This window comes from Ectobacillus ponti, assembly GCF_024294785.1.
Lineage (GTDB): Bacteria > Bacillota > Bacilli > Bacillales > Bacillaceae_G > Ectobacillus > Ectobacillus ponti.
Genome location: NZ_JANCLT010000002.1, coordinates 171672 through 227835, shown reverse-complemented (window position 1 = coordinate 227835; position 56164 = coordinate 171672). Strand labels below are relative to the sequence as shown.

58 protein-coding genes and 1 pseudogene (2 of these 59 only partly in view) are annotated in these 56164 nt (G+C 53.4%); 36 read left to right on the top strand and 23 right to left on the bottom strand.

What is annotated here, in order from left to right:
- The 4 genes in view from NK662_RS04620 to NK662_RS04605 are tightly spaced (at most 53 nt apart) and all read right to left on the bottom strand, a layout consistent with a single transcriptional unit that may run on beyond the window.
- On the bottom strand, positions 1-225 hold the 5' portion of the coding sequence (locus NK662_RS04620; RefSeq protein WP_254757735.1) for a hypothetical protein. It extends 90 nt beyond the left edge of the window; only the first 225 of its 315 coding nucleotides appear in the window; it begins with the start codon at positions 223-225; its stop codon lies beyond the left edge, outside the window.
- A 53-nt stretch (positions 226-278) separates the two neighbouring features.
- Positions 279-1370, bottom strand: coding sequence for a glycosyl hydrolase family 8 (locus tag NK662_RS04615; RefSeq protein WP_254757734.1), 1092 nt, complete (start codon positions 1368-1370; stop codon positions 279-281).
- Between the two features lie 5 nt (positions 1371-1375).
- Complete coding sequence (locus NK662_RS04610; RefSeq protein WP_254757733.1) at positions 1376-2644, bottom strand: glycosyltransferase family 2 protein; 1269 nt, start codon at positions 2642-2644, stop codon at positions 1376-1378.
- Entirely contained in the window at positions 2637-4364 is a 1728-nt protein-coding gene (locus NK662_RS04605; RefSeq protein ID WP_254757732.1) for a polysaccharide deacetylase family protein, read from the bottom strand. Before NK662_RS04605 ends, NK662_RS04610 begins: the two co-directional genes overlap by 8 nt.
- A 375-nt stretch (positions 4365-4739) precedes the next feature.
- Here NK662_RS04605 and NK662_RS04600 point away from each other — a divergent pair, with 375 nt between their 5' ends.
- The 4 genes from NK662_RS04600 (at position 4740) to NK662_RS04585 (ending at position 7995) form a co-directional block, all read left to right on the top strand.
- Positions 4740-5165, top strand: coding sequence for a Rossmann-fold NAD(P)-binding domain-containing protein (locus tag NK662_RS04600; protein ID WP_254757731.1), 426 nt, complete (start codon positions 4740-4742; stop codon positions 5163-5165).
- Positions 5166-5261: 96 nt separating this feature from the next.
- Positions 5262-6092, top strand: coding sequence for an N-acetylmuramoyl-L-alanine amidase family protein (locus tag NK662_RS04595; RefSeq protein ID WP_254757730.1), 831 nt, complete (start codon positions 5262-5264; stop codon positions 6090-6092).
- A 59-nt stretch (positions 6093-6151) separates the two neighbouring features.
- Positions 6152-6877 carry a hypothetical protein gene (locus tag NK662_RS04590; protein ID WP_254757729.1) on the top strand — a complete coding sequence of 242 codons (726 nt, stop codon included), beginning with the start codon at positions 6152-6154 and terminating at the stop codon, positions 6875-6877.
- Positions 6878-7026: 149 nt separating this feature from the next.
- Positions 7027-7995 carry a nuclease-related domain-containing protein gene (locus tag NK662_RS04585; protein ID WP_254757728.1) on the top strand — a complete coding sequence of 323 codons (969 nt, stop codon included), beginning with the start codon at positions 7027-7029 and terminating at the stop codon, positions 7993-7995.
- A 209-nt stretch (positions 7996-8204) separates the two neighbouring features.
- On the opposite strand, the gene NK662_RS04580 is transcribed toward NK662_RS04585, so the two are convergent.
- Positions 8205-9095, bottom strand: coding sequence for an acetamidase/formamidase family protein (locus NK662_RS04580; protein WP_254757727.1), 891 nt, complete (start codon positions 9093-9095; stop codon positions 8205-8207).
- A 270-nt stretch (positions 9096-9365) separates the two neighbouring features.
- Between NK662_RS04580 and NK662_RS04575 the strand changes: the two genes are divergently transcribed.
- Positions 9366-10076, top strand: coding sequence for a hypothetical protein (locus NK662_RS04575; protein WP_254757726.1), 711 nt, complete (start codon positions 9366-9368; stop codon positions 10074-10076).
- Between the two features lie 15 nt (positions 10077-10091).
- On the opposite strand, the gene NK662_RS04570 is transcribed toward NK662_RS04575, so the two are convergent.
- Positions 10092-10925 carry an aminoglycoside 6-adenylyltransferase gene (locus NK662_RS04570; protein ID WP_254757725.1) on the bottom strand — a complete coding sequence of 278 codons (834 nt, stop codon included), beginning with the start codon at positions 10923-10925 and terminating at the stop codon, positions 10092-10094.
- Positions 10926-10983: 58 nt separating this feature from the next.
- A complete protein-coding gene (locus NK662_RS04565) occupies positions 10984-11970 on the bottom strand; it encodes an SGNH/GDSL hydrolase family protein (protein ID WP_254757724.1) in 987 nt (328 codons plus the stop codon).
- Between the two features lie 361 nt (positions 11971-12331).
- Between NK662_RS04565 and NK662_RS04560 the strand changes: the two genes are divergently transcribed.
- The gene (locus NK662_RS04560) at positions 12332-12604 is read left to right on the top strand and encodes an ArsR/SmtB family transcription factor (RefSeq protein WP_254757723.1); all 273 of its coding nucleotides are present in this window, start codon (positions 12332-12334) and stop codon (positions 12602-12604) included.
- Positions 12605-12814: 210 nt separating this feature from the next.
- A complete protein-coding gene (locus NK662_RS04555; protein ID WP_254757722.1) occupies positions 12815-13087 on the top strand; it encodes an ArsR/SmtB family transcription factor in 273 nt (90 codons plus the stop codon).
- A 51-nt stretch (positions 13088-13138) separates the two neighbouring features.
- Here the strand turns inward: NK662_RS04555 and NK662_RS04550 are convergent, their stop codons facing one another.
- From NK662_RS04550 to NK662_RS04535, 4 genes are all read right to left on the bottom strand, one after another.
- A complete protein-coding gene (locus tag NK662_RS04550) occupies positions 13139-15664 on the bottom strand; it encodes a putative bifunctional diguanylate cyclase/phosphodiesterase (RefSeq protein ID WP_254757721.1) in 2526 nt (841 codons plus the stop codon).
- Positions 15665-15789: 125 nt separating this feature from the next.
- Positions 15790-16068 (bottom strand): hypothetical protein, encoded by a 279-nt coding sequence (locus NK662_RS04545; RefSeq protein ID WP_254757720.1) that lies wholly within the window; start codon positions 16066-16068, stop codon positions 15790-15792.
- Positions 16069-16234: 166 nt separating this feature from the next.
- Positions 16235-17215, bottom strand: a complete 981-nt coding sequence (locus NK662_RS04540; protein ID WP_254757719.1) for a DUF3231 family protein — start codon at positions 17213-17215, stop codon at positions 16235-16237.
- A 55-nt stretch (positions 17216-17270) separates the two neighbouring features.
- Positions 17271-18452: a phospholipase D-like domain-containing protein gene (locus NK662_RS04535; RefSeq protein ID WP_254757718.1), complete on the bottom strand. Its 1182-nt coding sequence runs from the start codon at positions 18450-18452 to the stop codon at positions 17271-17273.
- 167 nt (positions 18453-18619) lie between these two features.
- Between NK662_RS04535 and gloA2 the strand changes: the two genes are divergently transcribed.
- From gloA2 to NK662_RS04515, 4 genes are all read left to right on the top strand, one after another.
- Complete coding sequence (gene gloA2, locus NK662_RS04530) at positions 18620-19006, top strand: SMU1112c/YaeR family gloxylase I-like metalloprotein (RefSeq protein WP_254757717.1); 387 nt, start codon at positions 18620-18622, stop codon at positions 19004-19006.
- A 118-nt stretch (positions 19007-19124) separates the two neighbouring features.
- Positions 19125-20060 carry a polyisoprenyl-teichoic acid--peptidoglycan teichoic acid transferase TagU gene (gene tagU / locus NK662_RS04525; protein ID WP_254757716.1) on the top strand — a complete coding sequence of 312 codons (936 nt, stop codon included), beginning with the start codon at positions 19125-19127 and terminating at the stop codon, positions 20058-20060.
- 176 nt (positions 20061-20236) lie between these two features.
- The gene (locus NK662_RS04520; protein WP_254757715.1) at positions 20237-20815 is read left to right on the top strand and encodes a TetR/AcrR family transcriptional regulator; all 579 of its coding nucleotides are present in this window, start codon (positions 20237-20239) and stop codon (positions 20813-20815) included.
- 18 nt (positions 20816-20833) lie between these two features.
- The gene (locus NK662_RS04515) at positions 20834-21217 is read left to right on the top strand and encodes a hypothetical protein (RefSeq protein ID WP_254757714.1); all 384 of its coding nucleotides are present in this window, start codon (positions 20834-20836) and stop codon (positions 21215-21217) included.
- A gap of 30 nt (positions 21218-21247) precedes the next feature.
- Here NK662_RS04515 and NK662_RS04510 read toward each other — a convergent pair whose 3' ends face one another.
- Complete coding sequence (locus NK662_RS04510) at positions 21248-22255, bottom strand: DUF3231 family protein (RefSeq protein WP_254758026.1); 1008 nt, start codon at positions 22253-22255, stop codon at positions 21248-21250.
- Between the two features lie 336 nt (positions 22256-22591).
- On the opposite strand from NK662_RS04510, the gene NK662_RS04505 reads away from it, so the two are divergent.
- Together NK662_RS04505 and NK662_RS04500 are read left to right on the top strand one after the other, a co-directional pair.
- Positions 22592-22870 carry an ArsR/SmtB family transcription factor gene (locus NK662_RS04505; RefSeq protein ID WP_254757713.1) on the top strand — a complete coding sequence of 93 codons (279 nt, stop codon included), beginning with the start codon at positions 22592-22594 and terminating at the stop codon, positions 22868-22870.
- 87 nt (positions 22871-22957) lie between these two features.
- Positions 22958-23236 carry an ArsR/SmtB family transcription factor gene (locus NK662_RS04500; RefSeq protein WP_254757712.1) on the top strand — a complete coding sequence of 93 codons (279 nt, stop codon included), beginning with the start codon at positions 22958-22960 and terminating at the stop codon, positions 23234-23236.
- Between the two features lie 150 nt (positions 23237-23386).
- On the opposite strand, the gene NK662_RS04495 is transcribed toward NK662_RS04500, so the two are convergent.
- Both NK662_RS04495 and NK662_RS04490 read right to left on the bottom strand, forming a co-directional pair.
- Complete coding sequence (locus NK662_RS04495) at positions 23387-23941, bottom strand: cysteine dioxygenase (RefSeq protein ID WP_254757711.1); 555 nt, start codon at positions 23939-23941, stop codon at positions 23387-23389.
- Positions 23942-23960: 19 nt separating this feature from the next.
- Positions 23961-24860, bottom strand: a complete 900-nt coding sequence (locus NK662_RS04490; RefSeq protein WP_254757710.1) for a DMT family transporter — start codon at positions 24858-24860, stop codon at positions 23961-23963.
- Positions 24861-25178: 318 nt separating this feature from the next.
- Between NK662_RS04490 and NK662_RS04485 the strand changes: the two genes are divergently transcribed.
- The 4 genes from NK662_RS04485 to NK662_RS04470 are packed head-to-tail and all read left to right on the top strand — an operon-like array spanning position 25179 to position 28004.
- Positions 25179-25595 carry a carbonic anhydrase gene (locus NK662_RS04485; RefSeq protein WP_254757709.1) on the top strand — a complete coding sequence of 139 codons (417 nt, stop codon included), beginning with the start codon at positions 25179-25181 and terminating at the stop codon, positions 25593-25595.
- Positions 25588-26388 (top strand): DUF6671 family protein, encoded by an 801-nt coding sequence (locus NK662_RS04480; protein ID WP_254757708.1) that lies wholly within the window; start codon positions 25588-25590, stop codon positions 26386-26388. Before NK662_RS04485 ends, NK662_RS04480 begins: the two co-directional genes overlap by 8 nt.
- Before the next feature lie 15 nt (positions 26389-26403).
- Positions 26404-26583, top strand: coding sequence for a hypothetical protein (locus tag NK662_RS04475; RefSeq protein WP_254757707.1), 180 nt, complete (start codon positions 26404-26406; stop codon positions 26581-26583).
- A complete protein-coding gene (locus NK662_RS04470; protein ID WP_254757706.1) occupies positions 26580-28004 on the top strand; it encodes an NADP-dependent isocitrate dehydrogenase in 1425 nt (474 codons plus the stop codon). Before NK662_RS04475 ends, NK662_RS04470 begins: the two co-directional genes overlap by 4 nt.
- Positions 28005-28118: 114 nt before the next feature.
- Here the strand turns inward: NK662_RS04470 and NK662_RS04465 are convergent, their stop codons facing one another.
- A complete protein-coding gene (locus tag NK662_RS04465; RefSeq protein ID WP_254757705.1) occupies positions 28119-28715 on the bottom strand; it encodes an alpha/beta hydrolase in 597 nt (198 codons plus the stop codon).
- Positions 28716-28778: 63 nt separating this feature from the next.
- Between NK662_RS04465 and NK662_RS04460 the strand changes: the two genes are divergently transcribed.
- The gene (locus tag NK662_RS04460) at positions 28779-28982 is read left to right on the top strand and encodes a hypothetical protein (RefSeq protein WP_254757704.1); all 204 of its coding nucleotides are present in this window, start codon (positions 28779-28781) and stop codon (positions 28980-28982) included.
- A 13-nt stretch (positions 28983-28995) separates the two neighbouring features.
- The gene (locus NK662_RS04455; RefSeq protein ID WP_254757703.1) at positions 28996-29172 is read left to right on the top strand and encodes a gamma-type small acid-soluble spore protein; all 177 of its coding nucleotides are present in this window, start codon (positions 28996-28998) and stop codon (positions 29170-29172) included.
- 235 nt (positions 29173-29407) lie between these two features.
- On the opposite strand, the pseudogene NK662_RS04450 reads toward NK662_RS04455, so the two are convergent.
- From NK662_RS04450 to NK662_RS04440, 3 genes and pseudogenes are all read right to left on the bottom strand, one after another.
- Positions 29408-29695 (bottom strand): annotated as a pseudogene (locus NK662_RS04450) (ankyrin repeat domain-containing protein); the annotation flags it as partial.
- Positions 29696-29739: 44 nt separating this feature from the next.
- A complete protein-coding gene (gene corA, locus NK662_RS04445) occupies positions 29740-30687 on the bottom strand; it encodes a magnesium/cobalt transporter CorA (RefSeq protein ID WP_254757702.1) in 948 nt (315 codons plus the stop codon).
- Positions 30688-30803: 116 nt separating this feature from the next.
- Positions 30804-31421: a TetR/AcrR family transcriptional regulator gene (locus NK662_RS04440; RefSeq protein WP_254757701.1), complete on the bottom strand. Its 618-nt coding sequence runs from the start codon at positions 31419-31421 to the stop codon at positions 30804-30806.
- A 291-nt stretch (positions 31422-31712) separates the two neighbouring features.
- Between NK662_RS04440 and NK662_RS23540 the strand changes: the two genes are divergently transcribed.
- The 11 genes from NK662_RS23540 to NK662_RS04375 all read left to right on the top strand — a co-directional run bounded on the left by NK662_RS23540 (position 31713) and on the right by NK662_RS04375 (position 43718).
- Positions 31713-35807, top strand: coding sequence for a S8 family serine peptidase (locus NK662_RS23540; protein WP_279663592.1), 4095 nt, complete (start codon positions 31713-31715; stop codon positions 35805-35807).
- A gap of 99 nt (positions 35808-35906) precedes the next feature.
- Positions 35907-36317, top strand: coding sequence for an effector binding domain-containing protein (locus tag NK662_RS04420; RefSeq protein ID WP_254757700.1), 411 nt, complete (start codon positions 35907-35909; stop codon positions 36315-36317).
- A gap of 499 nt (positions 36318-36816) precedes the next feature.
- A complete protein-coding gene (locus tag NK662_RS04415) occupies positions 36817-37161 on the top strand; it encodes a nuclear transport factor 2 family protein (protein ID WP_254757699.1) in 345 nt (114 codons plus the stop codon).
- A gap of 18 nt (positions 37162-37179) precedes the next feature.
- Positions 37180-38046 (top strand): phosphotransferase family protein, encoded by an 867-nt coding sequence (locus NK662_RS04410; RefSeq protein WP_254757698.1) that lies wholly within the window; start codon positions 37180-37182, stop codon positions 38044-38046.
- Between the two features lie 60 nt (positions 38047-38106).
- Positions 38107-38631, top strand: coding sequence for a LiaI-LiaF-like domain-containing protein (locus tag NK662_RS04405; protein ID WP_254757697.1), 525 nt, complete (start codon positions 38107-38109; stop codon positions 38629-38631).
- A gap of 102 nt (positions 38632-38733) precedes the next feature.
- Complete coding sequence (locus NK662_RS04400; RefSeq protein WP_254757696.1) at positions 38734-39525, top strand: hypothetical protein; 792 nt, start codon at positions 38734-38736, stop codon at positions 39523-39525.
- A gap of 82 nt (positions 39526-39607) precedes the next feature.
- Positions 39608-40180, top strand: a complete 573-nt coding sequence (locus NK662_RS04395; RefSeq protein ID WP_254757695.1) for a CBO0543 family protein — start codon at positions 39608-39610, stop codon at positions 40178-40180.
- A gap of 74 nt (positions 40181-40254) precedes the next feature.
- A complete protein-coding gene (locus NK662_RS04390; protein ID WP_254757694.1) occupies positions 40255-41310 on the top strand; it encodes a hypothetical protein in 1056 nt (351 codons plus the stop codon).
- Between the two features lie 250 nt (positions 41311-41560).
- Positions 41561-42043 (top strand): GNAT family N-acetyltransferase, encoded by a 483-nt coding sequence (locus tag NK662_RS04385; RefSeq protein WP_254757693.1) that lies wholly within the window; start codon positions 41561-41563, stop codon positions 42041-42043.
- Positions 42044-42123: 80 nt separating this feature from the next.
- The gene (locus tag NK662_RS04380; RefSeq protein ID WP_254757692.1) at positions 42124-42690 is read left to right on the top strand and encodes a hypothetical protein; all 567 of its coding nucleotides are present in this window, start codon (positions 42124-42126) and stop codon (positions 42688-42690) included.
- 11 nt (positions 42691-42701) lie between these two features.
- Positions 42702-43718, top strand: coding sequence for a S66 family peptidase (locus NK662_RS04375; RefSeq protein ID WP_254757691.1), 1017 nt, complete (start codon positions 42702-42704; stop codon positions 43716-43718).
- A gap of 219 nt (positions 43719-43937) precedes the next feature.
- Here NK662_RS04375 and NK662_RS04370 read toward each other — a convergent pair whose 3' ends face one another.
- The gene (locus NK662_RS04370) at positions 43938-44576 is read right to left on the bottom strand and encodes a polysaccharide deacetylase family protein (RefSeq protein ID WP_254757690.1); all 639 of its coding nucleotides are present in this window, start codon (positions 44574-44576) and stop codon (positions 43938-43940) included.
- Between the two features lie 117 nt (positions 44577-44693).
- Here NK662_RS04370 and NK662_RS04365 point away from each other — a divergent pair, with 117 nt between their 5' ends.
- The gene (locus tag NK662_RS04365) at positions 44694-45392 is read left to right on the top strand and encodes a DUF421 domain-containing protein (protein ID WP_254757689.1); all 699 of its coding nucleotides are present in this window, start codon (positions 44694-44696) and stop codon (positions 45390-45392) included.
- 338 nt (positions 45393-45730) lie between these two features.
- Here the strand turns inward: NK662_RS04365 and NK662_RS04360 are convergent, their stop codons facing one another.
- The gene (locus NK662_RS04360) at positions 45731-47209 is read right to left on the bottom strand and encodes an MFS transporter (RefSeq protein ID WP_254757688.1); all 1479 of its coding nucleotides are present in this window, start codon (positions 47207-47209) and stop codon (positions 45731-45733) included.
- A gap of 222 nt (positions 47210-47431) precedes the next feature.
- On the opposite strand from NK662_RS04360, the gene NK662_RS04355 reads away from it, so the two are divergent.
- Positions 47432-49498, top strand: a complete 2067-nt coding sequence (locus tag NK662_RS04355) for a bifunctional aldolase/short-chain dehydrogenase (RefSeq protein ID WP_254757687.1) — start codon at positions 47432-47434, stop codon at positions 49496-49498.
- Between the two features lie 68 nt (positions 49499-49566).
- Positions 49567-51063, top strand: coding sequence for an L-fucose/L-arabinose isomerase family protein (locus NK662_RS04350; RefSeq protein ID WP_254758024.1), 1497 nt, complete (start codon positions 49567-49569; stop codon positions 51061-51063).
- Between the two features lie 88 nt (positions 51064-51151).
- On the opposite strand, the gene NK662_RS04345 is transcribed toward NK662_RS04350, so the two are convergent.
- The 3 genes from NK662_RS04345 to NK662_RS04335 form a co-directional block, all read right to left on the bottom strand.
- Positions 51152-51847, bottom strand: a complete 696-nt coding sequence (locus tag NK662_RS04345) for a C39 family peptidase (RefSeq protein WP_254757686.1) — start codon at positions 51845-51847, stop codon at positions 51152-51154.
- Between the two features lie 207 nt (positions 51848-52054).
- Positions 52055-52894 carry a YitT family protein gene (locus NK662_RS04340; protein ID WP_254757685.1) on the bottom strand — a complete coding sequence of 280 codons (840 nt, stop codon included), beginning with the start codon at positions 52892-52894 and terminating at the stop codon, positions 52055-52057.
- Between the two features lie 20 nt (positions 52895-52914).
- Entirely contained in the window at positions 52915-53913 is a 999-nt protein-coding gene (locus NK662_RS04335) for an asparaginase (protein WP_254757684.1), read from the bottom strand.
- A 146-nt stretch (positions 53914-54059) separates the two neighbouring features.
- Here NK662_RS04335 and NK662_RS04330 point away from each other — a divergent pair, with 146 nt between their 5' ends.
- From NK662_RS04330 to NK662_RS04320, 3 genes are all read left to right on the top strand, one after another.
- On the top strand, positions 54060-54407 hold the full coding sequence (locus NK662_RS04330) for a helix-turn-helix domain-containing protein (protein ID WP_254757683.1): 348 nt from the start codon (positions 54060-54062) through the stop codon (positions 54405-54407).
- A gap of 142 nt (positions 54408-54549) precedes the next feature.
- The gene (locus NK662_RS04325) at positions 54550-55578 is read left to right on the top strand and encodes an autoinducer 2 ABC transporter substrate-binding protein (protein WP_254757682.1); all 1029 of its coding nucleotides are present in this window, start codon (positions 54550-54552) and stop codon (positions 55576-55578) included.
- Positions 55568-56164 carry the 5' end (the start) of a cache domain-containing sensor histidine kinase gene (locus NK662_RS04320; protein WP_254757681.1) on the top strand. The gene runs 1185 nt beyond the window's last position, so only the first 597 of its 1782 coding nucleotides appear in the window; it begins with the start codon at positions 55568-55570; its stop codon lies beyond the right edge, outside the window. The genes NK662_RS04325 and NK662_RS04320 overlap by 11 nt, the downstream gene beginning before the upstream one ends.

The following is a 56164-nucleotide window of genomic DNA, read 5'->3' as shown; positions in this document are numbered from 1 at the left end:
GATGGTGCTTGTGCTGAGGGAGTGCAGCTTGGGGATGATGGATTGAAGCAGATTGTTTGAGTCTGTACCGGGAGGATTTTGACGGGGAAGGGAGAGGTCGGCTGCGCCGGCGGGCTGGCTTTGATGCAGAAGAGGCACTTTTGCTTTGGGGGCGGCAGCGGCTTGGGGGTGCGGCACTTGAAGCCACAGGAGCAGAATGGTAAACAGCAGGAATAATTTTTTCATAGAGACCCTCCTTAAGTTTTGGGATATGACCCTCTTAAAAGGCGGAAAACCGTTTAAGAGGGCTCTATCTGCTGCTGGGCCAGCAGCGGGAGTAGATTGTCAAAAATGTGGGTGTTGCCATTATCATAGCCGTAGGCACCAGTCTGGGAATCGCGCAGCTGCTGCATTCTCTTGTACAGCTTCCCGGCAAGGTCCGGCTCATCAGATTCCAGCAGAAACAAAATGGTGAGCGCGTACAGCGCGGCAGACTCATAGTTTACAGAGGGCTTGCCTGTCCCCAGTGCATAGTGTCCGTACAGCCGCCCGTTCGGCTGCAGCTTTTCCTTCAGGAATTGCAGGTACTCTGGGGACGGAATTCCTGCCAGTATCCGATGATAGGCGACGTAGGATTGGTCAATGAGATTGATATCCTGGTCATAGGAAAAGCTCCCCTTCGTATAGCGGATGGGAAAAGCCCAGCCACGAGTTGGCAAATTCTTCAGGAAATCAACAGCCTCCTGATAAGAGCCGCCCGGGATAGCCCCATTGTCCTCGGCCAGCCGGATGGCGGCAGGATTGATGTAGGAAACGGTCAGTGATTCCTCCTGGGTCTGGCTTATGCTGTCATAGAAATCCACATAGAAGGAGCCGGCGCGGTTATAGCGCTGTACGGCCCGGCAAATCCGGTTGGCGTCCTCCTTGTAGGCCGGGTTCTTGAACTTCACGGAAGCCCCATACAGCGCTTCGGCAATTCTCCAGTCATCAATGAGCGCATTCACCTGTGTGCCGGGAGTTCCATCCTGGTCCACCTTCCACAGCAACAGGCCGTCCTTCATCAGAAAGTATTGCTGGACGATTTTCCAGTGCTGGTCAAACGCTGCTGCATCCCCTTTTTCAAGCTGATACAGCAGCCAAAGCCCGGAGGATTCCGACAGTGCGTCACGCCCGGCGGCCAGGTCCGAATCCGTCTCTGTCCGGGGCTTCACGTAGGTGGCCAGTGTTCCATTTGGATTCTGCAGCTTCTGCAGGATGAATCGCTCCGTCGGATTGGTGACGGGCAGGGATGGGGAAGCAGGAGGCCGGCTGGCTTGGTTCTGCAGCTGCTGCCAAATCCAAGCCGATGCAAGGGCCAGAATCAGGAGGATCGGGATGAAAAAGCGCCTCATCCACATCAGGCATCCTTGGATTGCTGCTGGAAGCGGCTTGTTTTATACCACTTGATTTCCTGCTTGAACAGGATACGCTTAATTTCCAGATACATTGCGTACATCACAAGGCCAATCCAGATTTGCGAATAGGTGAAGTACATCATTAAAATGGTCAGGAAGTTTTTCAGCGTCAGCTGTTTGGCTTCAATGGCAACAGTAAGAGCTGATTCGCTGACAAACAACAGGTAAGCCAATGCCATGAACAGCATCGTAATATCTGAGCCCGGCAGCTGGATGCCAAAGAACAGCCCATAGAGGAAAATGCCGTGCGAGAGCAGGATGCCGGCCAGGAAAATGAAATAGGTAAAGAAGAAATAGAACAGGTCAAAGTACAGGCGCTTCCGCTTGACGGACCGGAAGTTCATCATATACTTTGTCAGCACATACAAATTTCCGCGCGCCCAGCGTGTACGCTGCTTCCACCAGACCCGAAAGCTTTCCGGCTCCTGCTCCCATGTCACGGCACCGGGATAGAAGCGGATATGATAGCCAAGGTCGTATACACGGAGGCTGAGCTCCGTATCCTCAGACAATGCGTCCACGTCCCATCCGCCAAGCTCCTCCAGCACACTGCGGCGAATGGCAAAGTTTGTGCCCGGGATGGTGCACAGCTTCAGCCAATGCCAGCGGCCGCCCTGTGCCATCCACTGAAAGCAGATGGTTTCAATGTTGATGAATCGGGTCAGCAGATTGCGGGCAGCATTGATTACACGGAATTTTCCGACAACCGCGGCCGCCTTTTGGTCATGAATCAGGGCCATCGCAAGACGGTATACCGCAGGCGGCTCCGGCTCGTTATCCGCGTCATAAATCACAATGATTTCACCGGAGGATGCCGCCAATCCTTGGTTCAGCGCGCTGGATTTTCCGCGTCCGGCAAAGGGCGGCTTGGTTGCTACGCATGTAATGAAGGCATACTTCTCCGAAAACTCCCTGCAAATTTCGCCGGTGCGATCTGAGGAATTATCATTGATGACAATGACCTCCAGCTTGTCCTTTGGATAGATCAGGTTCGCCATGGCTGTCAGCGTTTGCCGGATGACAACCTCCTCATTGTGTGCCGGGATCAGCACACTCACCTTTGGCATATCTTCGTTTCGCAGGGTCTTCCATGTCTTCTCTATCTTTCTATAATGCAGAGAATGCAAGAAGCCGCCCTGCATGAGAAAGATATAGTACAGTAGAATAAACCAAATAATATAGAAGGAAGAGAGAAACAATGTCTCACCCATGTGCACTACCTCGCTTTTTCCAGGATATGTAACCAAGGCTTGCGGCAAAGAGGAGAACAGCCGCCCCGGCAACCGTGATAATCAGCTTTGAAAAAATGGATTGTACTTCAAATAGGCCATATTTAATCTTCTCCTTTAAGAACAGGTTGTCCTCTTTGGATTGGATGCCATCCTTTCCGCTTTGCACCTCAATGCCGGAGGCTTTAACAGAATTCTGCTGCTTCTTCAGGTCAACCCAGTTCAAGCCAGGCAGCTTCTTCAGTTCTTTCACAAGAACAAGAAGCTTCTCCAGTCCAAGGTTTGGGTGATAGAAGGCACCCACGTAGCCGTCGGAAAGCTGGATTTGCCGCTTTGCCTCCGCAATCATACGGGGAATTGGATCAATGCCCTTTGCCGTCAGCTCTGTATCATAGAAGCCGATGGTTTCCGGCAGCAGCTGCATGCCGTGCAGGAAGGATGGGGACGTCGCAAAGGAAGGCGCATAGCTGCTTTCTGCATCTTCATTGCTGATTTGCACCTGTCCCGCATAGGTGGAGAAATACTGGGATACAACCTGATAGCCTCTTTGGGACATTGCATAGTGTGGCGCCTCGAAAGCGAGCGGATAGATGCCGGACGCCACGAGCTCACGGATGCCTTTTTCCACCCGTTCCTTCGTGTAGGCCTCTTCAAAGGCCTGTCCCCTCTGCACATACTGGTTGTACGCGGCAGTATCCGCGAACGACTCCTTCTGCTTCAGCGGGGTGTTCTTGCTCTCTTCCTGAAAGATGGGCGAGCCGTGTTTGTAATCCCAGAACTCATAGCCCTCACCCGTTTTTTCATCCGCATGGTATTGGTGGGTGTAGCCGTGCTGCACGATGGAGCCGCCATGCTCCTGCATATAGCGGAGCACCTCCACCAGCCTCGGCACATCAGAAAGATGCTGGCCCGTATCGGCATTCACCGGGATCAGGCTGACCAGGTAAGGGATGTTCTGCTCCTTCAGATAATCGGCAATGTCGCGAAGCACCTTCGGATCTGAGCCGGGCCTGACATCTTCCAGGCGCAGGTAGGCGCTGTGCCCCTTGGCAGGCACCTTGCCGAAGACGGGAAAGAGTGCTTCCCCAAGGAGCTGCCCGTTCGCGCCGTCCAAATGCACAGATGCCATATAATAGCTCTGTTCCTTTTGCACCAGCAGCGGCTTGCCAGCCTCCCCCGGACTGTCCGCCTGCAAAATCACAGTGGCAGCCGGGTCGATGGTTGTACTGAACAGAGAATATGTACTGGCCTTTCCGCCTTCGTTCATAATTTCCCAGTTCCACCCTTTTGCCGGATAAGAGGCGCTGGTTGCATTCACATCCCCGCCGACAGCCACAAAGGAGTAACGCGTCGGCAGCTGCTCTGTGTTGTATCCAATAAAGAACAATACGCCAGGGAAGGAATCCAGGTACGCAATGGTTTCCTCAGACAGCTCATCCTTGCGCAGCCCCATATAAAACACATGGGTGTATGCGCCAGCCTTTGCCTGTTGAAATTGTGTTTCGTCCGTAACTGTAATGTCTTTGGTGAAATGCCCAAGAATGGAGTCCAAAATCCGTACTTCAGTCATCTGGGCTTCTGTCTCTGCACTATACAGAATCAGAACCTTTGGAGCTGGACTGGAAACCGGGGCAGCCTGTGAAAGGGCAGCAGTCTGCAGCCAAAGCAGCAGGCTGGCCAATACAAGAACCCATCTCTTCATATGACACATCCTTTTCACGTAATATTATGTTCTTTGTAGAGAACTTTTATATATCGTAACATACAGTGTAAAGGATGTAAAACAATGTATAATATTAAAATATCCTAGTGAAAGCGCCAAATTGCCCTTAGGAACTATGTTATATAAGTGCAGTTGGGAATTAAAATGCTGCATATGCGGCAGTTATAAGGAAAATTCACATTTGGTTCCTTCTTTATGGCTGTTTTCAATAGAGGTTTTGCTGGATTGGGGAAATGGTTATGCAATATTTGAATCATTCACAAAAAAGGAGGGGGAAGGGCTATCATCCCATGATAGAATCCGCTATAATTTTCCTGTGTTAAAGCTGGACTACGTATATGTGGAGGAATATATATGATTCTCATCATTGGAGGAAGCGGTGAGGCAGCAGACCTGTTGGCGGAGAAGCTGCTCTGGCAGCACAGAGTGGTGGTGCTGCAGCAGGAGCAGGCGGGCATTCCGTGGCGGGCTGTATTTGAAAAAGGGCAGCCTGAAAGTGAAGCGGACTTGGACCGGGTGTTCTCGCGCTACAGTGTGGACGCAGTCATCTATACAGCCGCATCGGAGCGGCTGACCCGAAGTGTACGGCTGGTGCTGGAAAAGATGCGGGAGTACCGGATTCCACATTTCATCTTTTCTGCCAAGGTGCAGCCGCAGGAGGAGAGAGCTGTGGAGCAGCTGCTGCAGGGGTTCCGGCAGAGTATATCCGGACAGCTGGCGCAGTGCGTGCTGCTGGTGGAGCGTTTGCTGCAGGGAGAGGGCAGGATTTTGCAGGTTTAAATTCTTTAAAAAGAATATGTGCCGGCTTTTCTTAAGAGGAACGGAAACAGAGACTCCCTGCTTTTGTTATAATACAGGCAGGGAGGTGGCAGGAGAATGATTCATTTCATAAGAAAACCGGGCTTGCTTTTGCTCATGCTGACGCTGCTGATCTGCGGCGGCTGTTCCGGCAAGCAGCAGACAGAGGAAGTGAAGGAGAAGGGGAAGCCGCAGGCCGTGGTTGCCGACCCGGAGCCGCAAAAGCCTGTGGCCGTGCAGCCGCCGGCAAAGCCGGAGAAGCCGCCGGTTCCTCCGAAGAAGTTTCTGGTGTATATTGATCCCGGACACCAGCGGAAAGCAAATACGGGACAGGAGCCGGTCGGCCCTGGGGCGGCAGAAACAAAGATGAAGGTGACAGGCGGCGCCACCGGAGTTGCGACGAAGAAGCCGGAGTATGTGCTGGCGCTGGAGGCATCCCTCATTTTGAAGGAACTGCTGGAGCAAAAGGGCTTTCAGGTGATGATGACGAGAACCACCCACGATGTGGACTTGAGCAACCGGCAGCGGGCGGAGATGGCCAATCAGCAGCATGCCGATCTATTGATCCGCATTCATGCTGACAGCAGCGAAAGCCAAGGGACGAAGGGGCTGTCAGTCCTTACGCCTTCTAATCAGAATCCGTACACGAAGGCCATTTATGAGGACAGCCTGCGGGCTTCCCAGCTCATCTTGAGTGAGGTCAAGAAAAACAGTGCGGTTTCTGTACTCGGCATTCGCTACCGGGATGACCTTTCCGGTTTTAACTGGTCGAAGGTGCCCTCCACCCTGGTAGAGATGGGGTACATGAGCAATCCGGAGGAAGACCGAAAGATGTCCGACCCGACTTATTTGCGTGCATTGATGGGCAATCTCGCAGATGGCATCGTGGCCTACGCAGCCGGCAAATAAGCCGGCTGTTTGTCATGCGGCTCTCCTGCCCATACTGTCAGGAGAAGGGAGGAAGCGGCATGACATTTTGGCTGAGTCTTCTGTTTGCAGTGGGATTTGCCCTCATTCACCTTTGCTCCAAGTATATGCGGTTTGTGAAGGATGCGCCGCGCAGCTGGTTTCTGTCGGCAGCCGGCGGGGTGGCTGTATCCTATGTGTTCATGCATCTGCTGCCGGATTTGAGCCATCACCAGCAGGATATTGAACGGGTGCTGAACCGTGGAATCGGCGAGTATGTGGAAAACCACATCTATCTGCTGGCGCTGCTTGGCCTGGCGATGTACTACGGCTTGGAACGGCTGGTGAAAAAATCGAAGAAGCAGCAGGCTGACAAAAAAGCTTCACAAGGTGTATTTTGGCTGCATATGGCGTCGTTCTTCTTATATAACGCGCTGATCGGCTATCTGCTCATTCGTGAGGAATCGGGGAATGGCTGGGGCATGTTCTTCTATTTTCTGGCGTTAAGCATTCACTTTATCACAATTGATCAAAGCATGCGGCGGGACCATAGGGATGTGTACGATAAGTACGGCCGGGTGCTGCTGGCTGCGGCTATCCTCATTGGCTGGGGCACCGGCGCGGCGATGAAGGTGAACAGCTTCTTCATTTCTGTTCTGGTCGCCTTTCTGGCCGGCAGCATCATTCTGAATGTGCTGAAGGAGGAGCTGCCGGAGGAGAAGGAAAGCAGCTTTGGCGCGTTCAGCATTGGCCTGGCAGGCTATACGGTATTATTGATGCTCATGTAAGGCAGAGGATGCAACAGTCCTCTGCCTTTTTCGCCAGCATCCGGCGGCGGTTGACTTTAATCAAACGTTTGATTAAGCGGGGTTCGACAGGATTTTTGCAGGATTCCAGCGGCTGGCCGTCGAAGGAGTGCGGGAAAGGAGTGGTGAGTTTGATTCAAAAGAAGCGGACGAAGCCGCTGAAGCTGCTTGTCCTGGAAGCATTTATGCGCCGCCTGCCTGCAACTCATGCGAAGCAGCAGGAAGCGGAGGCAGAGCTGGCCAAGGTCCGGGCTGGTTATCTCGGCGAACATTCATTGGATTTCTATCTGCGTCTTCTCCCCGAACAGGAATACCTCATTTTACATGATCTTCGCTTGTTGGACCGCGACTACTATTTTCAAATGGACACCTTGATTCTCCATTCTTCCATGCTGCTCATTCTAGAGGTCAAGCATATTTCCGGCGAGTTATCATTTGACCAAGATTTCCAGCAGTTGATCCGCTCCAATGAACATGGGCAGGAGGTGTTTCGCGATCCTGTTTCCCAGGTGGATCGGCAGGCGAGGCAGCTTATGCGCTGGCTACAGCAGCACGAGTGCAAGCAGGTGCCGGTGCATGACCTGGTTGTGCTGACAAATGACCGCTCTTTGGTCCGGGCAAATCCGCATGATGCCAGAATGGAGAAGGTGATTCGGAGTGCCGGCCTGCTGCCTCACATTGAGAGGTTGAGCGGGGGAAAGGCCTTGTTATCCAAGCGGGATATGACGGGTCTTGCTGAACGGCTGATCCAACAGCATCGGCCGGCGTCGTACCGGGTACTGGAGAAGTTTATGGTTCAGCCGCAGGAGCTGCTGGCGGGTGTGCATTGTCCTCAATGTAAACGGATGGGCATGACACAGATCAAGCGCATTTGGCGATGCTTGCGTTGTGGGCATCGGTCCAGGGATGCCCACTATGAATCGCTGCAGGACTATGCCCTGCTGCTGAAGCCGCAGGCGGGCAACAAGGAGCTGAGAAGCTTCCTGGGCATTACATGTGAAAGGCTCATGCTGCGGATGTTGGACGAGATGGAGCTCCCGCATACTGGGAATGGCAGGGGCAGAGTGTACCAGATAGGCGCGGGAATGTCTGGAATTTAGCTGAATTGTAGGAAAGGTAGCTTGAATTGTGGGAAAGCCTCGTTGAATTGTAGGAAGAGGCGCGCGAATTGTAGGAAAGAACGAGTGAGTGTCGGGAATCTAGCTGAATTGTAGGAAAGCCCCGCTGAATTGTAGGAAAGAGCAGCAGATTGTCCGATATAGTCCTCCATTTTAAAAAACAAAAACAGGCCGGGGATCCCCCCGGCCTGTTAGAATGCAGCACCCAATTGGAAGAGTGATTTGGATACAACGAAGCGGGCCGTCATGAGCGGGTCGACAACTTGGCAGATTTGCGTCTGGCCGGCAGCGCTGAGCGCCATGATGAGCTCGGCCAGCGGCAGGTCCACGCGCGGGTGGAGGTAGTCGGCCATCTGTTCGACAGAGAGGCGGACGGCTTCATCGAGCGTTGGTGCGGATGCAATCGTGACAAGCTCTGTGTCCGTTTCCAGCATCGGGCTCGGGATGCTTTGTCCTTTCATAACGTCCAGTGTGACAGTGACCTTGCCGGCCACTTCGACGCCGGAGACGCCGATTTCGCCGTCGCCCATCGCCGCGTGCAGGTCGCCCAGTCCAAAGAGCGCGCCTTCCACGAAGACTGGGAAGTACAGAGTAGCGCCTTCAGTAATCATCTTGTTGTCCATGTTGCCGCCGTGCGCGCCCGGTGTGCCGCAGGAAACGGCTTCGCCAGCCGGGGCCACACCGATGACGCCGATCATCGGGTTCAGCGGAATGCGCAGATTCTCGTTGAAGACGACATGGCCATCCTCAATCGCGAAAGGACGGGCCACATTATGCGGCAGGCGGTCGCCAAGGACACCAAGGCCCGGCCCGACCGTCATGACTCCTTCAGGGGCGAACTCAATCCGCTCGATTTTCACCCGCAAAATGTCGCCCGGTGCGGCATCTTGTATGTAGACAGGACCGGTTGCCGGGTTAATGGCGTTCCAGTCCAGTGTCTGAAACTCCTCCGTATGGCGGAGCTGATTGGTAAAACAATCGTAGGTTTCCAAAGAAATGGTGGAACCGGATGCTACTGTTGCGATCGGTTCATTTGTTTTGCTGAATGCGTACATGCATGCTTCGCGTGTAAATACTGTCATATCTTACCCCCCTTTTCTTCTATGTTATCTGAATATTCTTGACGATTCAATACCATCCTGAATTAGGATACAATAAGAAGCAAATGAGTTAGCGAGGCGAATGTGATGACAGAGAAAAAAAGCTTTGCCAAAGGGTGTGCCTGGGGCTTGCTGCTGGTGCTGCCCTTTTGGATCGCCGTAGGCTACTTGATATGGAAGCTGCTGTAACAAGGAATTTTTTGGATAAGGATCGAACTGTATACAGGTATGATGTTGCAGGGAGATGATAGGATGAAAAAGGACGTTCGAACAGCAGTCATCAAGCAGGAGCTGGTGGCATTGCGGCAGGTGGGCGAGGATTGCTACGAAGCGAAGGGCAAAGGCATTCAGGTAACGGCTGTGCGGAAGCAGGCCAAGGATGGCAGTCTGTATGTGGACCTGTCAGGCAAAGGCGCCAAGAAGTATAAGGCGGAGATTTTGGCGTTGCTGGAGGAGGCTGGTTTTGCGGCGCAGCAGCCGGTGCTTCAGCTGGAAATCAGCCCGCATGAGCTGGGCGGCTATCATGTGAAGGGCCGGAATGTGAGTGTGACGGCAGCCATTAAGCGCGGGCAGACTTCAGCAGACTTCGGCTGGGAAGGATACCAGCTGTCCGGCCGCGGCGCGGAAAAGCACCGTGAGGAAATCTTGGCGGCAATCGCGGCTTACCGGGAGGAGCAGGAGCTGCATCCGTTGCTTGTGCTTCCGCCAAGCCATCCGGCGCAGCCGGGGCAGCAGGTGCGGGTTATCGGCAATACGATGCTGGGGCGGCAGCCGAACGGCAAGCTTGACGTAACGGCCGAGAAGGAAAAGTATGTGGGCGCCGTCGCCGAGGTAAAGGAAATCCGGCACTCTCTGCAGCAGGGCACACAGTATGTGCTGGCCTTTTTACAAGAGGAACTGGAGGAGCAGCAGGCGGCTGAGGGCGGACATGTATTCGCCAAGCGGGAAGTGCTGCCGGTATGAACAAAACCCCCTGTGTCAGGGGGTTCTTTTCATGTAAGCCATGACGCGCGCATCATCCTCATGCGGATAGGCAAAGCCAAAATGCTCCGCGACAAAGACAGCCTGCTTGCGGAATAAGTCGCACATGCCAAACAGGGCCTGCCATATGTGCTCATAGTCTGCATCCGTATAAGTCGCTGTGAATTCCCGCCATTCCTCCGGGGTGAGATAGCGTTCCAAATACTTGCCGGCCTTGCCGGTGCTGACGGTAAAATCCGTGCGCACCCCGACGGACCAATTCAGCATTGTGAGGAGCACATTGCGGTTGATCTGCTCGTACATGAACATCGCATAGGGAAGCTCGCGGCGCCAGAGGCCCTTGCTGATGTTCAGGCAAATCCACCAGAATTCATTGCAGATGTCGGCGAACTGCTGAGCTGAGGGCGGTTTCACGAGGTAATCCCGGTTGCTTGGCGCCTGCAGCGGCGGAATGCTGCCGTCCTTATCGAGCAGCAGGACGTTCAGGCTGTCGAGTTGCAGCAGCCGGCCCTCGGGCATGAGAGTCAAATCAATGCGATTGCCGTCCTGAAACTGCATCAGATAGATGAAATGCCCGGTGTTGTCAGCCGGTGGCAGCACCTTCGCTTCCGGCATCTGCATCATGATGCGCGGCCCAAAGCGGTCCACCCAGCTGTGGTCGGCGGTGAAGGAATCAATGTCCCGGACAATATAAATGATATCGTAATCCTGAAACTGATCCTTCGGGGCATCCGGATTGGTGCGGGAGCCGCCAAGGATCACAGCGCGGATCCGCTCATCCTCCCGTGCCGTGGACAAAATCAAGTTCATCATGTCTTGCTCTGTGCGCATGAAGCATAACCTCCTATTCAAAAGAAAAGAACGGCACATACGCCGTTCCTTCCATGCTTTAGCCGGCCCGATGCTGCTTGTGCAGCCGTGCTGCTTCTATTGTATCAAAAAGGGAGTCCAAGCGCGCTGTCAAATGCGTCTTCTCTGGAGAAGCAGGAAGCGCCCGGATGATTTGCTGTGCCTGCATGGCCAGAACAAGGGCGTTTGCCACGCCGCGGCTTGTGTCAAGCGGCAAGGCCTCTGCCTGTCCGAGAATATGGCTGGCCTTTAAAGCTGGCAGCGCTGGCTGCACCTTGCTCCAAAGCACGCCCGTAATAGCTTGGTAGCCATCCAGATTTGGATGGATGTCTTCCGGGTTTGGCAGGTAGGCGAACGGGTTGGCCGCAAAGGCGGCGGAAATGTCCACGTATGTGGCGCCGGAAGCTTCTGCAGCACGTTGAATGGCTGTGTTGAGTGTGTTGATAATAGGGAGTGTGCTGCTTTGCTGGATGGACTCCGGCAGGTAAGGAAGCGCGTTGTAGTAGCCGATGACGAGAACCTTTGCCTCCGGGTTTGCTTGCTTAATGGTTTGGACGGTCGCAGCGATGTTCATGCCGGCTGTCTGAACCCGGCTCATGATTTCCGCTGGATTCACAGCCGGCTGTGTGCCGGTTGCAAGGGCTGCCGTTAAAATTGGGAGCACATACCCAAGCAAATCATTGGCGCCGGCATGGACGGTTACAACATCCGCCTTCTTCAGTTCGTCTCTTGCAGCAGCTGCTTGTCCCAGGACGCCTCCTGATGTGGCACCGGAGTAGGCATAGCGCTTTGTCCAGCTTCCCAGATAACCGGCCTTGTCAATCTTGCCGGCCAGCATATCTGCATAGCCTGTCCCTGTTCTCTCGCCATAAGGCGTTTGCCCGGCGGCCAATGAGTCGCCAAGCGCAACGTAGGAGATGCCTTCCGCCTTCACCGGCTGATTGCTTGCCGCACTCGCAAAGCCTGACCCGAACACCGTAAGTGAAAGAGCCAGTGCCATGCCTGAAATCCAAGACTTTTTCCCCATTTCATTTCCCCCTTATTTCAAATAGAGTGATAACCTCATAAATAGTATAACATTTGTTCTTGAAAAAGGACTACCATTTATGGATACTTTTGTAATATAGGATGTTAATAGAGCCATAGCTGATATAATAAGGGTTTCTATCAGCAAAAAAGGTTTTGTGTTAGTGGTTTACAGTTATATGGATGTTCGATATAATGAACAACATATGAATATCTCCTTTCTATATAGAAAGGTATGAGAATTTGCATCCCTTGCAGTATAAAAGCAGAGGAACTGATACATACTGAATATCAAATGCAGCATGTCAAGATTATTATAATTCTTGTATATTTTATTAACGATGTAAAAGAGGAGCAGCGGTATGATTGAAATTAAGGATTATACATTGAAGTCTGAAATTCTGAAGTCACTGGGGCACCCGATCCGCCTGGCCATTGCAGCTTTGCTGCTGAAGCGGGGCAGTGTGAACGTGACGACCATCCACACGACGTTGGATTTGCCGCAGTCTACAGTCAGCCTCCATTTGAATCGGCTGAAGAGCGGCGGTGTTGTTAAGGGAACCAGACATGGCCTGGAGATTTATTATGAGCTGGCGGACCAGCACGTGCGCGACACATTGAATGTATTTTTGTAAGCAAGAAAGACAGCCCTGCACGGAACTGCAGGGCTGTTTTGTGATGGTTCCGCAGAGGCAAACTCATAAATTCCTTACATCCTTATAATTTGATATTTACAGAAAACATATAGTTCTTTATAATGAATCTAAGTGCAGTACGGATATATGAAGTACAAGGTTATATACAGATGAATGTTCTTTCTATAGAACTTGACGGGGGGAAAGAGGATGATACAGACTGATGAATATGTTGAGAAGGCGGAGGTTTTGAAAGCGATGGGACACCCCATCCGCCTGGCTATCGCAGCATTGCTGCTGAAGCAGGGGAATGCAAATGTAACAACGATTTATACCGCATTGGATTTGCCGCAATCCACGGTCAGCCTTCATTTAAATCGGCTGAAAAGCGGCAGGGTTGTAAAGGGAACGCGGCATGGCCTCGAGATTTACTATGAAATCCTGAATGACCGGATCCGTGAAACGCTGAAGGTGTTTCTCTAAAGACACACGTTGCCTCTTAAAAAAAGAAAAACCTGGACGATGCCAGGTTTTTCAGCTGCTGTGATTTTGCAAAAGCTGCAGCAAATCTTGTGCCTGCAGCGGCTTGCTGAACAGATAGCCCTGCATTTCGTCACATTGCCATTCCTGCAGCAGCTGCCGCTGTCCCTCTGTTTCTACGCCTTCTGCGACCACCTTCAGCTCCAGCCGCTTTGCCAGACTGACGATCAGTTCGGCAATTTGGCGCTTCCGTTCATTCTCTTCAATGCCGTCGATGAAGGAACGGTCGACCTTCAGCGTATCAAGCGGGAACGAATCCAGATAGCTGAGGGAGGAGTAGCCGGTGCCGAAGTCATCCACTGAAATAGAAATGCCAAGCGTCTTGATGCGATGCAGCGCTTCTGTGGTTCCCTGCTCCATCAGGGCGCTTTCCGTAATTTCCATTTCAAATTGGCCGGCCGGAATGCCATAGGCTGCCAGGATGCTCTGCAGCCGCTCCGTCATGTTCTCTATGTCTGCAAATTGGCCGGCAGAGAAGTTCACCGCAATCGGCACCTCATAGCCAAGCTGCCGCCATTCCTGCACATGCCGGCAGGCCTTCTCCATGACAACCTCCCACAGCTGGGAAATCAGTCCTGTCTTCTCCGCAATCGGAATGAAGGTAATTGGCGAGATAAAGCCCATATCCGGATCAAACCAGCGGACAAGCACCTCTGCTCCGGTAATGCCGCCATGCTGCAGGCTGACCTTCGGCTGGAAGTACACGTCCAGTGTTTTCTTTTCAATGGCGTGCGCCAGCTTATCCTGCAGCGCCAGCTCTTCCTCCACTGCACTATGGGCCATGCCGTACATGACAAATTGATTTCCGCCCTGCTTCTTGGCATCGTACATGGCAATATCGGCGAACCGGATGAGCGACTCCAGTGTGTTGGCATGCTCGCTGAACAGGCTGCCGCCGATGCTGACCTGCACAAGCAGCTCCCGCTCGTCGAGGACAAATGGAACCTGCAGGCAGCGCAGCACTTGATCCGCCAATTCGTGAACCTGCTCGTGGGACGTGATGCCGCCGGCTGCGAGAATGAACTCGTCGCCGCCTTGGCGGGCGATGAAGACATGCTCCGGCAGGCAGCTGCGCAGGCGGGCGCCGAGAATTTGGATGAGCTCGTCGCCGACATTGTGGCCCTGCACATCATTGACAAGCTTGAAGTTATCAATGTCCACGAAGAACAGGGCCACCGTTTCAGCTGTATGCTGTGCCTGATTCAACAGGTCATTCACGTAAGCCTGCATATAGCGCCGGTTTGGCAGATTTGTCAGCGGGTCATGGTTGGCTTGATGCTCAATCAGCTCCTGCTTCTGCCGCAGCTCCTCCGTAAATGCCTGCAAATTCGTGCTCATCATGTTGACGCTGTTGGCCAGCACGGTGATCTCATTTTTGCCCTTCACGTATATGCGCTCGCCAAAGCGGCCGGAGGCAATTTCATTCACCTTTCTCACGATGCGCTGCATCGGATTTGTAAGAGATGCGGCGAAGAAGCGGGCAAACGGGATAATGCCGAGCAGAATGAGCAGCGACAGTCCCAGGTAATGGTTCAGCTGCTTCAGCAGCTCCTTCTCAATCACTCCATAATCGAAGGAAATGGCGACAACGTAGGCATTTCCATCCACCTGAATCGGGTAAAACATTTTTAAAATGTCCCGCTTGGCGATGTCAGCCCGGTATTCGGCAGGCTGTTTGGCCTTGACGGCCTGCCGGATTGCCAACATGTCCTTCTGCTTCTTCGGGAACCAGTAAGAGCCGGCAACCACGGGGGCATCCTTCAGGCGCGTGTACGTATTGCCGTTTGTCTGGACAGCCACGTCCGATTTGCCGAAGGTGTCCGGGTTGAACACCGTAATATCGAGCACGCCTTCCGTGCTTTGCTGAATTTGCTCCAAGATTTTGGACGGGCCGAACTGCCGTTCATAGGTGAGGACCCTGGCATCGCGCATAAAGGGGTTGATCATATAGTCTGTGGCGCCGTCAAAGTAATAGCCGTACTTATCCACATGGTCCGGGTCGCTGGCGGCAATTTCAATGGGGCCGCTCCAATAGGAGGGCAGCACCTGCCCTTTGCCGACCGTAATCGGCTCACGGCGCATGAGCTGCAAGAAGGCGTCATTCCAAAATCCCCACTCTCCGGTTGTCAGGCCAATCTCCTTCTCATCAGTGGATTTCACACCCACGACTTCCTTGCCGTCAGGTGTGGGCTGGAACAGAGTAATTTCATCCACGCCAAGCAAGTGGGCCAATCCCTGCAGCTGCCTGTTTGAAATATCGGCGGCTTTGGGAGGGAGCGCCAGGCGGGCTGCGATGGAGGCCGTGCGAAGGTGTTCCCCAAGCAGGCCCTCCACATAGAGCGCCCCGGCATCTGCCTGCTGAATTTGGTAGGCCACCGTATTGGAAATGAGGCGGAGCTCCTGCCGTTCCTTGCCGAGCAGTATATCCTTCAGCCAGTACAGATGGAGAGCGTTGTTACAAATTAAAATACATGCAACAAGTCCCGTGAACAGCCACGAGACTCTATTACGTATCGACATGAAAATCCTCCTCTGCCAAATGTATATTCACCCCATATTATTGAAATTATATATAGTTAAATATATCAGAATAATAATGAGGCTGGCAGGGAAGATTGTTTCCAATTTTTCAGCGGCCATTCCTGTTAATTGGAAGCATACAGCAAGGAGCGGACAGGGTTGTCCGGAATCTCAAGCACACCATAGCAAGCCTGTCCGCGTGTGTCCAGAAAGACTTGGGCATCCTGCTGGGAAGTGAAGTAAGAGGTGCTGGCATATTCATAGCGCCGAAACGGCTTCGTATAGATGTGGAGAGACATTTTTCGTCTGCCGTCTGCAGTAAAGGGATGCCAAGAACAGAATGGGCTGTGCAGAAATTCAGCAATCAGTCCGGATTGTTCTTGTTTGTGAACCGGTGGTTTCATAGGGAGAGGCTCCTTTCGTGGGCATACGCTTTATATTTATTAATAAAATATACATCTATTTGAATTACTGTATGTCTGTAGGTTATTTTACAATGTAAACTAACCTTTGGAAAGAAAAAGCTGCACTTGTTCTGAAAAAAAGCGCAGCTTTTGTCAGGTTCCTGCATCATCGGGACATGGGAGGCTGCTCCAGCCAGCCGCGTTCAATGAGCAGGTTCAAGCCGTCTTCTCCATAAGCAGCTGCTTTTGTGACGAAGCCGGCGTATAGTGCCCCCAGATCGCGGCGCATGGAAACAGACATGGAGAATCCATATTCTGACATACCTGCGTTGGCAATACCGGAGACCATGCAAAGGATGAGGCGGTCTGACAGTGAAGCGGCAGCTGAGCCTGCCTGCAGCTGTTCCTCCTGTAGCTGAACCTCAATGCCATCCTCCTCAAGCTTTTCCCGGACATCCTCCATCACAGCCTTGGACAGCTTGATGCCGCGGCTGATGTGCTTTTGAATGTCTTTGTCAGCTGTTACGCCATAGAGCCCACTGAGAAAGTCTTTTCCGAGCTGATTGTGTGTCAGGGCGACAAAGAGCTGCGACACCTCGATGGCAAGAAGCGGCCGGCGCGGGTGCAGAAACCCGGTTGTGAAGCTTTGGTGCTCCACGTGTCTGCGGCTTGCCGGATACGGGAGCGCCGGAGGGGTCGGATGGACCCCTTTCCGCAGCATGACATGCGTGGCCCGTCTAAACAGAGCGTGCGCTTCATGTAATAAGCCCTCGTACAATTCAATAACGTCTTCCCGGGTTGCCTGCAGCAGCATCCGCTGATAGTCCATGGCAAGGAGCTTGGATTTTTGCAGCAGGAAGTTTAAGTAGAATAAGTCGGTGTACAGGCGCTGCGATTCCGTGCTGACATCGGTTTCCGGGGAGAAGCCCTGCGGAACGGGAATGTCCTCCTTATGAAAAATGTCCTTCAGCAGGCTCTCCGCGTCCTGCGAAAGCTCCCGGCATTCCAGCAGCAGCCCCTTAACCTGCTCGTCCAGCACATGCTGCAGAAAAGCGTCAGTCAAGCAATGCAGTGCTGACATGTTCATATATGTAAGCCACGTATTGGCCAGCTCCGCACTTGTCAATTTTTCATGATTTGTACTCAAATGGCATCACTCCTTCATGCATACGATGTACATTTTGGGGGAGTTCTATGTGTGCTTATAAATAATACTCGGCCATGCGGGCAAGCTGCTCCAGAAAGCGCTCATGCAAGGGGAGTCCGGTGACATCGCGCAGCCGCAGCCGCCGCGACTGCGCGATATCCTCCTGAACCAGCGGAAGCACACGCTGAATGCTGGCTGCATCGTGAATGTACAGGTTCAGCTCATCATTCACATGCAGGGAGCGCGAGTCCAAATTCACGGTCCCCACCGCCAGCAGCTGCCGGTCAATCAGCAGCAGCTTGCCATGGTCCACTCCGCCCTTGTAGGCGTATACCTCTATTCCAAGCCGCAGCGCTTTCCGGATATAAGGATAGGCGGCTTGCTCCACCAGGAGGGCATCGGAATGCGGCGACCAAACGATGCGGACTGTCACATGGCGTTTGCAGGCATCGGCAAGCGCAGCCCAGAGCCCCTCGTTGTTTGGGATTAAGTAGGGGCTGATGAGCGTGATGGAGGAGCGGGCCTTCCGGAAGAGGGCGGCATAGTCATCCGCCAGCCGCTTGCCGCTGTAGGCAGTCAGCTGCATTTGTGCTGCACCGCCTGCGGCAGCATCTTCCTGCTGCAACTCCTCTCCCGTATTCTCCCGCCAGTCCGCGGTGAATTGCCGCTCGAAATCCTGCACAATTCCGCCCTGCACCCGCACATGATAATCCCGCCAGCGGCCAATCCGCTTCTTCTCCCCTAGGTACTTCTTGCCGATATTGAGTCCGCCTGTGTAGCCGATTTTCCCATCAATCAAGGCAATCCGCCGGTGGTTGCGGTGCTCAATGGAGGAAAGGAGATACGGAAATCCCGGTTTGTTGTAAAAGGCAAAATGGACCCCGGCTTTCCGCAAAGCCCGTTGCTCCGCCGGAGGCAGCAGAATTCCGCCCATGAGGTCAACGGCATAGTAGACGGGCACACCTTCCCGGCTTTTTTGCCGCAGCAGCTGCAGAAATTGCCTGCTGACCTGATCCCTTCCGATGGAGAAGAAGCTGATATGAACAGATTGCCTGGCTCCGGCAATATCGGAAAACAGCTGCTTGTACAGCTCCCGTCCGCTTGTATATATGTCGATGTCGCCATGCCGCATGGGATAGCGCATGGGAAGCTGTTCTCTTGCGTGTCGGCCCCCACAGGCTATGAAGAAGACAGCGCCAAGCGCCAAAAGCAACAGGACAGCGGCCGCTTTCTTCATCTTATGCCTCTCCTTTTTTCGTTTTTGTTAGCTTGTGTCATTGTGGTGTGCCTATGTATGAGAAGGATTATTTTGTCGGAATATAAGGGATATAAGGCTTTTATGGTATAATGTGGTTTATATATTAGAATGTGGGTTTATATCCGGCTGGGGAGGGATGGAGAGACATGAAGCTGAACAGATTGCACCATATAGCCATTATTTGTTCGGATTATGAGGTGTCCAAGCGCTTCTACACAGAGGTGCTGGGCCTGGAGATTGCAGCTGAAACGTATCGGGAGGAGCGGCAGTCTTATAAGCTGGACCTTGCCGTTGGCGGGCTGTATCAAATTGAGCTGTTCTCGTTTCCGGACCCGCCGCCGCGTGTGGACGGGCCTGAGGCAAGAGGATTGCGCCATCTGGCGTTTGCGGTGGAGAATGTGGAAGAGGCGGTCCGGCAGTTGGCTGCACACGGGGTGGCGGCAGAGGACATTCGGCTCGACCCGCTCACCGGGAAGCAGGTCACCTTTTTCCGGGACCCGGACGGTTTGCCGCTGGAGCTGTACGAGCAGTGAAGCGAGGGGCTTTTTGTATTTTTATAAATTAGTAGGTTGCGAGTCCAGCAGATTTTCAGCATAATAAAATCTGGATGGAAATGTACTGTAAAATTGAAAGAAGGCAGAGGAGTAAGACATGAAGAAGAAAAAAGTGCTGTATTGGGTACTGGGAGTCGCAGGCTTCCTTGTGCTGTGCATAGGGGCGTACGCGTTCACTCTGTATACGCAGGTGTCGAAGACGGTGAAGGAAGTGAACCAGCCGCTGGACCGGGACGTTTCGCCAAAGCGCAATCAGCCCGCAAGCCTGAGCGATGGGAAGCCAATCTCCATTCTGATGATGGGTGTGGACAAGCGTGAAAATGATGCGGGGCGTTCTGATTCGCTGATGCTGGTCACCTTGAATCCGGCTAAGCAATCCATGATTACGACAAGTATTCCGCGTGACACCTATACAGAGATTGTCGGAAAAGGCACTATGGATAAGATCAACCATGCCTACGCCTTTGGCGGTCCGGATATGGCAGTCAACACCGTAGAGAATTTTCTGAATGTGCCTGTTGATTATTATGTGGAAGTGAATATGGAAGGCTTCAAGGATGTTGTGGATGCCGTCGGCGGCATTGAGGTAACCAATAACTTCGCATTCAAATCAGGTGCGTATACGTTCAATGAAGGCGGTCTGCATCTGAACGGCGATCAGGCGCTTGCCTATACCCGGATGCGGAAGGAAGACCCGAATGGCGACTTCGGACGCCAGGCGAGACAGCGCCAGGTTATGCTTGGCATTGTTCAGAAGGGTGCGAACATCGGCTCTTTGGCGAACCTGGGCGCTATGCTGCAGGCTGTGGGTTCTCACGTGCGAACGAATCTGACGCAGCAGGACATGCTGAGCGTTGTGCAGCACTACAAGGATTGCCGCCTGAATGCCGATCAGGATATGATTGAAGGCCAAGGCCGGATGATGAATCAAATCTATTATTATATGGTAAGTGATGCAGTGCGCCAGAGCTACTCCGATAAGCTGCGCGAGCACCTGAGTTTGGGTGCGTCCAAGGTGGCTGTAAAGCAATAAGCAGGAAGGCTGTCTCGTTTGAGGCAGCCTTTTTTTGGGTGGCTGATCCTCTGCTGCATGGACCAAGAGAACCTCCCTTCGGTGGGCTGAACAGCCGGTTTCGCTTTTCTTGTTGACTGCATATGGGAAGCATATTACGATTAGCTTATCAACTGATAAGCTGGGAGGCAGGCGTTATGGCAGAAACGCGGGAGCTCATTGTGGGAACGGCCCATGATTTGTTTATGGAGCAGGGCTACCGGGCTGTATCCACCAGGCAGATTGCCGAAGTCTGCGGGCTGACGCAGCCGGCCTTGTATCATCATTTCGCAAATAAGCAGGAGCTCTACGTGGAGGTGCTGCGAACGGTATTGAAGCGGACAGAGGCAGCGTTGAAGCAGATTGCCGATACCTGCACCCGTACATGGGACCGGCTGTTTGAGACGGCCCGCTACCTGCTCGCCAGTCAGCCGGAAAACTCGATTCAAATGTTCTATGATATGCAAAAGGAATTGGACCCGGCCGCCAAGCAGGAGCTGGATGCGGAATGGAGGAGAACCTTTCTGGATCCGATTGCGGCCATGTTTGCCGAAGGAGTGCGGCACGGGGAGCTCCGGGCCGTGACGGATGCCCGCAACGCGGCCTATCTGTTTTTAAATATGCTGCCGAAGTTTCCGGATTCAGGCCTGAGCGAACCGGAACGGGCCAAGCAGCAGGCGAAGCTCATTGTAGATGTGTTATTGTTCGGCCTGGCCGAGAGCCGGGGAGCCATATAGAGAATGGGGGAAATGGGTATGAGGCGACAATTGCTTGCGGAGATACAGTGGCAGAATCAACGATTGCAGCATATGGACAAACAGCTGAAGGGCATCGGCTATTACTTGTCCGGCGATTTTTTCTACGGGGATGCACTGGAGGAGAAGTCGGAGGAGGAGCTCATTGCCTACTTGATTGGGAAAAGCATATTCTACGATGAGCAGTACAGCCGTCTGCAGCAGCCGGGCATCGGCGGCATGGAGCTGTTCGAGCTGCTTGGGGAAGCGGTACCGGAAGAGATTCTGAGCAAGGTGTACGGCAAGCAATGGGTGTATGACTGGATGGAGCGCGTGAAGGATGGCGAGAAGAATGCGGCTGACCTGCTGGAGTATCTGCGGGAGGCCGGGGACGAACGGCAGTAAGCAGAAAGAGATGCGTGTGAGCATCTCCTTCTAAGGTGTGCCTTCTTTGGAAAGGCGGTTCCGATCCGGGGTATGAGGCGGCCGTTCCATCCAGCCGCGCTCAATCAGCATGTTGCCCCCGTCTTCTGCAAAATTGCCCGTTTCCACAATGAGGCGGCCATAGCAAGCGCCAAGGTCATGTCGCGGGCTGACAGCGATGGAGTCGCCGAAATTGCGGATTTTGGCTGACGACAGATTCGTGACGAGAAACAGCATCAGCCGGTCGGAATAGGGCGGCGTCGTGGATTGCGTTACGACATAGTCCTGCGGCACAATTGGCGGCAAATCCTCCTTGACCAGGAAGCTGTTCATCACTGTGATTTGCTTTTTATTAATCTCTTTTCCCCGGAGGAAATACTCCCGCAGCTTCCGGTCTTCGGCAACTTGACTGAAGCCCATGAGCATCACGCTTTTGGTGACATTAAAATAGACGTTGGAGAAAATTTGTCCGACTTCAATGCCGAGCAGCGGGCGCTTATCACCGAAGAAGCCGTTAAAGAAGCTCTGCTTTTGGACAAATTCCACTCCCTGCGGCATGGGGATATAAGGCGGCCGTACATACATTCCTTTTTCCAGCAAAACCTCTATCACGCGGTTGGACAGCTGGATGGTGGAGAATATCATGCCGGTCACAAGCTCACGCACATCCAAGCGTGAGGTGCCCGGAAGAGAAATGGTGTAGTAGATGCTGCCAAGCTTCAGCATCATGTCGAGCTGCTGCAGGCAGTATGCATCGGAAAACAAACGCGGGGCATCCAGCCTTACATCCTCATCTCCGAAGCCCAGCGGGGGTGCAAGCTGCTCGCGATGATAGAGCTCCGTTACTTGTTTGACATTGTCTGTGCTGAGCTTGAGGGCATCCCGGAGGCAGGCATGGACATCCGGATCTTCCGCATGCTTGAGAAAATGCCGGTACAGGCACACGCCCATTGTATTGGCGATGTATAGGTTCCAGATGATGCCGAGTTCAGCGGCAGTCAGTCCGGCAGTGTGCTTCATATCCACATTGATCGCTCCCTGTAGGTTTCTTCCAATTTAATATTCACGTTTTTGGGGAACTTATTCTTTTTATATTCATGAATTGGAACATACGGAAGAATCATCCTATCGCAGAATATCTTTTTGCCCCGGCGCAGCTGCGAAAAACCTTACCTTTATATATATAAAATCAAAATATATATAATAAATTCTATAAAATTATTTGTTTATAATAATATTGATTATTAAATAAGAATTACTTATAATTCTGAGTAAGACGATAAAATAGAGGAAGGCTCTCTTTTTATAATGTATTTGTAATTGTTGTCGGTTGGCAGTGGAAGGGGAGAAACAAGAATGCAAGAGGTATTCGAGAGGATTGCAGAAGACCTGCAGGTGCTGGCGGATCCGGTTCGCTTGGGCATCGTCCAGTATGTCCTGGAGAGAAAGCGGGCGGCTGCGGAGGAAATCTATCAGGGACTGCCGCTCACGCAAGCAGCTGTGGATGCACATCTGGAGCAGCTGGTCGCAGGAGGCATGCTTTCAGCAATACAGGAAGAAGAAGCTGTTTTCTATGAAGTGGCCAATGAGCGCCTCATTCAGGCAGTGCAAGTGTTATTCCGGCGTTCCGTATAACGGCGCCGCTTTTCCAAACCCCTTCCATCCTATTATTTCTATATATTTACTTAAGGAACTTAAATGAAAACGCGGGGAGACGCATATATGAACGATTTTCAAGAGCAACAGTATATTGGCCGTGCTGAGATTCTGAAGGCACTCGGCCATCCCATTCGCTTGGCAATGGCAGAGCTGTTAATGGACCAGGGCAGCGTCAATGTGACCAGAATCTATACCACACTGAACCTGCCGCAATCTACAGTCAGCCTGCACCTGACGCGCCTTCGCCAGGGCGGCGTCGTCAAAGGAACGCGGCATGGGCTGGAAGTGTATTATGAGCTTGGCGATGAGCGTGTAAGAACCATCCTGCAGGCGCTCCGGTAAGACGGGGCCAGCTGGGAAAAGCTTTCTACTATCCAAATAAAGGCGAGTATGCTAGAATAACAAAGCAAATCGGGGCTGTGCATGCTTCATTTGCAGTGATTCGTTGTCAGAAAAAGGGGAGGCCGCGGCCTTCCCTTTTTCATCATTGTATTATTTCCGCCGCAGCTGAATGTCTCTTACCTTTTGCCGCTGCTCCTCCGGCCACCAGGCCCCGCAGTCATCCGAAACCACACAAGCCGCGCAAGCCTCCAAATCATATACCTTCATTCCCGTGATGGGCGGCGCATACAAATGCAGTGTCAGCAGCCGCCCATCGCCATCATCCTGCATCTGATGAATTCCGCGTACCGGGGCAAAGAACATCCTGCCCTTTCGCTGTATTTCCGTGAACAGGGGAACCGGCAGCAGATTCTCTTCGGCCTTGTAAATGGTATGAAGGGAATTGCCGTCAACAATCTGGACCCAGCCGTAGGAGCTGCCGTGGTCATGCGGGGCGCAGGCCAGATCCGACCAATTCATCACGAGCAGCTCCACTTCGTCTGTCTTGTATAGAAGCTTGCGGTAATAGGGCTTCTCCTTCGTGACCTGTAAAAAGGGGGCAAGATCCTCCCGTGTTGTATGCAGCCTCAGCAGTGCCTGTCTTAAATCCTCGCGTGACGGTGAGCGCAAGTCCCGCAGAACTTGTTCAACCCGCTGTACATACATGCTGTATTCCTCCTTGATGTTAGTGGGGCCGCCGGTTCGCCAGCAGGACGCCGGAGATAGTGAGCAGGCCGCCGCAAATGGTTGCCAGCAAAATCTGTTCCTTCAGCAGCAGCATGGCTGCCACGACGGTCGCCAGGGGCTCCAGGTACATGAACATGGAAACCTGCGAAGCCTCCATATGCTCATGCGCCTTGGCCCAGTACAAATATGCGACCGCGGACACGAACACGCCGAGAAAGAACAGATGGGCCCAATGCGCGCCGTCCAAGGCGGCAAGCTGCTCCCAACCGCGTGCCTTCCACAGCAGCGGCAGCGACAGCAAAAAGCCGAACAGACTTGTGTAGAAGGTGATGGTGAGCGGCGGCAAAGGGATTTCCAAGTTTTTGAGTAAAAGAGAATAGACCGCCCAGTTTAACGTACTGAGAATCATGAGAAAATATCCCGCGTCCCAGGAAAAGTTCAGGCTGCGGCCGCTGCCGGCGCTGACGATCAGCAGCACGCCGAGTATGGCGGACAGGATGCCGATTGCTTTCGGCAGGGTCATCCGCTCGGCCAGAAACAGCATCGACAGGAGCAGTGTGAACAGGGGAGACAGCGTGATAATCCAGCCCGCAGAGGAGGCGTTGATCGTCAGGAGCGCTGTCGCCTGTAGGATTTGGTGCACAAATACGCCAAGTGTGCCGAGGATGAACAGATGCGGCACATAGGTCAGCCGGATGCTCAGGCTCCCCCGCAGCACTGGGATCAGCAGGCACAGGAAGAGGGAGCCGATGCCAAAGCGCATCACCAGCACGGTAAAAGGGCTCATCACATCAAGCAGGGCCTTCGTGGAGACGAAGGAGATGCCCCAGAATGTGATGGAAATCAGGGCATATAAGGAAGCATGCAAGCGTTCCGGCATGGGCAACAGTCCTTCCAAATGGTTGTCCCTCTACTCTATGCTCGGTTTTTTCCATTTTTGCGTCTCAATTTGGAAACAAGTGCATATACTGAGAGCAGGAAGAATGACCGAGGGACACCAAAAGCTGCCGCAGCATAAGCTTCCCGGCAGGCCGGTACAAAGCCGGAATGAGGGGAAGCGTAGGATGCTGGCGCGGAGTTTGGGTACATCGGGTATACCGGTATAGGTGTACCCTTTTTGGCATATCGGGAGATTTGAAAAGGTCCGCTAGGGCTGTTTCAAGTAAACCGGCAGCGCGCACGATGCGCCTGCCGGTTTTTTTATGGAGGTGGAAGGATGGAAGGAAAGGCGATTTGGGTGGCGGATACGCACCCGGCTCTCGACAGCCTGCTGCCGGAGGGGGAGCTTGTCATCCGCTGCGGCGAGTTGCAGCTGCAGGCATATGACGGGTGTATGCGGAGTATTTTACAGGGGGTATATGAGCGCCGGCTGAACCGGATTGTTGTGCTCGGCTGCGCCGGAGCGCGTCCGGCGCTGGCAGAGTATGTGCAGGGGGAGACGGCTGCTTACCTCATGAAGCATGTGCACAGAGTGGATCCGGACCGCTGGCTTGGGGCTCCGGATGTCCATGGGCAGCTGCCGGAAGCGCTGCGTCTGCTGCGGGAGCATCCGTTCATGCCGAAAGGAGTGGAGATTCTGGCCTTTGTCTATGATCCGGCAAAAGAATGCTTTACGGGGGTGTCTCATGTATAACGGTGTAACAGCGGCGTTTGGCACGATGCATGGAAAGGAAGAGGCGGTTGCGCCCGTGTTTGCAGAGCTGCTTGGCGTGGAGGTGTATGTACCGGAGCTGGATACAGATCAGTTTGGCACGTTTTCAGGGGAGGTGCCACGGCGCGGCACCGCTCTGGAGGCGGCAAGGGAGAAGGCCCGTCTGGCCATGAAGAAGAGCGGACTGGCGCTCGGTCTGGCAAGCGAGGGAAGCTTCGGACCGCACCGCTCGTTTCCGTTGGTGGCGGAGCACCATGAGCTGCTGCTGTGGCGGGATGAGGAGCGCTGGCTGGAGATTGTGGAGCACCATATTGGGCTGGACACAAACTACAGCAGCGGAGTGCTTACAGCGGAGGAGCTGCCGGCCTTTTTGCGGCAGGCCAGGTTTCCGTCGCATGCAGTGATGGTGAAAAGCGGGGATTTTGTCAGGAAAGGAATCCGGACAGAGGAAGCCTTGCTGGCGGCGTTTCGGGAGGCTGGGGGGCCGGTGCACGTGCAGACCGACATGCGCGCGCACATGAATCCGACGCGGATGGAGGTACTGCGGGTGCTGGCGGAGCGATTGGCACACCGCCTCCTGCAGCCTTGCCCGGACTGCAGCTGTCCCGGCTGGGGGCTGGTGCGTTCGGTGAACGGCCTGCCGTGCGAAAGCTGTCGGGTGCCGACGCCGCTCGTGCAGTATGATGTGCTCGGCTGCGGATGCTGCGGGAAAGAGCAGCTGCGGCCGCGCGGTACACAGGCGTCAGCAATGTATTGCCATATTTGTAATCCATAGAAGGGGGAGATTTTCATGAATTGCAAAGCGTGTGAAGGACATGGGGAATATGCATGCGGCTGCTTTGCCGGCTATTTTGAGATTGGGGATTTTCTTGTTTCCATCATGGGCTGCGATCATTGCGGGGGAAAGGGGTATATGATTTGCCATACGTGCAACGGCAGCGGGTACTTAGAAGGAGGGGAAGCGGAATGAAGACACCGATTACAGTGGCGTACGGCGATGGCATCGGCCCGGAAATTATGGCGGCGGCGCTGCGCGTCCTGGAGGCGGGCGGCGCAGAGCTGGACATTGAGACAATTGAGATTGGTGAGCAGGTGTATAAGCGCGGGGGGAACACGGGCATTGAGCCGGGTGCTTGGGAATCGCTGCGGCGGACGAAGGTGTTTTACAAGGCGCCGATTACGACACCGCAGGGCGGCGGCTATAAGAGCTTGAATGTCACCGCGCGCAAGGCGCTCGGCTTGTACGCCAACGTGCGGCCGTGCATCGCGTATGCGCCGTTTGTTGATACCCTGCATCCTGGGATGAATGTCGTCATCATCCGCGAGAACGAGGAGGATTTGTACGCGGGCATTGAGCATCGGCAGACCGATGATGTGTATCAGTGCCTGAAGCTTGTGACGCGTCCGGGCACGGAAAAAATTGTGCGCTACGCCTTCGAGTATGCCCGCAGCAATGGGCGCCGCAAGGTTACCTGTTTTATGAAGGACAATATTATGAAATTCACGGACGGCTTGTTTCATAGCGTATTTGAAGAGATCGGCACCGAGTATCCGGACATTGAAAAAGAGGTTTGGATTGTCGATATCGGCGCTGCCAAGCTGGCGGATCAGCCGGGGCAGTTTGATGTCATTGTAATGCCAAACCTGTACGGCGACATTTTATCGGATGTGGCCGCCCAGATCGCCGGTTCTGTCGGCTTGGCCGGTTCCGCTAACATCGGCGACCAGTGCGCCATGTTCGAGGCCATCCATGGCTCGGCCCCGCGCCGCGCCGGGCAGAATGTCGCCAATCCGTCGGGCCTTTTGCTGGCAGGGGTGATGATGCTGGCACATATCGGGCAGACAGACGCGGCCGCCCGGGTGCATCACGCCTGGCTGAAGACACTGGAGGACGGCATCCACACCTATGATATTTTCAAAGAAGGCGTGAGTGTGCAGCAGGTCGGCACAGCGGAATTTGCGGATGCGGTAATTGCCCGCATGGGGCAGCTGCCGGTGCGTTTGCCGCAGGTTCACTATGAGGCGGCCGCGCCGATTACAGCGGCGGCGAAGCCGGTGCAGAAGGCGGAGAAGCAGCTGGTTGGGGTGGATGTATTTCTGCATTGGGACGGCGGCTCGGCTGACGACCTCGGCCGCTTGCTGGAAGGGTATACGGCGGGCCCGCTGCAGCTGCAGGTCATCACAAATCGCGGGGTGAAAGTGTATCCGGGCGGCCTGCCGGAGACCTTCTGCACCGACCATTGGCGCTGCCGGTTTATGGGCGGGGCTGCGGGTCACCAGCATGTGGCGCAGCTGTACAGCACGCTGGCGGCGGCTGGCTTTGACTGCATCAAAACAGAGAACTTGTACACCTTTGATGGGCAGCCGGGCTATTCGGCGGTGCATGGGTAGGGAGTGGGGAAGCTTGCGGGCTTCCCTTTTTCGTTCAGTATGGGAATTGACCAAGAGAAAGTGCGAAGTGACCAAGAAAAGCCGGGGCATGTATAGTCGTAAAAAACAGGACAGCTACAGGCTGTCCCGAATCGACTGCATCACTGCTGACATCACATGCAGAGAGCCGCCCACATCAAACCCGACATCCAGCGAGTGGTTCGCCCCCGGCACCGCCTGGATACGCAGGCCGGTTTGCCCTAACTGCTCCAGCTTGCCAGCATCATAATGTGGATCCTCTGTTCCAATGACAACCAGCCCTTGTTGGGTGCTGTGCAGCAAAGCTTCGTACACCTCCGGAAACTTCAGCAATGGTGTCAGAAAGATCATGGATGACTCCTGATAAGCCTCCCGCTTCAGCAATGCAGCGGCAAGCGGGATGGTGCCCAGAGATTTTGCGATAAAAATGGCTTTTGTATGCGGCACAGCTGCCAGCACCGGCTCAATATCCTGCAGCATGGTTTGTACAATGTCAGCAAATGGCCGCTGCAGCAAGTCCGCCTCATAGGAGTAGTGAATTTGCACCACATCGATGCCCCGTTCCAGCAGAGCCATGGTGCTGTAGTACAGCAGCGGTTTTTCGTAGGTGTAGCCGACGCCGGACAGCATGAAGCATACCGTGTCTGACCCTGTTTCAATGTGAGTATAGGAGTTTTTGTGGCTAACCTTCATTCTCTGTTCCCCCTTATGTGTCTTTGTGCTATTGTAGCATTAATTACCAATTGGAGGGATTTGATGTTTACAATGGTGTCTTCGCTTTTTGGTTTGGTGTATATGGGGATGCTTGTGTTCGGCCTTCTGCTGGCTGTCCGCTTCTGGAAGTACATGGGTGTGCGGATGGCGCATTTGGAGGAGCAGCGGGAACGGGAGGAGCGCTTGATTGGTGAGCTTCAGGCGTTGCGTATCGCGGTAAGTGAGCGGGAACATACTACCGAGTGAAAGGCGGGGTAGTATGGACAAAAAATATACGATTGTTGGAACGGATATTGAAGAAGTGCGCCGGCGCAATGCCCAATCCGGCCTCAGCTACCGGCAGGTGAAGGACCTGCTGGCACAGACGGGCGGCCGCGGCACTGCTGTCTACAGCAAGACCAATGCGGAGGAGGTCCGCAGCCGCTTGAAGCGGTGAATTGTGGGAAAGCGGCTGCGAATTGTAGGAAGTGTGAAATGAATTGTAGGAAGAGCTGCCTGAGTGTCGGGAATCGTGTGCAATTGTGGGAAAGCGGCTGCGAATTGTAGGAAAAGTGATTTGAATTGTAGGAAAAGCAGTTTGATTTGTAGGAAAAGCCGCCCAAGTGTCGGGAATCAGGACAAGAGGCCCACAGTCGCGGGCCTCTTATCTGGTTTGCTTCAAAAAATCTACAGCCGCCGCTTTGTGCTGCGTTCACATCAGCGCCCTTTTCAAGCAGCAGGGCGGCCATCGCCGTCTGATTGTTGGCCACCGCTGCGTGAAGCGGCATATTTTCATTGCTGTTGCGCGCCCGGGCGTGCAGGTCGGCGCCGGCGTCCAGCAAAAGCGCGGCAGCCTCCGTATGGCCGAAGTAGGCTGCGAGATGAAGCGGCGTCCAGCCATCTTCACTGTATGTATTCACCAGTTTCGGTGAAAGCTCCATTTGTAATGCTTGTACATCACCGTTCATGGCGGCGGTCATCAGTTCATTCATGTCCTCTCCCTCATCCTTAATTTACCATATATTTACTCTCCCTTAAACCAGCCCTTCTTAATAAACCAAAGCGACATGCCGATGCCGGAGAGCGCCATCAGGCCAAGCGCCATGAAATAGCCGTTATGCCAATGCAGCTCAGGCATATGGTCGAAATTCATGCCGTAGACGCCGGCGATGAAGGTGAGCGGCATGAAGATGGTGGTAATGACGGTCAGGGTCTTCATGATGCTGTTCATATGATAGGAGTTCAACGAAATATAATTATCCCGCATATCCGCCGTAATCGCGCGGTTCGTTTCAATCATCTGGCCCAGCTTGATGAGGTGGTCGTATATGTCCTGAAAATACGCCCGCTTGTGCTGGCCGATGGTAATGTGCCGCGACTCCAGCATGCGGTACAGCAGGTCCCGCATCGGCGTGACCGTGTGATGCAGATGCAGCAGGTCGCTGCGGATGTCGAAGGTCTCATTAATCAGGTTGGGATGCAGCCCGCCCCGCTCCAGCTTCTGCAATCGTTCCTCAATTTTATAGATAATGGGAAAATACATATCCACCAGCTTATCAATAATTTTATGCGCCACATCGAGCGGCCCTTTCTTACTCAGCTGCTTCATGCTGCGGAAGTAATCCCAGACAGCCTCCATTTCCCCCAGCTTGTCAGCGTGGAAGGAGACAACGAAGTTTTTGCCGATAAACAAGTCCACTTCCCGGGCTTCCAGCGTATCCGGGTGAACGCTATGTACAACAAGAAATTGGTAATCCTCGTAGTATTCCAGCTTGGCCCGCTGCAGGAAGTGCAGACAGTCTTCAACCGCCAGCGGGTGAAATTGGAAGTAGGTACGCAGCAGGTCAATTTCCTCGTCAGTAGGCACATGAAAATCCACCCAGTACCACGAGATGTCCGGCTGCTGCAGCAGTTCGATGCTTGTCCCGGTCAGCAGCTCATGCTCGCCGGTGACAGCCAATACGCGAATCATCGCATCACGCTCCTCTCTCTAGCACACTATAGCAAGCTTCCTTAAAAAAACAAAATATATTATGCTGACATAACAAAGGCGCCCGGCTTCTCCTGCTGGCGCTTTTGCGGTAAGGCTTATCGGACAACTAAGGATTGCAGCAGGATGGAGGTCAGGGTGTCGACCATCTGCACCTCCTGCTGCAGGGAATCTGTGTCAGAGAAGGTTTTGGCGATCACAAGGCGCTGCATGAGCCCCCAGATGGACTGAAGGGCAGTGAGGAAGGTCAGCTGCAGGCTTTCCTGCTGCGGCATGGCGCCCGACAGTCTGTCCCCGTAGCCGAGGATGAACGCCTTGTACACCTCCTGCAGCTCCAGTGTGGGGAAGGAGGCATTATACGTGTAGTCAAAAATGGCAATAAAGCGGATGTCATCCCGGCCAGTCTCGTAAATGCGGGGGAAGGCTGCCAGGAAGCTCCGCAGCTTTTCCTCGCCTTGCGGGCCCTGTTCCAGCTCTGTAAATAAAATGTCCGCAATGCGGGACAGGATACGCATTTGGATATCCAGCGCGATTTCGTGTATGGATTGGTAATGCTTATAAAAAGTTACCCGGCTGATGCCGACTTCCTTGGTGATATCTACAATCGTCACGTTCGTGATGCCCTTTTCCAAAATCAGCTGCCGCGTGGCCTCCATGATATGTTCTTTAATTTGGCTCCGAAACTGATCGGCATGATGCTTCCAATTGAGGTCCATTCCGATTCCTCTCCTATAACTTCCTATTTCATGACGTAAGACAACTTACTTCCACTATAGCTTACTTGCGGGGAAAAGAAAACTTGCATACGGCAGGAATTTTTGCATTCTCATATGACCGTAGTCGGATTATTTTATATATTCAGAAAGTTATTGACCGTGGATTTTACACTGTGTAAACTTCACTTACACGGTGTAAATATTCTTGATCATGCGCATGAGATACCCGGGTTCAAGAGCAGAGAAAAGCTGTACCTGTTGATTCAATTAGGGGAGAGGGAGACAGAGAGCATGAATAACAAGCTGATTCGTAAAGCAACAACCGCGGCCTTGGGCGCTGCATTGGTGTCCAGCACGGTGGCGGTGCCTGCGTTTGTGCAGCCGTCCAAGGTCCATGCCATCACAAAGACAAAGGCAGAGGACATCCTGGCAGGCTTGACGCCGGAGCAAAGACAGGCGCTGGCAAGCATGCCGACAAGCAGTGAGACAGGCATTCTTTTGGATGCAAGTGTGAATCTGGAGAGTGACACTCCTGTTTCTGTTATCGTTTCTTTTAAAAACAAACCCGCCAAAGCGGCCGTGGCAGAGTCCGCTTTGCAGGGGAAATCCCTGTCGCCGGAACAGGCAAGAAGCAAGGCGGAGGCTGACCATGCGGCATTTCAAAAGGATTTGGACAAGCTGTTTGCGGACAAAAACGCCTATAAGGTGAAGCGTACCTATAAGCACGCCTTCAACGGGGTGGCATTGGAGGTGCCGGCTGACAAGCTGAAGGAGCTGGTAAAATCTGCGGCCGTACAGGCGATTTACAGCAATGCCAAGGTGACGGCGGAGCAGCCGGCGCAAGATTCCGGACAGGGCATGGCGGATGAGCGCTCTTTCCTGCAGGTGGACAAGCTGCATGCGGAGGGCTATACCGGCAAGGGCGTGAAGGTGGCGGTTCTGGATACGGGCGTGGATTATCAGCATCCGGACATTCACGGCGCCTATAAGGGCGGCTATGATTTTGTCGACAATGACGATGATCCGATGGAAACCACATATGCGGATTGGGTGAAGGCCGGCAAGCCGGGGAATGCGGCCAACTATGTCACGGAGCACGGCACCCATGTCGCCGGCACCATTGCCGGCCAGGGGAAAAATGAAAGCGAATACGCGACTACGGGCATCGCGCCTGATGCGGAGCTCTACGCCTATCGTGTGCTCGGCCCCGGCGGAACCGGGGAAACAGCCGGCATTATCGCGGCCATCGACAAGGCTGTGGCGGATGGCATGGATGTGATGAACCTGTCGCTCGGCGCCAGCTACAATGACCCGCTGTATCCAACGAGCATGGCCATCAACAATGCTGTACTGAGCGGCGTGACGGCAGTGGTGGCCGCCGGAAATGACGGCAACAAGATGTACACGCTCGGCTCTCCGGGCAGCGCCTCCCTGGCGTTGACTGTCGGGGCAAGCAGTGTCCCCATCACCTCCATGGCGGCAAAGGGCACGCTTGACAATATCTCCGCCGACCTGCGTTTTATGGCGAGAGGCTATGAGGATGACATCGCCAAGCTGAAGGGACAGACCAACACGGTCGTAGACGTTGGTCTTGGCGACCCGGCCGGCTACTCAGGCAAGGATGTGAAGGGCAAGATTGTGCTGATCAGCCGCGGTGTATACACAATGGACTCCAAAATCGCCTATGCAAAGGCAAAAGGGGCAGCCATTGTGCTGATGTACAACGATCATGCGCAGGAAGGCCACATTCCTGTTTATTTTGGCGAGGGAACGGGCTTCGTGCCGGCCTTCTCACTGACAAATGCCGATGGACTGGCTTTCAAGCAAAAGCTGGCGGCAGGGGCAGCTAGCTTTACGTTTACAGACATCAGCAATATCAAAACAGAAGGAGATACGCTGGCGGACTTCAGCTCCCGCGGCCCTTCCTGGGTCAATTACGACATTAAACCGGAAATTACCGCTCCGGGCGTAAGCGTGTTGTCCACGGTTCCCGGCTTCATCAACAGCCCGGACAACCCGGGCGACTACAAGCATGCCTATCAGCGTATGTCCGGCACGTCCATGGCGACGCCAAATGTGACGGGCATGGCGGCCCTGCTGCTGCAGGCCAATCCGGACTTGCAGCCGGAGGACGTGAAGTCCATTCTGATGAACACAGCGGATCCGTTGCAGAAGACGTACAGCGTGTTTGAGCAGGGAGCCGGCCGCGTGGATCCGTATGAGGCCGTTCATGCCTCAATGGAAATCCGGGTGAAGGACCGCACTGCGGTGCTGATGAACGGCAAGGAAAGCACGGTGAAGGAAAACACAGGCTCCATCAGCTTTGGCAGCAAGGCTGCCACAGGCAAGGACGTGAAGGATTCCCGCATCGTGGAAATCGAGAACAAGGGCGGAGAAGCCAAAGCCTTTGATGTCAGTGTGAAATTCCAGAGCGTGAGCGGCGCGAAGGATGCAGCGAAAAATGGTGTGGAAGTGAAGACGGATGCTTCTGTGCAGGTGGGGCCGCATGACAAGGTGAGCAGAAACGTATCCATTGTGATACCGGGCACAGCGGAAACAGGCGTCTATGAAGGATATGTCGTGTATACGAACCATGCAAATCCGGCGGAAACGTACCAAATCCCGTTCGGCGTCCATTATGTGGAGCAGGGCTTCGGGGAAATCAGCCTGCTGCGGCAATCCATGCCTACGGACCGCACCTCCCTGATAAATCCGTTCTTCAATCCGTTTTTGGGTGCGACTTTCTCCCTGAAGTCACACATGCGGACCATTGATATCGTGCTGGCGGATGCGGAGACGGGGGAAGACCTCGGTTTTGTAGGAAAGATGGACGGCATCTATTTTGAGGAGGGCATTTCGTATTTTGTGGCCGGCTTCATGGGCGTCTACTATCCGTTCACAGGCAACCCGGAGCAGCCGATCAGCGACCGGTCGGCGCTGGCAAAGGATGGCCGCTATACGCTGAAGTTCATCGGCCGCGATGATGCCGGCAAAGCCTTCACGGCGGCGCAGGATTTCTTCGTGGACAACGTTATGCCGGATCAGTTTGGCGTACAGGTGGAAGGCGAGAAGGCGGACAATCCATTTGTGGAATATGGGGACGGACAAGGAAGCCTGAAGATGACCGCCTCCATCCATGACAAGGCGGTGGATGCGATGCAGGCGGCCGGCATGAAGGCGGACCAGTCGAAGAGCGCCATCTGGTACTTCTACAACAGCCCGTACCCTGGCGGCAAGCTGGCGCTGGATGCGGACGGCCATGCCAAGGATGAGATTGAAATGTCGCCCAACACACCTGTACTGAATGTACAGTTTGAAGGATTGGACCAGGCAACCAACTCCTATGGCCGGAAGCAGTACTTTTTCGTGAAAAATAATACGGCCTATGTGTATGGCCAGCCGAATGTGAAGACAAGGGTGAACCGCGTCGCGGCGCACATCGGCGATACCATTACAATTACGCTGACCGCCAACAATGTCAGCAAGCTGAAGCAGGCCAATTACAGCTTCACCACCAAAACGGAGGATACCGAGATTGCCGGCATCACCCTGCATCCGGAGGCGCAGAAGCTCGGCGGCAAGCTGAACGTGACCACCACGAAGCTGTCCGGCACAGCCGTGAAGTCCAATGTGGATGTGGTGTTTGCCGATGGCGTGAGCGGCGACCTGCCGATGGTGGACGTCACCATTACAATTCCGAAAATGCAGGATCCCAACCCGGCCTCCAGCTTCCGGACAGTGGCCTCCACCTTTACAAGCGTGGACAACGCGGTGACCAAGCCATTCACCTACATCGCGCCGATTGATATTCTGCCGGACTTCACCAGCGTCACGTCTTACATTCAGGCGGAAGGCTTCAAGGATGCAGAGGGGCTGATGGTGCGCAAGGACTATACAAAGGTCGGCGCCAAGGTGACCGTTGTGGACAGCCGGGGCAAGCAATATCCGGGCGTGATGGACGACCGGGGACAATATTATGCGACAGGCTTGCCGCTTACGCGTGATTTGTTCTCTGTCATTCAGGAGATTCCGGGGCATCTGACCATGCATAATACGTTTACAGACGCCTTCAAGGTGATGGACGGCCAGCTGTACGGCATCTACAAGCGCCTCGGCACAGAAACGATGCGCACAGCCGCCGGCGGCGATGTGAACGGCGACCAGGTTATCGATATTCTGGATGCCCTCGCGATGCAGGAAAAGTGGGGCACCTCTGAGCGCAGCGCGGACATCAACGCGGACGGAACGGTGGATGCGAAGGACTTTGCTTTTATTGAAAAGAACTTCCTCCTGCAAAACCCGACCGTTGCGGATGCGCCGAAGCCGACAGAAAAATACAAAGGGAAGACCCTGGCGATGATTAAAAGCATGCTGGGGATGAAGTAAGAAAGGTTTTGACTGGAGCTGTCGAAGAAGTGGGGCTGGGGCATGGATGTCCAGCCCCCTTTTCACCTCTGCCTGTGTGAAGAAAGGAAGGTGTTTGCCATGAAGCTGAAGCATTTGAAAGCAACATGTATTTGCGGCCGTGAATATGAAACAAGCCTGGAGTCCTGCTATGGGCAGGTGCCGGGCTTCTATCAGGATTTCAAGGAGCTGGAGCACTACACAAAATTTCCGGACCTGACACCGGATCAGGCATATGGCATTGCCTGCCGTTTTCAGGGGAATCGCTTTTCCCTTGTGATAGGAGGGGAAGTGGCACCCGGGACAACAGCGCCGGAAGGATTCACGATCGTGGAGCTGCCGGCAGGAGCCTGCGCTGTCAGTGAAGAGCGGGGGGACCTTGGCGGATACGAGCGGGGAGAAGGCCCTGCGTTTGAGGTCACAGACCTGACGAGAACGCTGCAGGAGCAGCGGCTTGTCATTACACATTATGTACCGGTAAAAAATAGTTAGAAAATTTTAAACATTATGTGTTTACAAGAATATAGTTTTCTAGTATGATGATTTTACTCCACCAAGCAGAGGTGCTGCCAATGAAGAAATAAAGAAAAAATCCAGTTGAGTCAAGGGGTGATGCAGTGTTTCGTACGGCCTGAATTTGGGAAACAGGAGAGTGATGCGTTGGAGAATATTATTGGTAAATACATTCGGTGAAGAGGTGCTGCCCATGAGAACATGAGAGGAACAGCATGAGAATCAGGAGGGATGCGATGGGAGAAAGCTGCTATGAAGGAGAATACGGAAACATCACGTAAATCAACCTAAAGAAAAGGAGAGCTGCTGGTAAAGTAAATGGAGTCAGAAAGGAGAATGTGGGTAAACCCGTGGATTATACAGATGAGATAGGATAGGCGGCCTTATGCAGTCCAAAGACAGCATAAGGCCGCTTATTGTTTTTTTTACTTGCGGGCTGGGCGGCTGACAAAGCATACTATTGGAAGGGGGTGGAAATATGGAAAAGTTAAAGAAGCACATTCAAGAGCTGGAGCAGCAGCTGCTTGAACCGGGAGTCCGCACGGCGCCGGCTGAGCTGGACAAGCTATTGGCGGACAGCTTTTTTGAGTTCGGCAGTTCGGGGAAGGTCTGGTACAAGCAGGATATGACGGGCGGCATCAGTGTAAGAAAGATGACCATGTCGGATTTTGCACTGCATCCGCTTGCCGAAGATGTGGTCCTTGCCACTTACCGGGTGAAGGATGAAACAAGAGGGGTGCATACGCTGCGCAGTTCCATCTGGAAACGGACCGGGGAGCAGTGGCAGATGGTGTTTCATCAGGGCACTCTGACAGATTTTTAATGATAGGGGGAAGGTCTGATGGTAGATCGTATCATGCGGCAATTCGGATTGCAGGCATCAGCAATGCATGAAGTGGAAGACTCTCATAGTTCCACAGTGTATAGATGCACGTTGCCTGAAGGTGAGAATGTTTTTTTAAAGATTCCTTTTACAAAATTGAAATTTCAGCGGGAGCTGGAAGCCTATGAAATGTTAAAAGGAAGAGTCGCTGTTCCTGAAATGCTGGAGTATTGGCCGGGTGACGAGGACTGCCCGGGTGCTTTTTTGTTGTCTGAATTGAAGGGAAAACCGTTAACATCTGCGGCTGCCCCGTCAATAGCCTTCCAAGTGGGGGTTCTTCAGGCTGAAATGCACGCGATTCGTCCTCCTGCCGAGCAGGTGTTAACGGGCATAAAAAATGAATTTCCGGACTGGTCTCATTTTATTGAACAGCAATTTTACAGCTTTGCTGAGGATGTGAAGGGCATTCTGGATGAACAATTATATAAGAAGTCCATCGAAAAATTTGAAAAGATGAGACAGCAGCTTCCATCTCCAGATGGGCCAAGCTTTGTACATATGGATTTTCGCCCGGCAAATATCATTGTGGATCACGATCAGGTTACAGGAATCATAGATTTTGAAAGCGTGCGGTTTGGTTCAACAGAAGGCGATTTTACCAAGCTGTACCGTGATTTTCTAAGCTATGATGAAAGCCTGTATCATGCATATCAAGAAGGCTACAAGAGCATCCGGCCCTTAATTGACCTGGAGCGTGTGTTGCCTTTCTATCAATTTGTGGATGCCTTCAACAGTATCGGCTGGTGCAAGCGCCGGGGAATCGAAAAAAATGCTTTGTTCTTGGAAGAGAATCTATCGAGATTGAAGAACTGGTTATCATATTAATCTGTAAGTATATCCCATTTTAGAATATAATAGGAATTAGCTACTGGATGGGAGGATACGATGGACAATACAAAACGTTACTTATCTGGCTTAGTGCTGGTTGCGGTCGGGCTTCTTTTTTTTCTCAGGTCACTTGGCATCATGTTTTTTGATTTCGGCAGTGTTATGGAGTATGGCTGGCCGTTCATCCTGCTGCTGGTCTCTTTGGGTTTTCACATCGCCTTTTTTGCTTCCGGCATGAATCCCCGGCGGGCGGGCCTGCTGGTTCCGGGAGGCGTCCTGCTGGTGCTGTCCCTGCTGTTCATCTTCGAGGCTGTGACGGGCTGGCGCTTTGCCGGGCAAACTTGGCCGGTGTACATGCTGGCTCCCGCCGTCGGCTTGTTTGAACTGTATGTATTTGGCGGCCGGCAGCGGACGTTGCTTATTCCTGTTGCGGTACTCAGCATTGTCAGTCTGTCCTTTCTGGCCCAAATGGCGCTCCGCTTCACCTTCGAGTTCTGGCCGCTGCTTCTGGTTGCCGTCGGTGTTTGGATGCTGACAGGGAGAGGGAGGAAGCGGAAAGAGGACGACAAGCTTCGTCTGTAGGGAGAATCTTACATTTTCTTTGCTGAAAACCGCTTGTTGTTTTACAGGTATTTCCATTCCCTTTCCGAACTTATAGGAGTAGATGGGAAAGGGGATGGGAAAGTGAAGAAGATGGTCTATTCCGGCATGGCTCTTGTATTGTCTCTTGGTTTGGCAGGCTGCGCGAGTGCGCCGACAAAGGAAGCAAGCAAGTCGCAGAATACCACGGCGGAGGAGAAGAAGCCTATTCTGCTTGGGAAGAAGGAAGTGAAATCCATGGAGCTGCAGAGCGTGAAGCAGAAGGAAGAGGCCAAGACGGCGGATGACGCGGCGATGCGGGCATTGGCTGCCGCCATGGAGAGCGGCAAGGCAGTGAAGCTGACCCTGAATGCCCAGATCAAGAAGAATATTGCCTCCCACTTGACCGTCACCTATAAGGATGGCACATCGGATGTATATGCGGTCTGGACGGACAAGGATACCGTCACGGTAGCGAAAAGCACCGATGCCGCCAAGACTGACGGCTATCAAATCAAGAAAATGGATGCGGAGGGGGCCGTTGCCTTCCTTGCGCCTGCAGCCAGTCAGGCAGCCCGGCAGCTTACGGTAGAGGTGAACCAGCTTCGGCTGCAGGATGTGACGCATATGTACGTTTCCTCTGCGGGCAAGAAAAAGGAGCTGGCAGCCGCCCAGCGGGAGCAGGTGGTCAAGCTCTATAATGAAGCAGAGGTAGAGAAGCCATACACGGGCTCTGTGCCGAAGGGCGGCACGGCGCTGACTGTCGAGCTGAAAAATGGGCAGACGATCACGCTGTATGCCAGCCAGGACGGTTTCTTGGCCAACACAGGCCAAGTGTTTTATGCAGCCAAACAGCCGGAGTTCCGCCTCAGCGAGCTGGAAAAGCAGGCGAAGTAGTGCAGGGGCCTCCTTTGTATGATTCGTTTTTGTTATGGGAACATTACCCATCATAAGGATGAAGCAAAAGGAGGCCTTTCAGTTGAGCCGGTTCAGTATGTTTCAAGAGGTGGTCCATGCAAGAGTGGAAGCCAGCAGGTGGATCGAAGAGTATTGGGAAAAATATTCAAATATTGATACATCGGGATTTTGGATATGTGTGGTCTTATTTTTCGTTCCCTTGCTGGTGCTCTATCGTCTCCTTGACCGGAAGCGTGTATTTGAGGTTGGTTTTTACGGATTTGCCGTGCATGCCATTACCTTGTATGTGGATGCTTATGGGGTGAAGGAGGGGCTTTGGGGCTATCCGTATATGATTGCGCCCAAGGTGGTGGCCAGCCTGGTGCTGGACTCTTCTCTCATTCCGGTGGCGTTCATGCTGATTTATCAGTATACCTTCCACAAGCCGGCCCGCTTTTATATGTGGTCACTTGCGGGCACCATTGCCTTCTCTTTCCTGCTCAAGCCCATCCTCAGGCTGTCCGGCCTATTTTGGATGAGTGCGGACATGAATTACTTCAAGCTGTTTGGTTTTTACCTGCTGGACATTGCCCTTGCCATCGTCATTGTGAAAGTATTTCATCAAGCAGCCAGGCAAAAAAAGCAGCCGGATTAACCGCTGTCCGGCTGATTTTTCCCTGATTTTCCCTTATAATAGAAGTGTAAATACTACTAAAAGGGGGAATCGCTGTGACAGCCATTCCGAAACGAAAAGCTCTTCTCTTCCTGCTCCTCACTTCACTCATTTTCACATCCAACACCCTTTTGTACCGCCTGGATGCCATGCAGCCGCTGCCAAGCTCCATCGGCCTCGCTTCGCTGTTTGACTGCATCATTGTGGTGCCGTTGCTTGCCTATTTCTTCATCATCCGCAACCGCTATCCTGTGAAATATGTGGTGCTGGCCGCTTTGGCCGGATACGCAGCCGCCACTTTTATCATTCCGAAGCAGCATCTGGAAGCCTATTCCTTTGTGAGATATATTCTGTTTGCCGGAGAAGGCGCGTTTGTGCTGCTGGAGCTGTATATTCTGTATCAGCTGCTGACGAAGGTGCCGGCTTTCATCCGCCATTTCCGCCAAAGCCAAGCTGACATTCCTGCTTTTCCGTACCGCCTGGAGCAGGCGCTGGCCGCCTATTTCCCGCAGTCCCGCACGACCGCCATCTATGCCACGGAGCTTGCGATTTATTACTACAGTCTCTTTTCCTGGCGCAACAAAACACCAAGCCAGGTGCTTGCCTTCACCTATCATAAAAAAACAGGCGGCATCGCCCTGTATGTGATGCTCATTCATGCGATGCTCATTGAATCCATCGGCCTGCACGTCCTGCTGCATGGCTGGAGCCCGATTGCTTCCTATGTGGCGCTCTTCCTGAATGCCTATACCATTCTCCTGTTCTTGGCGGAAATCCAGGCCATCCGGCTTGCTCCGTTCATGGTGACGGATCGTATGCTGTACCTGCAGGCAGGTGTCATGAAGCGCCTCGCGATTCCATTTACAGCCATCAAGAGCATTCACTCTTATGAGGGGCCGGAGAAGCTGTCCCGTGAGGAAGAGAAGCATGTGTTTGACGGCGTGCTGGCTGACTTCATGAAGGAAAAGCCGCTGTTTGAGATTGAATTCCATGAGCCGCAGCGGGTGCACATGCTGTACGGGTTCAGCAAACAGGTGACGAAAGCGCATGTGCGCCCGGATGACGGGCAGGCGTTTTACGAGGCGGTGGCCAGCCGGCTTGTGCGTGAATAGTCAATGGGCGGACAGAGTGCCTTTTTGTTCTGTTCGTCGGATATTTTTTCGGATTTGATGGTTATTTTCTCAAATTTGATGGTTAATTTCACGAATTTGATGGTTATTCTTTCAGATTTGATGGATCATGCGAAAGCTAGTTCACATCTCAGGTTGATTGCCACCTTTCTCAACAGCATGAAGGGTCGATGTAACGGCCCTTTTTTTGTTTTGCATGGTACAATAAAGGAAAAATATGGAGGGTATGCTTATGAAGATACGCAGAGCTGTACCGGCAGACCTGCCGGCGCTCCAATGGCTGAGCCGCTTAAACAATGAGTTTCATGCAAAACAGGCTCCGGAGCATTTTCATAGAGTGGAGGAGGTATATGCTGATGCCCAGTGGCAGCAGCTTCTAAGCAGCAGGGAACATGCGGTGTTTGTCGGCGAAGCGGAGGGCGTTGTGCTGGGCTTTGCGCTCATGCAGCTGCGCCATGACAGCGGCAGTGTGCAGGTGAAGGCGAAGAAAATTGCCCATCTGGCCGGCATTTATGTGGACGGGCAGGCGCGCGGGCAGGGAATGGGAAAAGGCCTGCTGCAGGCTTGTGAAGCCTGGGGGATAGAGAAGGAGGCAGATGAGCTGGGGCTGATGGTGTGGTCCTTCAACCAGGCTGCCATCCGGCTGTATGAGGGGCTGGGCATTCATGAGCTCCACCGGCAGATGCGAAAGCCGCTTCGGACAGAAAAGCTGTAAAGCAGGCAGGTGTTTTCGGGCCTATCACGAACTATATGAGAACCAGACCCGCAGCAATGAGTCATAAGGAGGAGAAGAAGATGAGCAGGGCTGCCTTCACGCGCAAGAGGGTAGGATATTTGCTTTTCGTTATATCTGCAATTGGTATTTTCATAGGCTGGCTGTATTTTGACAAATATAACCTTCCGAATGAGCCGGGTGCCATTGAGACGGGCATTCAGGCACTGCTGGATGAGGGCCGGCCGGACCGGGTGCAGCCGAAGGTCATAGAAGTGCGGCAGCTGGGAAGCTCGGCTTCCTATGTTGCCCTGCTTCAGCTGCAGGACAAGCAGATCGGCTATGCGCAACTGCTGCGGGGCTGGAACGGCAGATTTCAGCTGGTGCGGGCCGGGTACGGCAGCAGTCCCGTTTCGTATGAGGAAGTGGAGACGGATGAGGGAAGGTACGGCATCATTCTTGGACGGAATGCCGGGCTGCAGCTCGACCATGTCACTGCGAAGCTGGCCGGGGATTACATCTTTACAGTTGGCGTAGCTGGCGAAGGGCTGTTTATGAAGCTGCAAAGGCTGCCGAGGCAGCTGCAGCGGACAACGCCTGTTACTCTGGAAGCCTTTGATGAGGACAACCGGGTAATAGAGCAGTTTTAGGGGGAAGACAGATGATTCGGTATCCAAGGTTGCCAGAGGCAACAACAATCGGGGTGACAGCCCCATCCTCCGGCGTGAGGCCGGAGCTTCATGATGTTTTGCGACTTGCCTGCAGGCGCATGGAGGAGCGCGGATTCAGGGTGGTGTGCGGCGAGACGGCATGGACGCAGCATAAGGCAAAGTCCGCCCCGGCCCGGCAGCGCGCTGCCGAGGTGAACGATATGCTGCAGGATAAGGAGATTTCCCTGATTATCCCGCCTTGGGGCGGGGAGCTGCTGATTGAAATGCTGGAAGGTGTGGATTTTACAAAGGTGCCGGCGAAGTGGGTGCTGGGCTACTCGGATACGAGCGCGCTCCTGCTGGCCATTACGCTCCTGACGGGCATCGCCACCGCGCATGGCACCAATCTGGCGGATGTGCGCGGAGAGGATATGGATGAAACAACCGCCATGTGGCAGACAGTATTAACCACGAAGACAGGGGAGTCTGTTACCCAGCATTCCTCAGTGAGCTATCAGCAGAAGTGGCAGCACAGCAATCCGACGCCATGTGTGTTTCATCTGACGGAGAAAACGGAGTGGAAGACCGTTTCAGGGGAAGCGGTGCGCATGGAGGGCCGGCTGCTGGGCGGCTGTGTGGATATTCTCCGCCATCTCATCGGGACGCCGTTTGGAAACGTTGGGGCCTTCCGGGAGCAGCATATTCCAAATGAGCCTGTGATTTGGTATTTGGAGAATTGTGAGCTGAACACGGCTGATTTGCGCCGGTCGCTTGTGCAGCTGCGGCTTGCCGGCTGGTTTGAGAATTGCGCCGGCATCCTGTTTGGCCGCAGTATGGCAAATCAGCCGATGGAGGGGTATACCGCAGAGGATGTGTACGCTGACATGGCGGAGGAGCTGCAGGTTCCGATTGTCTACGATATCGATTGCGGCCATATGCCGCCGCAGCTGACGTTCGTGAACGGGGCACATGCGGAGGTTGAGGTAAGCGGCGGCAAGGGAATCATAACGCAGCGGTTTCTGTCCTAGCACGGATGCCCAGATCTTATCTGCCAATTCCCGGTTTGTACGGGAATGAGAAGAATTGTACCGCGAAATGAGGTGCGGCGTATGCCTGGAGCTGCCGGGCTTTCCACAATTATCAGCATCCTGACAAACTACTCTATGTTCGTATTGGTGGGCGTGCTTTCTGTGTATGTTTGCTATTGCATTTGGAAGCAGTCTAGATAGAAATGGCGAAAACCGCAGTCACAGCTGACTGCGGTTTTTCACATAAAGAGCAATGTCCTTATAGGAAATCCCAAACTCCGCATGGTCTCCCAGTACATGGGCGACGCCAAAGCTGATGATCAGCGAGGTTTTCGTAAAATAGCTGAAGGTGCTGCAGTCCCGTGATTCCGGCACATCCGCCATCTGCAGCCGCTGCAGCAGTTCAGCATCGGGCATCTCCTGCAAAATGCCGTCCGGCCCCTTGGCTTTTTGCTTCAACAGCTTCACAAACCCTTCATCCAGCCGCACGATGTCCGGCAGCCTCAGGCGGACGCCGTTGTTCATGTCCACATTCGTTGTCAGAAGCAGGTGATTGGGATGCGCCGCGCCTTTTACATAGCCAAGGCCGGTATACACCACACTCAGGAGATGGTCCTTCCGCTTCACCTCGTAGTTTGCATCCAGTGCCAGGCTCTGGTCCACCGGCTCATAATAGCCTTCCAGCTGCAGCGCATCCTGCTGGAGGGTGCTGTTGATGTGCAACTGCTTCTGGTAGTCTTCCAGGCCGGTCACCTGCGGGTAGTGGATGGTCACGTTCAGATGCTGATAGGTGGCGGGGGAAGCTTGGTAGGCTGCGGGCGCTGCCACCAGGAGCGCGAGACAAAGGGCTTTTAGCATAACGGTTTGCTCCCTGCAAGTTTTTCTTACTATTTGTGTTTCCTGCTGCGGCTATGCATACATGAACAGCGAACGTATATCCCATACTATTCCCAAACAGTCCTCAGGAGGGTATATATGCTGTATGCAGTTTGGATGACACTATTAAAAGGAACGGGGATTTATATTCTGGCATTATTCTTGGTCAGAAGAATGGGAATGAAGCTGATTGCACAGATGAATTCATTGGACTTTGTTATGGTGGTTTCGATGGGTTCCATGATCGCATATGCCATTATTGACAAGCATCATGCGATTGCCTCAGCCACTACGGCTTTAATCTTATTTGCCTCTTTAACGATGCTCAGCGGATATATCAGCCTAAAGAGCCCGGCATTCCGGAAGCTGATTCACTCAGAGCCCATCGTCCTGATGGAAAAGGGAGAAATCGTGAAGGACAATATGAAGAAAATGCGGATGTCCCTCACTGAGCTCAAAACAAAACTGAGAGACAATGATGTGTTTCATATGGCAGATGTGGAGTTTGCCATTATGGAAACAGACGGAAATGTATCTGTACTGCTGAAGCCAGATAAAAAGCCCATCACGCCCGGAGACCTGCAGATGCAAACGGGCAGCTCAAGCATTGAGAAGGATATCATCCTCGATGGAACGGTTATGGACGAGCAGCTGACCAGTGCCGGACTCACCAGAGAGTGGCTGATGGCTGAGCTGCAAAAGCAAGGAATTGCCGACCCGGCGGAGGTTTTCTATGCCGGTGTGGATGAGAAGCAGAAGCTGTATGTATCCAAAGGGAGCGTTAGAGACCAAGCGTAATGCAGCATCAAAAAAAAGAACTGCCCAAGCTGGGCAGCCATCACAAATATAGGAACAAAGGGGGTAGTCATAGGTTTGCCAACTTTCAGAATTTTATTCAGCTTGTTGGCAGAAAGTAAAGATTTTTTCCATAATGGTGGTGCTTGGCCCGCAATCAGGCGTGTTTTTTCGCCTGTTCGGCAGGAACCCGTCAAGCTTCGGAAACAACCCGTCAAGTTTTGCAGAAAACCCGTCAAGTTTGAAAAACAACCCGACAAGTCAGCCTGAAGCAGTCCGTCCATGCTGACAGCTTCCCCGACATAGCTGTTCGGAACCAGACACCGTAGCAAAAGCCAGTATCAGCGCTGATACTGGCTTTCTTGTTTCACGGCCTGCTGCTTGTTCAGGAAAAACACAGCACCGACGCAGCTTAAGAGAATGATGCCGGTCACCAAAAACTGCATCGGCAGCGGCACAGTCAGCAGTCCCAGGCCGGAGGAGCCGGCCACGACGCCGACGGAGAAGAATGCGTAGAAGTAGCCGTATGCTTTTCCGCGTGTTTCCAGCGTGGTCGCCCCAATGAGCAGCAGGTTGATCGCCGGGAACAGAAACGCAAAGCCGACACCGTAAAAGGCGAGGCACGCATACAGCAGGCCTTCCTGCACAGCCTGCCCGATCAGGATTTGGCTGATGCCCATGCTGCCAAGGCCGATGGCGAAGCTCGCCAGCGGAGACAGACGGTCAAACAGCCTGTTGGTCGGCAGCGCAAACAGCAGCACGGCAACGAGGCCGAAGGTGCTCAGCAGGGTCCCGCTGAGGCGCGGGCTGTAGCCGAGCTCTGCCACGTGCAGGGGCAGCAAATACGCCAGGGCGCCCTGTGAGAACATAAGGAAGAACGCGCCAGCAAACGCCTGCAGCACGCCTTTGTTCAGGACGAGCCCTTGGTTGCGTGACTCCTTCACCGCGGCTGTGCGCCGCTTTTGCAGACCAAACATAGTCAACAGAAACAGAAGCAAACCAAAGCCGGCAACGGTCAGGAACACGAACGGCACAGAGGTTCTGCTTGCCATGATGCCGCTGTAGGCCGGGCCGATGATGGCGGCAATGCCGACGAAAAAGCCGGTGAGGGCATTTTGGCTGCCCTGTTGGTCATCCCTTGTCTCGTTGGCCAAGTACGTGAAGGCTGCCGGAACAATGAGTCCGCCAAAGAAGCCGTGAATGAAGCGGACGAGCATGAGCCCCGCCACATTTGTCACGAGGGCATAGGAGCTGAGCGCCAGGCTTGTTGTCAGCAGGCCGGCGGACAGAACGATGAATGCCCCGTAGCGGTCTGTCAGGATGCCGGACAATACGTTTCCGAACGTATTGGTGAGCGAGTACATGCCGACGATGAAGCCGGCAACCATGACCGTTGCACCGACCGAGGTGGCAAAGGTGCTCATCACCGGCAGCTGCGTGAATAAATCAATGAAGGTAAACAAAACGATGGCATAGATGAGCCAGCGCTGCGGAATGGGCTTAACCGTGAATGCATGCTGGTGTTTTTTTAGGATTCTGTCATATACAAAGTTTCCAAACGGAATAAAGGCAACCAGCCCCGCGAAGAAGGACCACTTGATATGCCACTGCAGCCGGGCTTGTGCATATACAATGGCCAGTGCATACAGAATGAAAATGCCGCCGTGCACGGAGCCCGCAATGGTCACCGCAAGCGGATAGCCGGCCATATATTTTAACGGCATGGCGATGCCGAGTAAGACTAATAGAGAAATGCCATCCGCAATTCCGCTCCAATGCAAGAGCCGGACGGGAGATGGCAGGAAGCGTGCTGCCTGCAAGATAGGCCCCCCCTTTTCAAACATACATACTGATATATTATAAGCGAATTGCTTGTGTGGCGAACAATTAGATTCCGGCATTTTTGTTAACTTTTGCTTCTTTCTTAGTCTTGTAGCCTAAAAAGAAACATAAAAAAATATATTTCCAACTAAAATAAAAGTGTGTATAATTAAAAACAACTAAAACAAACAAAAACAAAGGTTAATAAAGGTGGGGAATGTATGGTTAAGCATTTGTGGGAAGAAAGTAAAGCAGCTCAGGTTCTGCAAGGGGTGGCGGAGCTGGCATACCGCTCCAATCTGATTGGGGCAGACCGTTCCGTATGCAACTGGGGCGGCGGCAACACCTCCATGAAAACAGTGGAGAAGGATTTCCGCGGCCGCGATGTAGAGGTTATGTGGGTGAAAGGAAGCGGCTCTGACCTCGGCACGATGAAGGTAAGTCATTTCACCGGTCTGCGACTGGAGGATATCCGTCCGCTGATCGAGCGCGATGAAATGACAGATGAGGACATGGTGGCGTACCTGGCGCACTGCATGATCGACAGCAAGCATCCGCGTGCTTCCATTGAAACACTGCTGCATGCCTTCCTGCCATTCCCACATGTGGACCATACCCATCCGGATGCCATCATCAGCCTGTGCTGCGCCGACAACGGCCGTCAGCTGGCAGAAGAAATTTATGGAGACCGTTTTGTGTGGGTGCCATATGTACGTCCGGGCTTCACGCTGTCCAAGATGATCGCAGAGGGCGTGAGAAACAACCCGAGCGCGGAGCTTGTGCTGATGGAGAAACACGGCTTGGTGACATGGGGCGAGACATCTGAAGCCTGCTATCAGAAGACGATTGATATTATCAATGAAGCAGAAGCATATATTACGGCACGCATTGATGAGGAGAAGACATTCGGCGGCGCAAAATATGAATCTCTTGCGAAGGAAGAGCGTGAAGCGGTTCTGGCGCGTGTCATGCCGGTGATTCGCGGCGCGGTAAGCGATGGGAAGAACATGCTTCTTTCCTTTGATGACGGCGATGATGTGCTGCAGTTTGTGAACAGCTACAATGCACCGGAATTGTCACAGGTTGGCGCAGCGTGCCCGGATCACCTCGTGCACACAAAGCGGACGCCGTTGTATATCGATTGGAACCCGCAAGAGGGTGCAGACGTGCTGGCTGAGAAGGTAAAAGCGGGCGTGGCGGCATTCAAGGAGGAGTATGCAGCATACTTCGAGCGCAATAAGCAGGAAGGGGACGTCATGTTTGAAGCGGCGCCCCGTGTCATCCTGATTCCGGGTGTAGGCATGGTAAATACAGGAAATAACCTGGCAATGTCGCAGGTAAGCGGCGCCTTGTACCATCGCGCGATCGCGGTGATGAAGGGGGCAACTGCGCTGGGCAGCTTCGTGTCGCTGAACGAGAACGAATCTTATAATATCGAGTACTGGCCGTTGGAGCTGTATAAGCTGACATTGGCGCCGGCAGAAGCGGAGTTCTCCCGCAAGGTTGCGCTGATTACCGGCGGTGCAGGCGGCATCGGCAGTGCAACCGGCCGCCGTTTGGTGGCAGAAGGCGCACACGTTGTGCTGGCTGACTTGAACCTCGAAGGCGCGCAGAGGGTTGCGGCTGACATCAATGAAAAGTACGGCGAAGGCCGTGCGCTGGCGGTAAAAATGGATGTGACGAGCGAAGAGCAGGTGGCGGCGGCATTTGCCCAAGCAGCTTTGGCGTACGGCGGCGTGGACATTATCGTCAACAATGCCGGTCTGGCAACCTCCAGCCCGTTCGATGAAACAAGCCTGAAGGAATGGAACCTCAACATGAATGTGCTTGGCACGGGCTACTTCCTGGTGGCGCGCGAGGCATTCAAGCAGATGAAGCAGCAGGGAAAAGGCGGCAATATGATATTTGTCGGCTCCAAGAACTCGATATATGCAGGCAAAAACGCGGCAGCCTACAGCTCCGTGAAGGCACTGGAAACACACCTGGCGCGCTGCATTGCGGCAGAGGGCGGCGAGTACGGCATCCGCGTCAACTCCGTGCTGCCGGATGCGGTCCTGCAGGGCTCCGCCATTTGGGGCTCCAACTGGCGCAACGAGCGGGCGGCAGCCTATGGCATCGAGCCGGACCAGCTGGAGGAGCACTACCGCAAGCGCACCACACTGCTCGTGAACATCTATCCGAGCGATATTGCGGAAGCCATCGCATTCTTCGCGTCCTCCAAGGCGGATAAAACAACAGGCTGCATGCTTACAGTGGACGGCGGCGTGCCGGCGGCATTTACGCGATAAGAGCTTCATAGAAGGCGGCAGGAAAGCACTGTCCGCCTTTTCTACTATGCTGAGGAGGGATTGTATTGATGCAGCCTTTGAAACAAAGCAAGCGTCCGCGGATTGGCTTGTATTCCATTGGATTGAAAGCCTATTGGGACCAGTTTCCGGGATTGCGGGAGCGGCTTACGGAGTACAGCCGCTTCATCGCAAAGAAGATGGAGGCCTGGGGGGAAGTGTTTCACTATGGCTTGGTGGACACCGAGCAGGAGGGCCGCAAAGCCGGGGAATGGATGAATGAGAGAAATGTGGATCTCATATTCTGCCATGCCGCTACATACTCCACCAGCTCAACGGTGCTGCCGGTCCATCAAATCTGTAAGGCGCCTGCGGTCTTTTTAAATCTGCAGCCGACAGAGCGGATCAATTACGAGGATACGACAACGGGAGAATGGCTGGCGCATTGCACAGCCTGCTCCGTTCCTGAGTTTGCCAATGCCCTGAACCGGGCCGGTATTCCATTCCGGGTCATAAACGGCCTTCTTGGCTTGGACTATACGCCGGATATTTCGCTTGCCAATGAGGTGACACATAAAAGGAAGGAAGCCATCCGCGCCTGGAAGGAAATTGAGGAATGGATCCGGGCGGCAGGGGTGCCGCGCACCCTGCGGCACAGCCGCTTCGGCTTCCTTGGCAACACCTACAGCGGCATGCTGGATATGTACAGTGACTTTACGATGCTGCAGGCACAGACCGGCTTGCATGTGGAAGTCCTGGAAATGTGCGATTTGGACCGGATGCTGCGGGCGGTGACAGAGGAGGAAGTGGAGCAGAAGCTTGCCGAGGTGCGGGAGATGTTCCGCATCAGCGATGACCTGCCGTCCGATCCGATTGCCCGAAAACCAACACCGGAGCAGCTGCAGTGGTCCTGTCGTGTGGCGGCGGCACAGGAGCGGCTTGTGCGTGAGTATGATTTGGACGCGCTTGCGTATTACTATCACGGGGCACCCGGCGGCGAGTACGAAAAGCTGCAGAGCGGCTTCATTGTCGGCCATTCCCTGCTGACGGCGCGCGGCATCCCATGTGCCGGCGAGGGCGATTTGAAGACGGCGCTGGCAATGAAAATATGTGACATCCTCGGCACCGGCGGCAGCTTTTCCGAAATTGTCGTGGTCGATTATACAGACGAAACCATCCTGCTCGGCCATGACGGCCCGTTCCATATCGCCATTTCCGACGGCAAGCCGATTCTGCGGGGCATGGGACTGTATCACGGCAAGCAGGGCAGCGGGGTTTCGGTGGAGGCAAAGGTGAAAGCCGGGCCGCTTACGACACTGAACGTGACGCAAACCGGCGATGGTAAGCTGAAGCTGATTGTCAGCGAGGGGCGGGCGACAGAGGGGCCGATTATGCGGATCGGCAACACCCAGACACCGGTGAAATTCCGCAAGCATCCGGATGAGTATATGACCCAATGGTTTGCCGAGGCGCCGACGCATCATTGCGCCATGTCAGTCGGGCACAACGCCTCCCTGTTCCGAAAAGTTGGGGAGCTCCTGGGCATTCGCACCGCCACTTTAAGCTGAAGCCAAAAACATCTCTCCGGCAGATGGGCCGGAGAGATGTTTGTATGGGGATGTTGTTCCCCTGTCAGCAAGCTGATATGTATAAGGGTTACCGATTATAGGAAATAGCTTGGCTTCCCATCTGCTCCCAGCCCCGTCTGAAGCTTGCGATCGGAGCCCGGCGGTTTTTGGTGCCGGACAGCGGATCGTTGAAATAGATGTAGCTGCTGTCATATCCGGTTACCAGCACACTATGCTCCTTCATGGTGATGGAGATATCACCTGCAGGCGTTCTCCAGGTTTGCCAATATACAGAAGGAACCTTATCAAACAGGACGTTGTTCACAACCCAGACAGGCTTGCCTGCATTCAGATATTCATAGATTTTCGTAAAGCTGCTTCCTGAAAAATCTACTACCTTACCAGGCAAATACCGTTTCATCAGCTCAGCAATCGGACCATGATACACACCGTACCCGGGCTTGCTGAAGGTATACATATTTCCTACAAACCCTGTATTGGGATTCCCGAAGTACTTTCTCCCATTTTGCACAGAATAAGGAGTCAAATCCTTTTTCACCTGTGCTGCCAAGGTCATTTTGTTGGCCGAAATGCCTCTATACTGCAGCAGCATGGCCAAGGCAGTCACTTCACAGCCTCTGGGAAGCTCCGGAAGCTGCCGAATCAAAGGTGCATTCAATATGACCTGCTTTGCCGCGGGCTTTACCGCTTGTCCGGCTGCGTAAGCACTCCCTGCCGGATACAGCAATAGGCTGATCATGGAAGCTATAAGCGCTTTTTTCATCTGTTCTCCTCCTTGAAATGATCTCTTGTGCCGTATCTAGTAAGTTATTATAACTATAATGCTTAATGTTCAGATGTAACAATAATAAAAATTATACATGTTTAGTCCTCTATGCAAAAGCCTTCTCCCATAAAGTTAGAACAATTGACAATTTTACGGCCCGGACAAGAAAACCTCTCCGGCGGATATCCGGAGAGGTTGTTAGGGTCAATTAAAGCCGTTTCCCATTACTTCGTTTGTGTTATGGACGGTGATAAAAGCATTGTGGTCCACCTGATGGATGTATGTTTTCAGCTGCAGCAGCTCCTGCCGTTCGAGCACAATGGTCAGCACGTCCTTCTTCTCGTTCGTGTAGGCGCCCTTCGCCTCGTGGATGGTGGCGCTCCGCTTCAGCTGCGTAACGATAAAATCCCGGATGGGCTCACAGTGGCTGCTGATGACAACCACCTGCTTTGTCATCGTGAACTGCTGCACGAAATAATCGATGACAAGTCCCCGAAGCATGACGCCAAACAGGGAGTACAGCCCGCTCTCCACGCCAAGTGTCAGCATGGAGAGAATCACGATGATGAAGTCAGACATGAACATCGCTTTGCCGATATCAATGGCAAAGTATTTATTTAAAATCATCGCAATCAAGTCCATGCCGCCGGTGGAGGCGTTTTGCTGCAGAATGAGCGCGAGACCCATCCCGGAGATGATCAGCCCGACGATGAGCTGAATGAGCTTGTCATGGCTCAACGGGCCGGCCAGCGGATACAGCTTGCCGAGCAGCCAGACCATGCCGGACAGGGCAAAGCTGGCATAGATCGTCTTCAGTCCGAATTGCGGTCCCAGAATCCAAAAGCCGATGAGAAATAAAACAATGTTCAACAGCAGCATCCACAGCCCGATGGAGAGAGTGGGGGCGAGATGGCTCAGCACAATCGTAAGGCCGCTGAGCCCGCCTGCCGCAAAATGGTTGGGCGCCAGGAACACATGGATGTTGATGGCCATGAGAATCACGCCCAGGTTTAAGGATAGAAATTTCACTAGCTTGTCCAACAAGTATTGCGCCTTCTTTCTGTTTACTTTTCCCAGTCCACCGACCGGTCGCCGGCAATGGTGCGTTCCATAATCTCCTTCACCTGCTGGGGGTTGCTTTCGTTGCCGAGCGCCCACATCAGCTTGGCAATCAGAGCTTCTGTGTTCATATCCCCGGACAGGATCACGTTATACTGGGCCACCTTCATGCCGACCTCGTACAAGTACAAATCCTCGCCTTCCTCCAGGCACTGCGTGGAAATGAGGACAGCAACGCCCGCCTCGGTCAGCTCCTTCACCTTCTCGAGCAGGCTTCTCTCTTCAAACGGCAGTCCGCCGTTGCCGAAGCTCTCAATCACAACACCTTTATAGTTGTGCTTCAGATAATCAAAAATCTCGGGCTTTGTGCCGGGGAACAGCTTCAGCAGGAATACATCCGGACAAAGGCTTGTATTCACTGTGAATGGCCCTTCCGCAGCAGCAGGCTTCCCATAATACTGCACATCCTCCTGGGTGATATAAGCAACATAAGGATGGTTAATGCTTTCGAAGGCATCATAGCTTTTTGTTCTCATTTTCACCGCCCGTGTGCCCAGGATGACGCGGCCGTCAAATACTACAAACACGCCGCCGATGTCCTCGCAGGCAAACCGGACCGCATCGGCCACATTCTTCTTGGCATCCGTTCTTTTAAAGCTGATCGGCACCTGGGAGCCCGTGATGACGACCGGCTTCCCGAGTCCCTGCAGCATGTAGGAAAGCGCCGCCGATGTGTACGCCATGGTATCGGTACCGTGCGTAATGATGAATCCATCGTAATCCCCATAATGCTGTGCGATGCAGTCCGCCATCTGCTGCCAATGCTCCGGCTGCATATTCGTGCTGTCCCGGTTCATCAGAACGTGGCATGTCACTTCCACATCCCAATCTCCATGTTGAAAATGCTTCATGAGCTCCTCGGCAGTCAGGCCGGGAACGAGTCCTTCTTGTCCTTCTACAGAAACAATGGTGCCGCCTGTTGCAATCAGCAATATCTTCTTCATGATAGTCTCCCTCTCTATTTGTACGCTCTATGCAAACATCTGACTGTATTATAAGATTAATGGTGATAGAAAATCAATAAAAAGTACGCGTATTGCGAACGAAAATAGATTTTGCTATAATCGAGAAAAAAGAGAGAGGTGCTAGTGTGCTGCAACGATTGGCAGAATTGAGAAAAGAGAGAAAGTGGTCCATGCAGGAGGCGGCGGACCGCCTTGGCATTGCCAAAAGCACATATGCAGGCTACGAGTCCGGCTACCGGGAGCCGTCGCTGCAATCTCTGGTGCAGCTTGCCAAGCTGTTTGACACGACAATTGACGAGTTGATGGGCGGCCGTAAGCCGAAGATTGAGCTGGCTGAACTGCTGCAGGGCGGGGAAGAGGTGCTGCTGCTGCAGGGTGAGCCGCTGTCCCATGAGGAATTGCATGATTTTATTTCTTTTACGCTGATGAAAAGGGAAGTAAGAGAACGTCTCAATGAGAAGAAGATGGTGTAACGGCGGAGGCAGTCATAACCAGTCTGCCTTTTTCCCCTTTCATGAATGTCCATGGACAGAGTATAATAGTATGGAAGAATATAAGGATACATCGTGTCAGCCCCGTTGGATGCATGGCCAATATGGACAGGGAGGGGACAGTATGAGGATGAAGGCAGCTTGGGTGGTACTGCTGCTTCTTTTTGTAAGCGGTTGCGGAAAACAGGGATATGAGGTGATTTACCAAAAGGAAAATACAGCTCCAGAGGGGACGAAGCAGAAGCAGGAAAGGCCTTATACTATCGTTTTAGTTCCGAAAATTATGAATATTCCTTATTTCAATGCGGTGCAGGAGGGTGCGGCAGAGGCGGGGGAAGCCCTCGGCGTCAATGTCAGGTATGAGGGGCCGGTTGCAGCGGAGGCTTCACAGCAGACCAAAATCATTGAGAAGCTTATTGCGGAGAAGGTGGATGTGATTGCCGTGTCGGCCAATGATCCGGAGGGGCTGCTGCCGGTTCTGGAAAAAGCGAGGGAGCAGCATATCCATGTCATCACCTGGGATGCGGATACAAGACAAGAGGGACGGGAGTTCTTTGTCAACATGGTGGACCCGGAGGCGCTCGGCCGCCATTTGATGGACACGCTTGCCTGGAACACCAATGAGGAAGGCGAGTTTGCCATTATTACCGGATCGAAAACAGCCGCGAACCTGAATGAGTGGCTGAAGTGGATACAGGCGCAGCAGCGGGACAACTATCCGAAGATGAAGCTGGTGCAAATTGCGGAATCGGACGATGACCCGCAGAAGGCATATGCGGCTGCGAAGGAAATCCTGCAGCAGCACCCGCGGCTGAAGGGCATTATCGGCAACTCCTCCGTCGGGCCGCCCGCTGCGGCAAAGGCCGTCAAGGACCTGAAGCTGGACGGGAAGGTGGCCGTGGTCGGGCTGTCCTCGCCGAACCCGATGAATGAATACTTAAAGGACGGCTCCGCCCAAATGACCACGCTTTGGAGCCCGAAAAAGCTTGGCTATTTAACGGTTGTCCTGGCCCATGACCTGCTGCAGGGCAAGCTGCCGGCTGACCGGGAGGATGTGGCGGGCGTCGGGAAAATCAGGGTGAAGGGAGACGTTGTGATTATGGGAGAACCCATTGATTTTACGAAGGAAAATGTGGACCAATATGATTTCTAGGTGGCAGCAGTTTTTCAATCTCAAGCTTCGCTCCAAGCTCATCATCTCCTACATCATCCTGACCGTCATTCCCGTTTCCGTCATCGGCTACATTGCCTACAAGCAGTATGTCCGCTCCATCGAACAGCAGGTCGGTGAGTATATCCCGCTTTTGCTGGAGCAGGCCAGCGAGGATATCGAAAATGAAATGAACAGCCTCAAGAAGATGCCGGATCTTCTGTATAACTCCAATCAGGTTATTGAGGTGCTGCGCAAGGATGCCCACCAAAACAAATCCAGCCTGCTGAAGGACCAGTTCACCGTCAACAGCTATCTGGCCAGAACCTTCATCAACGGCGGAAACCCGGACATTCTGGGCGCCTTCATCGTGTCGAAGAACCGCCTGTTTTCCAGCACCAAAATTCCGTACGAGCAGTTTGATTTCAGCAATCCGTCCTTGCCGTACGGGCAGGATCTGAATTTAAAGGGGAAAACGGCCATTCTGCTGCCAAGCGATGTGTCGCTTGTGTTTGAGAATCATCCGAACTACGTGCTGCTTATGAAGCAGCTGATGGATGTGGAGAACCGCACGGTGCTGGGCACCATT

What these genes read in the sequence shown, in the direction of transcription:
- NK662_RS04405 (WP_254757697.1), top strand. Translation starts at nt 38,107, where the DNA reads ATGGACAATACAAAACGTTACTTATCTGGCTTAGTGCTGGTTGCGGTC.
- NK662_RS04505 (WP_254757713.1), top strand. Translation starts at nt 22,592, where the DNA reads ATGCAAGAGGTATTCGAGAGGATTGCAGAAGACCTGCAGGTGCTGGCG.
- NK662_RS04520 (WP_254757715.1), top strand. Translation starts at nt 20,237, where the DNA reads ATGGCAGAAACGCGGGAGCTCATTGTGGGAACGGCCCATGATTTGTTT.
- NK662_RS04470 (WP_254757706.1), top strand. Translation starts at nt 26,580, where the DNA reads ATGAAGACACCGATTACAGTGGCGTACGGCGATGGCATCGGCCCGGAA.
- NK662_RS04575 (WP_254757726.1), top strand. Translation starts at nt 9,366, where the DNA reads ATGAAAAAGGACGTTCGAACAGCAGTCATCAAGCAGGAGCTGGTGGCA.
- NK662_RS04345 (WP_254757686.1), bottom strand. Translation starts at nt 51,847, where the DNA reads ATGAAAAAAGCGCTTATAGCTTCCATGATCAGCCTATTGCTGTATCCG.
- NK662_RS04465 (WP_254757705.1), bottom strand. Translation starts at nt 28,715, where the DNA reads ATGAAGGTTAGCCACAAAAACTCCTATACTCACATTGAAACAGGGTCA.
- NK662_RS04545 (WP_254757720.1), bottom strand. Translation starts at nt 16,068, where the DNA reads ATGAAACCACCGGTTCACAAACAAGAACAATCCGGACTGATTGCTGAA.
- NK662_RS04605 (WP_254757732.1), bottom strand. Translation starts at nt 4,364, where the DNA reads ATGAAGAGATGGGTTCTTGTATTGGCCAGCCTGCTGCTTTGGCTGCAG.
- NK662_RS04370 (WP_254757690.1), bottom strand. Translation starts at nt 44,576, where the DNA reads ATGCTAAAAGCCCTTTGTCTCGCGCTCCTGGTGGCAGCGCCCGCAGCC.
- NK662_RS04550 (WP_254757721.1), bottom strand. Translation starts at nt 15,664, where the DNA reads ATGTCGATACGTAATAGAGTCTCGTGGCTGTTCACGGGACTTGTTGCA.
- NK662_RS04615 (WP_254757734.1), bottom strand. Translation starts at nt 1,370, where the DNA reads ATGAGGCGCTTTTTCATCCCGATCCTCCTGATTCTGGCCCTTGCATCG.
- NK662_RS04560 (WP_254757723.1), top strand. Translation starts at nt 12,332, where the DNA reads ATGATTGAAATTAAGGATTATACATTGAAGTCTGAAATTCTGAAGTCA.
- NK662_RS04415 (WP_254757699.1), top strand. Translation starts at nt 36,817, where the DNA reads ATGGAAAAGTTAAAGAAGCACATTCAAGAGCTGGAGCAGCAGCTGCTT.
- NK662_RS04350 (WP_254758024.1), top strand. Translation starts at nt 49,567, where the DNA reads ATGCAGCCTTTGAAACAAAGCAAGCGTCCGCGGATTGGCTTGTATTCC.
- NK662_RS04335 (WP_254757684.1), bottom strand. Translation starts at nt 53,913, where the DNA reads ATGAAGAAGATATTGCTGATTGCAACAGGCGGCACCATTGTTTCTGTA.
- NK662_RS04495 (WP_254757711.1), bottom strand. Translation starts at nt 23,941, where the DNA reads ATGTATGTACAGCGGGTTGAACAAGTTCTGCGGGACTTGCGCTCACCG.
- NK662_RS04440 (WP_254757701.1), bottom strand. Translation starts at nt 31,421, where the DNA reads ATGGACCTCAATTGGAAGCATCATGCCGATCAGTTTCGGAGCCAAATT.
- NK662_RS04460 (WP_254757704.1), top strand. Translation starts at nt 28,779, where the DNA reads ATGTTTACAATGGTGTCTTCGCTTTTTGGTTTGGTGTATATGGGGATG.
- NK662_RS04480 (WP_254757708.1), top strand. Translation starts at nt 25,588, where the DNA reads ATGTATAACGGTGTAACAGCGGCGTTTGGCACGATGCATGGAAAGGAA.
- NK662_RS04365 (WP_254757689.1), top strand. Translation starts at nt 44,694, where the DNA reads ATGCTGTATGCAGTTTGGATGACACTATTAAAAGGAACGGGGATTTAT.
- NK662_RS04510 (WP_254758026.1), bottom strand. Translation starts at nt 22,255, where the DNA reads ATGAAGCACACTGCCGGACTGACTGCCGCTGAACTCGGCATCATCTGG.
- NK662_RS04515 (WP_254757714.1), top strand. Translation starts at nt 20,834, where the DNA reads ATGAGGCGACAATTGCTTGCGGAGATACAGTGGCAGAATCAACGATTG.
- gloA2 (WP_254757717.1), top strand. Translation starts at nt 18,620, where the DNA reads ATGAAGCTGAACAGATTGCACCATATAGCCATTATTTGTTCGGATTAT.
- NK662_RS04570 (WP_254757725.1), bottom strand. Translation starts at nt 10,925, where the DNA reads ATGCGCACAGAGCAAGACATGATGAACTTGATTTTGTCCACGGCACGG.
- NK662_RS04485 (WP_254757709.1), top strand. Translation starts at nt 25,179, where the DNA reads ATGGAAGGAAAGGCGATTTGGGTGGCGGATACGCACCCGGCTCTCGAC.
- NK662_RS04475 (WP_254757707.1), top strand. Translation starts at nt 26,404, where the DNA reads ATGAATTGCAAAGCGTGTGAAGGACATGGGGAATATGCATGCGGCTGC.
- NK662_RS04535 (WP_254757718.1), bottom strand. Translation starts at nt 18,452, where the DNA reads ATGAAGAAAGCGGCCGCTGTCCTGTTGCTTTTGGCGCTTGGCGCTGTC.
- NK662_RS04375 (WP_254757691.1), top strand. Translation starts at nt 42,702, where the DNA reads ATGATTCGGTATCCAAGGTTGCCAGAGGCAACAACAATCGGGGTGACA.
- NK662_RS04500 (WP_254757712.1), top strand. Translation starts at nt 22,958, where the DNA reads ATGAACGATTTTCAAGAGCAACAGTATATTGGCCGTGCTGAGATTCTG.
- NK662_RS04355 (WP_254757687.1), top strand. Translation starts at nt 47,432, where the DNA reads ATGGTTAAGCATTTGTGGGAAGAAAGTAAAGCAGCTCAGGTTCTGCAA.
- NK662_RS04595 (WP_254757730.1), top strand. Translation starts at nt 5,262, where the DNA reads ATGATTCATTTCATAAGAAAACCGGGCTTGCTTTTGCTCATGCTGACG.
- NK662_RS04420 (WP_254757700.1), top strand. Translation starts at nt 35,907, where the DNA reads ATGAAGCTGAAGCATTTGAAAGCAACATGTATTTGCGGCCGTGAATAT.
- NK662_RS04385 (WP_254757693.1), top strand. Translation starts at nt 41,561, where the DNA reads ATGAAGATACGCAGAGCTGTACCGGCAGACCTGCCGGCGCTCCAATGG.
- NK662_RS04555 (WP_254757722.1), top strand. Translation starts at nt 12,815, where the DNA reads ATGATACAGACTGATGAATATGTTGAGAAGGCGGAGGTTTTGAAAGCG.
- NK662_RS04590 (WP_254757729.1), top strand. Translation starts at nt 6,152, where the DNA reads ATGACATTTTGGCTGAGTCTTCTGTTTGCAGTGGGATTTGCCCTCATT.
- NK662_RS23540 (WP_279663592.1), top strand. Translation starts at nt 31,713, where the DNA reads ATGAATAACAAGCTGATTCGTAAAGCAACAACCGCGGCCTTGGGCGCT.
- NK662_RS04610 (WP_254757733.1), bottom strand. Translation starts at nt 2,644, where the DNA reads ATGGGTGAGACATTGTTTCTCTCTTCCTTCTATATTATTTGGTTTATT.
- NK662_RS04580 (WP_254757727.1), bottom strand. Translation starts at nt 9,095, where the DNA reads ATGACAGTATTTACACGCGAAGCATGCATGTACGCATTCAGCAAAACA.
- NK662_RS04565 (WP_254757724.1), bottom strand. Translation starts at nt 11,970, where the DNA reads ATGGGGAAAAAGTCTTGGATTTCAGGCATGGCACTGGCTCTTTCACTT.
- NK662_RS04410 (WP_254757698.1), top strand. Translation starts at nt 37,180, where the DNA reads ATGGTAGATCGTATCATGCGGCAATTCGGATTGCAGGCATCAGCAATG.
- tagU (WP_254757716.1), top strand. Translation starts at nt 19,125, where the DNA reads ATGAAGAAGAAAAAAGTGCTGTATTGGGTACTGGGAGTCGCAGGCTTC.
- NK662_RS04600 (WP_254757731.1), top strand. Translation starts at nt 4,740, where the DNA reads ATGATTCTCATCATTGGAGGAAGCGGTGAGGCAGCAGACCTGTTGGCG.
- NK662_RS04380 (WP_254757692.1), top strand. Translation starts at nt 42,124, where the DNA reads ATGAGCAGGGCTGCCTTCACGCGCAAGAGGGTAGGATATTTGCTTTTC.
- corA (WP_254757702.1), bottom strand. Translation starts at nt 30,687, where the DNA reads ATGATTCGCGTATTGGCTGTCACCGGCGAGCATGAGCTGCTGACCGGG.
- NK662_RS04455 (WP_254757703.1), top strand. Translation starts at nt 28,996, where the DNA reads ATGGACAAAAAATATACGATTGTTGGAACGGATATTGAAGAAGTGCGC.
- NK662_RS04325 (WP_254757682.1), top strand. Translation starts at nt 54,550, where the DNA reads ATGAGGATGAAGGCAGCTTGGGTGGTACTGCTGCTTCTTTTTGTAAGC.